Origin of the sequence: Chryseobacterium mulctrae (genome assembly GCF_006175945.1) — a bacterium.
Classification (GTDB): Bacteria; Bacteroidota; Bacteroidia; order Flavobacteriales; family Weeksellaceae; genus Chryseobacterium; species Chryseobacterium mulctrae.
The window spans coordinates 4,196,101-4,253,771 of sequence record NZ_VAJL01000001.1 but is presented as its reverse complement, the minus strand read 5'-3'; the positions used below and the strand labels follow the sequence as shown (position 1 = coordinate 4,253,771).

Below are 57,671 nucleotides of genomic sequence, written 5' to 3'. Positions count from 1 at the left end.
AAAGTTTAAGCCAATCCTTTTATTAAAGGAATAAATTACGTCATTATTGTATCTACTCTATTCCTTAAAATTTCTTTCTAAGAGAGCATTACGAAGCATCTGAAGAACTTTTAAAATCATTATTTAATTTAAAAGTTTTAAAGAAATGCAAACACACCTTCTTGGCTATCCGCGAATTGGTAGCAACAGAGAACTCAAAAAAGCCTGCGAGCAATATTGGTCAGGCAAAATTGTTTTAGACGAATTATTAGAAGCCGGAAAAACCATCACTCAAAGCAACTGGAAACTGCAGCAGAAAGCAGGAATTGACCTTATTCCTTGCAACGATTTTTCATATTATGATCAGGTTTTAGATATGACTTTAATGGTTGGAGCGATTCCGGAACGTTATCAGGAAATTGCTTTCAAAAAATCAGAACTCGATCTATATTTTGCGATGGCAAGAGGATTTCAGAAAGATGGTTTGGATATTACCGCAATGGAAATGACGAAATGGTTTGATACCAATTACCACTACATCGTTCCTGAATTTCAGAAAAATCAGGATTTTAAATTATTCTCCAATAAAATTATTAAAGAATTCATCAGCGCAAAACAAGCGGGAATTAATGCAAAACCTGTGATCATCGGTTTGCTGACCTATTTATTATTAGGAAAAGAAAAAGAAGAAGGTTTTGATAAACTAGATCTAGCGCAAAACTTACTTCCGGTTTATATTCAGATTTTAAAAGAACTTGAAAATCACGGTGCAGAATATATTCAGTTTGATGAGCCATTTTTGGCGTTAGATATAAATGAGAAAGCGAAAGAAACCTATCAGTTTATTTATGCTGATATCAGGAAACAATTCCCAAAACTAAAGTTTATTGTTGCGACTTATTTTGAAGGGTTAAAAGACAATCTTTCATTAGCAACTACCCTTCCGATCGATGTTTTGCATATTGATCTGGTTCGTCATCCTGAACAATTGGATGAAGTTTTAAACACAATTCCTGAAACTTTAAGTCTTTCATTAGGAATTGTTGACGGAAGAAATATCTGGAAAAATGATCTCAGCCAGTCTTTAAGTTTTATAAAAAAAGCTGTTGAAAAAATTGGTTCGGAAAGAATCTTTATTGCTCCCTCTTGTTCATTACTCCACTCTCCTTTCGACCTTGATTCTGAAAAAAACGAAGAAATTTTATCTCCTGAGATCAAGCAATGGTTGGCTTTTGCTAAACAAAAAGTCTATGAAATTGTTCATTTAAAAAAATTAGCTTCAGAAAATCCGGATTACAATGCTTTACAGGTTTTAGCTGAAAATAAAAAAGCAATTGAGAACCGTAAAACCTCAACCTTAATTCACAATCAGGGCGTGAAAAACCGTGTCGATGTGACAACTAAAGAAGACGCGCAAAGAAATTCGCCGTTCAATATCAGAAAAGAAACGCAGCAGGAAGTGTTGCAACTTCCTTTGTTTCCGACAACAACAATTGGTTCATTTCCGCAGACGAAAGAAGTGAGAAACTGGCGTTCAAAATTCAAAAAAGGAGAATTGAATGCCGAACAATACGATACTTTATTGAAACAGGAAACCGAAAGAACGATTCGTTGGCAGGAAGAAATAGGGATCGATGTGTTGGTACACGGAGAATACGAAAGAAACGATATGGTGGAATATTTCGGCGAACAGTTGGCCGGATTTGCATTTACACAAAATGGTTGGGTTCAAAGTTACGGAAGCCGTTGCGTGAAACCTCCGGTAATTTTTGGAGATGTTCACAGACCGAATCCGATGACGATTTATTGGTCGGAATATGCGCAGTCTTTAACTCAAAAATGGGTAAAAGGAATGTTGACTGGACCTGTAACGATTCTTCAATGGTCTTTCGTACGTGACGATCAGCCTCGTTCAACGACTTGTAAACAAATTGCTTTGGCGATTCGTGATGAGGTCAATGATTTGGAAAAAGCGGGAATCAGAATTATACAGATTGATGAACCGGCAATTCGTGAAGGTCTTCCGTTGAGAAGATCTGACTGGCAAAATTACCTGAAATGGGCGGTTGAAGCTTTTAGAATTTCGGCAAGTGGTGTGGAAGATGCAACACAAATTCATACGCATATGTGCTACTCTGAATTTAATGATATCATCCAAAATATCGCCGATATGGACGCTGATGTCATCACAATCGAATGCTCCAGAAGTCAGATGGAATTGTTGAATGCTTTTGCTGATTTCAAATATCCGAACGAGATCGGACCGGGAGTTTATGATATTCATTCACCGAGAGTTCCATCCAAAGAAGAAATGGTAGAATTGCTGAAAAAAGCACAAGCCGTGATTCCTGCACAGCAACTTTGGGTAAATCCTGATTGTGGTTTGAAAACCCGTCATTGGGATGAAACGGAAAAAGCGCTGATTGCGATGGTGGAGGCATCAAAAGAAGTCGCTGAAACATTTAAAAATAAACAAAATTTAGTTCAATAAATTATTTAGGCAGGAGTTGTAAAGCTCCTGCTTTTTTTAATATTATTTCCTTTTGATAACTACTTTTCCTTTTGCACGACCACTTTCTACATATTTTACCGCTGCATTTGTATTTTCGAAAGGAAAAACTTTATCAATTACAGGTTTTATTTTTCCGGATTCTATCACTTTTGTAATTTCTGCTAACTGCTTTCCATTGGCTTTCATGAAAAGAAATGAATAATTAATATTTTGTTTTTTAGCGATTTTTCTGACCTTACTACTCAATAATTTTGTAGCAAATTTCACATACCACGGCAGATTAAATTCTTCTGCAAAAACAGGAGTTGGCGGTCCGGAAATCGAGATAATTTTACCCTGAGACTTTACTACTTCAAAAGATTTTTCAAGTGTTTTAGAATCTTGGCTGTTTAGTACAACATCATAATCGATTAATACATCTTCAAAATTTTGTGTTTTATAATCAATCAGTACATCTGCACCGAGGTTTTTCAAAAAATTAAAACTTTTTTCACTGGCTGTTGTTGCCACCGTTGCACCGAGATGTTTTGCCAACTGTATTGCAAAAGTTCCAACTCCACCAGAGCCTGCCTGAATAAAAACTTTCTGACCTTTTTGAACCTTCGATTTTTCAACTAAAGCCTGCCAAGCCGTTAAACCAACCAAAGGAATTGAGGCTGCTTCTTCCATCGTCAAGTTTTTAGGTTTTAAGGCAACATCTTTTTCATTGATAGAAATAAATTCGGCAAAAGTTCCTATATGAAAATCTGATGGTCTTGCATAAATCTCGTCTCCAACTTTGAAGTTCTTAACTCTGGAACCTACTTTTATAATCACTCCAGCAACATCGTGACCTAAAATAAGTGGCATTTTGTAAGGTAAAATCAGTTTAAATTCTCCGCTTTTTATTTTTGAATCTAAAAGATTAACACTCGCTGCATAAATTTCAACTAAAACCTCATCTTCTCTCACAATCGGTTCGGGCATATCTGCAAGCTGGAGCTCACTGTTTTTATTGTAATGACTGATGCTAAATGCTTTCATAATTTCAATTTTTATTTAAGATACTGCTCTGATTTCTTAGGATTTACCAATCCAAATGTTAATTTAGGGAAAAACCTGTTGAGAAAGTATACCAATTTTGTATCTCCCACTCGAATTGTATAATTATCATTCTTTAAACCGAAAATCAAACCTTTTACCAACTCTTCCGTTGTCATTTTTTTGTCTGTTCTGGAAACTGTCATTTCAGTATCAACTACTGGAGGAAGCAGCTCAAATATTTTAACTTTGCTATTGATAATCCGCAGATGTTCTCTGAGCGATTTTGTGTAAAATGCCAATGCCGTTTTGGAAGCTGAATACGTTGCTTCGAGAAGTGACGGAACGTAGCTTAGAATTGAAGTTGTATTGATAATTGCACTTTCTTTTCTTGAAGTAAGCATTTCGAGAAAAAGATTATTTAAACGAATTACGCCGAGATAATTGACTTCCATTTCGTAAACCGCATTTTCAAAATGTTTTTCGTTTGGAACTCTTAAGTTAATTGCCGGAACACCAACTCCTGCATTATTGTATAGAATATCGATTCCACCTATTACTAGGACTTTATCAAAAAGCAATACTGCATCTTCTGCTACAGAAACATCGCTTTTTATGACAATAAGAGTTGGAAACTGTTTTTTTGCTGCCTCAAGTTTAACTTGATTTCTACCTGTAATAATAACTTTGGCTCCAATTTCTAAAAACTGTTTAGCAGCTTCCAGTCCGATTCCTGAAGCTCCGCCTGTTATCAGAATTGTTTTTCCTTTTAATTCCATGATTATATTTTAAAAGTTAAAATTCTCTGTTGGTACATTTAAATTGTGTTTAAAAAATTTCATAAAAATTAATTTCCCCCGCCCCTAAAGGGAGTGATTTTATGAAATTTTAAAGGTATTTTTTTCACTTTAAGAATGAGAAATAAAATCCCAAAGCTTTGGGATGAAAAGTTGACTTTCAAACATTTCACATTAATTATTATCTCTAATATAGAATTTTTTTTAGTTTGTTTTAAACTAATTCTTTTGCAAAAAACTGTTTAGAGTCTCCTACCGGAACATCAAATTGATTTTTTGCGAGTGCCAAAAACAATTCGTCAGCAACTTCAGAAGGAGTAATTCCGTTGGCTCCACCTATTTCTGCTGAGAAATCTGTGTTTACTAATGGTGGATACACTTCGTAAATCTGAACATTCTGTTGCTCTTCATAAGTTTGTCTCAAAGCAAGTGTGTAGCTATGTAAAGCTGCTTTTGTTGCACCATAAGTCGGCAACATTTTGTGGCTTCCAAAAACTGCAATTGATGAAATATTGATTACCGCTGCTTCCGTTTTTTGAACTAAATGAGGGAGCAAAAGTTCTGTGAAATGAATGACGCTGAAATAATTGGTGTTCATTTCAATCGCTGCTTTTTCATGTGCGTTTTGAGTTTCGTTTAATAGATAAGCAAATGCAGCTCCTGCATTATTGATAATTATGTTTACTTCAGGATGATTGTTTTTTAGATCTTCTACAATTCTTAATCTATCTGCTTCTAAAGAAAGATCACCTTGAATTGCTACAGCGGCATCAAGTTGTTGTAAAGCATTTTGAAGACGTTCTTCGTTTCTGCCATTAATGATTATTTTGTTGCCTTCTGCGTTTAGTTTTTTAGCGATAGCTAAACCAATTCCGGCACTTCCGCCACTGATGAATATTGTATTACCTGTTGTTTTCATTTTTTGTTTGTTTTAAATGTTGTATGTTGTTATGACTTGGTTTGCGACAGGGATTGCAGCGGCATCCTTTTGTGAAACAAAAGATATAGCGGAAAGCCCGCCCGTTCGCCCAAATATTTTTAATTGTTAAGAGTCGGGTAATCTGTATACCCCTTTTCGCCAGGCGTGTAAAAAGTCGTCTGATCCGGTTGATTGAGTGGTGCATTGGTCTTGAAACGCTCTACCAAATCGGGATTGGCAATAAAAGGAGTTCCGAAAGAAACCAAATCTGCGTCGCCATCTTGTAAGACTTTTGTGGCAGTTTCTTTGTTGAAACCACGGTTGATAATGATCGTTCCGTTGTAGATTTTGCGGAAATGTTTTGCGACTTCCTGAATAGCATAAGAATTATCTGAAACATCTGTAAAAGGCTCTATTAAATGCAAATATGCCAAATCGTAATCATTGAGACGAGTGACGATGTAGTTGTAAAGTTCAATGGTTTCATCGTCGACTAAAATCCCCATGATACCGTTGAGAGAAGGATTTAGACGAACTGCTACTTTTTCTAAACCTCCTACTTCTTTAATGGTATCGAGAATTTCGAAAAGAATTCTTGCCCTGTTTTCTATCGAACCACCATATTCATCGCTGCGGAGATTGGAATTTTTGCTAAAAAACTGTTGAAGCAAATAACCGTTTGCACCATGAAGCTCTACTCCATCAAAACCAGCCTCGAAAGCATTAAGAACTGCCTGTTTGAAATCATTTACGGTTTGTTTAATGTCTTCTGTAGTCATTGGTTGAGGCTCTTCGCTCGGCTGAAAACCTTTAGCTGTAAAAACTTGTTGTTGAGGATTTACGTTTGACGGAGCCAAAGGTTTTTTACCATTATGCAAATCTGGATGAGAATAAGCGCCTGTATGCCAAAGCTGTGCGAAAATCTTTCAGCCTTCTTTGTGAACTGCTTCTGTGGTGAGTTTCCAACCTTCGATTTGTTCTGGGCTATAGATTGCGGGAACATTGATTACACCGACCGCTTCGGGACTGATGAAAGTACCTTCTGTAATAATTAAACCTGCAGTAGCTCTTTGTTGGTAATATTTTGCAGTTAGTTCAGTTGCTTTATTCTCCCGATTATCTGAACGGCTTCTGGTCATTGGAGCCATTACAATACGGTTTTTAAAATCTAAGTTTTTGCTCTTGTAAGCATCAAAAAGAATGTTTTCCATTGTATTTTAAATTTAATTCGATAAATTTGCTTGCGTTTTGCAAGTACAAATCTACAAATTACTTTCAAAATGCAAGTTATTTTATTTAATTATTTAAAAATAATTTTATGTCCAATTCAAAAAAGAGATCAGATTGCCCTATCAGCAGCTCATTAGACGTATGGGGTGACAAATGGTCGTTGTTGATTGTGAGAGATTTAATGTTTGCAAAACAGTGTACTTACGGAGAATTTCTAAAATCTGACGAAAAAATAGCGACAAATATTTTAGCTTCACGTCTTTTGATGCTTGAAGAAAATGGCATCATCAGCAAACAAGATCATCCTGACAGTAAAGCAAAAGTCTTATATAAACTTACCGAAAAAGGCATTAATCTACTACCACTATTGATAGAAATTAATCTTTGGGCTGAAAAATATTCTGAAATTCCTGAAAGTCAAAAGATAATTTTGAATGAGGTGAAGAAGGATAAAACTGGGTTTATTGAGGAGAAAATTGAGGAGTTGAAGAGGGAGGTTTTGTAGATGTAAAATATTCAGTGTAAATTATTTTCTATCACAAAACAAATTAATAATCAAAAACTTACGGTTTTCTCAATTTAAATTCTTAATTTTGCACCCCGAAATAAGGATTGTACGTTATGAAAAAAATAGGTGATTACAGAAAACTTCTTGAGGTAGACAATACCGCTACTTTGAAAGATTTAAAAACAATTTACAGAAATGTGATGAAAGATACGCATCCTGATAAATTTGTGAATGATGAAGAAGGGAAACTGGCTGCAGAAGAAAAAAGCAAATCTGTGATTGAAGCCTATCATTTTTTGGTAAGCATCAACCCTGAAACGCAGGAAAAATACAAAGAAGAATACACAGAAACAATTACCACTTCAATCATTACTGATTTTTATTTGGAGAAATCTATTCTAAAAGTTCAGCACTTGAATGGTAAAATGTTTGAATACATTGGTGTTCCTAGAAATACCTATATCAAAATGGTGAATGCAGATTCGCCAAGTCGTTTCGCAAGAAGACATATCTATGGGAATTTTACCTTTAGAAAGTCTGGTGAAGTAATGGTGGATTAATAATATCTGTTATTTTAAAATAAATGAAGACTTTCGGTTCATTCCGGAAGTCTTTTTTATGGTTTTTGGTTAATAGCAAAGGCGCAAAGCATTTGATTTAGGTAATGTTTTTAAGACGCAAAGATTTTATCTACGATAAAAATTCAATCTACAAAAAGTTACCGAAAATCTTCGATTTTCTTGCGCCTTAAAACGGTTTGATATTAAAAATTTTGCGCCTTTGCGTGAACCAACTTTTATAAAGCATTGCCTAGATTGCTACTTAAATACAAATACTCTGATTAGTTTTTTGAGATTGCCTCTTCGCTTCGCTCATCGCAATGACATAAAAAAGCGCATCAATAAAATTGATGCGCTTTTAGGTTAATTAAAGGTTGTTATATTAATCTACGTGTTTTGCGGTAAACCCGTCTTCACTTAGTTCTCTATGTTCGTAATCAGCTTTCATTTCAGCTTCATAGTCTGGCTTTTCATGTTTACCCATTCTTCTTAACATTGAGTCGAATAGTGAATATACTACCGGTACAATGATCAAAGTAAGGAATAATGATGATGTCAAACCACCGATGATTACCCAAGCAAGACCATTGTTCATCTCCGCTCCTGCTCCTTTTGCAATTGCAATCGGGATCATACCGAAGATCATCGCAATGGTTGTCATCAAGATCGGACGAAGACGAGCGTGGTTTGCCTGAATCAAAGCATCATGCGTAGTTGCTCCTGCAGCTTTTCTCATATTGGCAAAATCGACGATCATGATCGCGTTTTTCGCAACTAAACCAATCAACATAATCATCCCCAACATCGTAAAGATGTTAATTGAATTTCCGGTGATGGCCAAAATAACCATTACTCCGATCAATGCCAAAGGAATTGAGAACAATACCACAAACGGATATACAAACGAGTCGTACAATGAAACCATTACCAAATAAACCAATACAATAGCTGCTAATAAAGCAATTCCTAAAGTACCGAAACCTTCAGTCTGGTTTTCCATATCACCACTCCAGATATAAGAAACACCTGCAGGTTTTGTTTTTTCGTTATCCATAAACTTCGCTGCCCATTCGTTGGCAACATCTCCTACAGGACGACCCACAACTTTAGATTTCACCTTTACAGAAGGCGCTTTATCTCTACGTTCTAGCAAACTTGGTCCTGAACCCATTTTCACTTCTGCAAACTGACTTAATCTGATCTGTTCACCTTGAGGATTTGTAAACATCAAGTTTCTTACATCTTCGATCGACTGTCTGTTGGCATCACCAAAACGGATGTTGATATCATATTCATATTCTCCAGCTCTGAATTTCCCGTCTGTATTTCCATTAAATGCAGTCTGCATCGTTTGTCCTACACTCGAAAGATTTAAACCTAAAGAAGCCATTTTATCTCTGTCGATATTCACCTGAACTTCTGGGTTTCCTGAGTCAGTTGACAATTCAGCATCTACAGAACCAGGAACTTTCTTAAGTAATTCTAGAATTCTGTTGGCTTCTTTATTTGCTGTTTCGTTATCCTGAGCCGTTACTACCATTTCGATTGGTGCATTGTCTGCTCCCATTAATCCGATTGGCGCTGTTTTAAATTCAACTCCAGTGAATTTTTCTTCTAAAGCTCTTTTAATTTTAGCAGATTTAATATCTGTACTTTCATTACGTTCAGATTTATCAACTAAAATTACCTGAATTTCTGACTGATACAAAGTTGCCTGTGCACCACCAAAACCTGACGATTGTTGACCAACCGTTGTAATCATATCCACAACATCTTTATCTGCTCTAAGATATTTTTCAACCTCAAGAGTTATTTGATTGGTTTTTTCTACAGAAGCATCTTTAGGTAATTCCATCTGAACAAGGAACTGTCCTCTATCCATTTTAGGGAAGAATTCACCTCCGATAAATCCGAATGCCACCAACATAAATGAAGCAATTAGGATAATGAAAGTAACAATTACGGTCATTATTCTTCTTAAAGTTGATTTTAAAGCCCACTCCAAGATTCCTGTGATCCAGTGTGTGAATTTCTCCAATTGCTTTTCAAACCAAAGGATAAATTTCTCAAAAGGATTTTTACCTGATAAATGAACCAATTTACCATATCTTGAAGATAACCAAGGAATAATAGTAAATGAAGCCAATAATGAAAACAATGTTGCAATAACGACCGTTATACAGAACTGAGTTAAGATATCAGATACCAAGCCCGAGCTCATTGCAATAGGTAAGAATACCACCACAATTACCATCGTGATCGCTGTTACCGTAAATCCAATCTCTGAAGCTCCATCGTACGCTGCACGAATTCTGCTTTTCCCCATTTCCATGTGACGGTAAACGTTTTCTAGAACTACGATCGCGTCATCCACAAGAATACCTACCACCAATGAAAGTCCTAATAAACTCATTAAGTTTAGAGTATATCCCATCAAATACATTCCGATCACTGTAGCAATCAAAGACAACGGAATAGAAACCATTACAATAAATGCGTTTCTGATATTGTGAAGGAATAACAACATTACAATAGCCACCAAAATAATCGCTAAAAATAAATCGAAAATTACGTGATCTGCTGCTTCAAGCGTAAAATCTGTAGAGTCATCTACGATACTTACTTTGATCGCCTGAACTTTATAATCTGTCTGAACCTGAGCAATAGTTTTCTGAACCAATTCTGAAACCGCTACCGCATTGGCATCAGATTGTTTTTTCACCTGCATCAAAATGGTAGAATTCTGATTGAATCTTGCCACTTTTTCTACATCTTTTTGGCTGTCAAAAACAGTAGCGATATCTGAAAGACGCACCTGTGCTCCATTTTTATTAGAAACAACAAGGTTATTCATTTCATTGACATCTCTATACTTTCCAGAAAGTCTGATGGTAGATCTTGAAGTTCTGGTCTTCAAAGCACCTGTAGGGAAATCTAAGTTAGAAGAAAGAATTGCCTGCTGCACGTCTCCAATAGAAAGACCGTAACCCTGCAATTTCTTTTCATCTAAATTCACCTGAATTTCTCTTTCCTGTCCACCAACAAGGTCAACCTGAGCAACACCGTTTACACGGGAAAAAATAGGCTCTATCTTTTTATCTAAAAGGTCGTAAAGCTCTTTATTATTCAGCTTGTTACTGGTAATACTCAAAGTCATGATCGGTAGATCATCCAATGAGAACTTCTGCAAAGAAGGAGGATCTGCATCTTCCGGAAGGTCTGCCAAAATAGCATTTACCTTTCTTTGAGCATCATTCAAAGCATAGTTTACATCAGCACCTGTGTTCAACTGAACCATGATCACTGATAAACTTTCGTATGAAGATGATTCTACCTTTTTTACGTTTTCCAAAGAACCTACAGCATCTTCGATCTTTCGGGTCACCGAAGTTTCTACCTCAGAAGGTGAAGCCCCCGGATAAACCGTAGAAATAGTTACCATATTGGTTTCAAATTTCGGAATCAACTCGTACCCCATCATGGAGTAGCTTAATAAACCTCCCAACGTAAGAATCGTAAACAATACGATAACGAGGGATGGCCTTTTAATGGATATTTCTGCTAACTTCATCTGCTGTTACTTTACGATATTGATTTTTGAACCGTTATCTAGGTTAATTTGTCCACTGGTAATTACTTGTTCACCCCCATTCAATCCATTTAAGATCTGAACTTTGTCGCCGTACACTTTTCCGGTTTGAACTTTAATTAATTTAGCAGTTCCATTGCTTACAATAAATAATTGTCCTGAACTTACACCGTTTACGAAAGCTTCCGCAGGAACAGTCAACATATTTTGAGTTTCAGCACCGTGATTGGTTTTGAAAGTCGCAGTTGCATACATACCCGCTTTCAAATTCCCTCTGTTTTGAACTTCAATTTCTACTGGGAAATTTAAAGAAGCATCACTTTTAGGAGCGATAAATGTAATTCTTCCGCTGAAAGAATCGTTTGGTAAAACATTTACATTAATTGGAACTTCCTGACCCAACTGAATTCTTCCGATTTGGCTTTCGTCAACCAAAACTGAAAGTTTCAATGAATTGATATTTACAATTTCGAATAAAGCTGTTCCCGGAGAAACTACAGTTCCAGGTTCAACCATTTTCTTGTTGATGGTACCGCTGATTCCGGCTCTGATGCTTGTATCGTTAATTTTAACTCCTTGAGCTCTTACTGCAGCCTGCATGTTTTTCAACTGTAATCTTGAGTTATCAAGCTGTTGTTTAGTAACACCACCCGTTTTATACGCATTTTCGTAACGTTGGTTATCGATAATTGCGTTCTGTAAATTATTTTGAGCCTGAGTAACATCAACTTCGATTGCATCTCTTTTAATAGTTGCCAAAGTCTGTCCAGCTCCAACTTTTGAACCTTCTTTTACCAAAACGCTCACAATACGTCCTGAAATCTCAGAAGACTGCTGCATTTCCTGCTTAGGAAGGAAAGTTCCGTTTGCGCTGTAGTCGGTATCAATATTTTCTCTTGAAGCAGTGATCACGTTCACGTTGATCTTGTCAACCTGCCTTGCCACCTCTTTTACTTCAGTATCCTGCTTCTTTTTGTTGTCAGCAATTTTCCAAGCTGCCAAACCAACAAGTACAGCTGCTACGATGATATATATTAAAGTTTTTTTCATTTGAAGTTATTTATTATTTAAAGGTCAAATGCAATCGCCAAATATTTAGTATTTTTTTTTGTACTGCAATTCATAGCGATTACATGTTCTTATGGGTTTTGTAAAGTATTAAGCTCGCCTTTAGCTTTTATTAATTTAATTTCAGCCTGTTTGTAGTCTAATAAAGCAGTTGTATAATTCTGTTTTGCATCTGTTAATGCGTTTTCAGAATCTAAAACTTCCGTCAATGTCGCTAAACCGTACTGATAATTTGATTGCGTATCTTTCTGTACTTTTTCGGCAAGTGTTACGTTGTTTTTCATGCTTTCAATATTGATTAATGAATTTTCAATATTCGTTACTGCATTTTTATATTCAAGGCTTAGCTGAAGCTGAGTATTCTGAATATCCTGATCAAGATCTAAGATATCAATTTCAGCCTGCTGAATTTTTGATTTTGTAGAACCACCCGTAAAAATCGGAATGTTTATATTTAAACCGATCGCAGAATAGTCACTCCAAAGAACTCCGTTATTCAATCCGTTTGTTAAAGGGAATTTTTTACCCATTCCAGCCCAACCGTAGTTTGCCTGCAACCCAACAGTAGGATAAAGATAGGCTTCAGTAGCTTTTTTGTTATATACTAAAAGCTCTCTGTTTTTCTGAAGAACTTTCAATTCAGAACGACCTTCAAGATTTACAGCATCTGCCAAAAGCTGAGGTTGAGGTTCAATCGTTTTTTCTTCAAGCTCAATATCAGTATCAATAGGAACTCCCATATAAAACTTCAAAGAGTTTTTTGAAAGTTCTACTGCATTGACCAACTGTTGTCTGCTTGAGCTAATATTCGTCAACTGAACATTCGTACGATCTAAATCGATTCCTTTTGCCAAACCATTATCTACCAAACTTTTAATTACATTTCTTACTTTTTCAGTATTGGTGTAACTTACATTTAAAGTTTTAAGATTTTCTTCCTGTACAAAAACCTGATAATAAGCTGTTGCTACATTTTCAATAATCTGTTCGTTCGTCAACTGAGCATTTAAAACATAAAATTCTCTTGTAGATTTTGCTGCTTTAAGACCTGTAAAAACTCTCTGATCAAAGATAGTCTGATTTAGAGTTACTACCGCTTGTGATTGCCAAGCCTGCCCCAATTGTGCACGAATTCTTTCGCCTCCAAATTCAAGCAATGATTCTTGGATCACCGGATTGTAAGTTACCCCTGCAGTAGCTCCGATCTGAGGTAAAGCTCCAGATCTGGCCTCATTGATTTTGTACTCTGCTTTTTTAATCTGTAAAGCCGCTTTTTTAGCTTCAGCTTTATTTTGCAACGCCTGTTTAATAGCTTCCTGCAGAGAAATCTGCTGTTGCGCATAAGCTGATGAAGAGGCCAACATCATAAATGCTGCAGCTACACCAATTTTGAGCTTTTTAGCAGTTATACGTTTTCTGTTCATAATTTTATACTTCGTTTATTTTTTGTTGTCTTTGTTAAAATCTTTATTCCTAAAGGACGATTTAATTCTTAAATTACTTTAACAGTTTTTAATTAATTTTTAAAAAGCATGTTAAGAATGATATCTTTTCGGTCTGCGATTAACGCGTCGAACTCTTTATCATCAATCATCATATTCTCTAAAAAGAGAGGACGCACCGCACTTGGAAACACTAAAAGCGAAATCATATTGAGTACAAATTGTACAGGTGCCATCTTTTCGATGTTCCCTAATTCCATTTCTTTTTCAATATCTGCATATAATTTTTTCAGTTCGTCTTCTTCCACATCTCTTTTATGACAGCTTCCTTTATTGATCTGTGAAACAATATAAGTCTCCAAATAAGGATATTGAAGGCTTGTCTGTAAACTGCCATCGATAAAATTGGCAATCTTCTCTTTGAAAGGCAGATCTGAATTCATAATCAATTCAGACTTTTCTTTTTCTACTCGGTGAGCTTCATCAAAAATAATCTGGATCAGGTTATCTCTGGATCTGAAATAATAATTGATAAGTGTTCTATTAACACCTGCTTCATCCGCTATTTCCTGTGTTGTGGCATCAAACTTACCTTGTACAAAGAATAAATTCTTTGCGGTTTGCTTGATTAACTCTTGGGTTTGATCTTTTTTTTCTTGTTTTGACATTTTTGTTAAACAATTTTGTGCAAATATATATCAATCATTTGTTTTGACAAAATTGTTAAACAAAATAATTAATATGATTTGCATCATATTTTTTGACTGAAAATCACAGATTATCTATTTATTAATTCTGTCTAAATTCATTGTTTGAAGCCTCTAAACAAACAAAAACCATAAGGATTTAGCAGTAAAAACAACAAAAAAACGAGCAGAAATTTCTGCTCGTTTTTTTTATTTTGGTCAATTAATTTTGTTTAAACTAACTTAATTTTATCTTCTAAAATATCTACGATTTTATCTTTATACAATCCGCCTAAAGCTTTTTTGAAGTTCTTTTTGCTCATCTGCAATTCATCTTTAATTTCTTCTGGTGAAGATTTGTCTGAAAGGTGAAGTAATCCAAAATTCTCTTCTAACTTATTAAGAATCTTTTGTTTGAATTCATCGATATTCTCAAAACCTACAGGCTGTAGCGAAACATCAATTTTCCCGTCTTCACGGATATCTTTGATAAAACCTTCTTCTTCTGAAAGTGGATACAGTTTTTTATAAACATCCGAAGTGTAGATTAAGCCAATATACTTTTTGTTGACTACTACATTCCAGCCCAGTTCACTTTCATTCATCATCAGCAAATCTACTTTATCCCCTTGTTTGAAAGGAAGATTTTCGTACTGTGGATTTCTTTTAAATTTTGTTGTTCCGGTAATCAATTTCAAATCATTATCAACATATAAATGCACAAGATATCTTTTACCTTCAATAATCTTTGCCTTCTGTTGTTTGTAAGGAATGAAGACATCTTTAATGATTCCCCAATCCATAAATGCACCGGTTGGAAGACTTTGCACACAAGTCATTACTGCAAACTCGCCTACTTCAGCCAAAGGAATTTCAGTTGTAGCTTTCAGTTTATTATCATCCTGATACACAAAAACTTCAATCTCATCACCAATTTCTTTTTCTTCACGAATGAAAACTTTAGACATAAAAGCCGTTTCGCCTGTTTCTGATTCAAGCATCCATCCTGAATTGTTTTTTTCTGAAATTTTTAAGGTCTGGGTTTTTCCGAGTTGCATTAATGATAAATTTAGTCTGCAAAGGTAAGGAAAATAAGTTGGAGAGTTTTAAGTGTTTTTGAGTCGGAGAGTTTTAGAATTAATGAGTTTTATCTTTATGAAAAAAGTATTGTATAGATTTTTACCGCAAAAGCAACAAAAGATATGATTGGAAAAAAAGAATTACAAAAGTTCACAAAATGTAAATGTTCATTTATTTTTGCCAGCTTTTGAACAACTTAAATTACCATAAAGTCTTTTGTTGCTTTTGCGGTTAAAAACAACACGCCGTATTAAAACTTTTCAGTCTCTTTATCTGTATGTTTTCAAATCACTGATAAGATTTTGGGATTCTTTCAGATAATCTGTTCTTTCATCAGTATTAAATGTTCCGACAGATTTTATCAGCTTATCATTTTCATAATAATATCTCAATTCAGACAACTTTTTAGGTTTTTCTAAATATCCGTTTTCGTCAACCGTTTGATATTTTGTTGAATGTACAAAAACCAATTGATGATTTTCCGAAAAAAAATATTCGGTTACAATGTTCCAGGCTGATAAACCAACAAAATGCTCCATCTTTTTAAGCGCACCGTTTTTATAAAATCCTTTTAATTCAATTCCGTTATCTGTTACCTCAGATTTATCCATAAAGTAAGAATAGGGAACTGTTTTAATTTTAAAATCTTTTGTCTGATTAATTTTTTGAACAGTTTTTCTTACAGGCTCAATATTCTGACCAGAAATCAATCCTGATAAAACAATGAGCAAAAACGGAATCAATTTTTTCATTGAAAAATCTTAATAGTTAGATACAAAATCCATCAAATCTCTTCTGCTGCTTTCAAAATCTAATGCATCTCCAACAACAAAATATTTCTGCTTGTCAACACATTTCGAGAATAAAGATTTAGCCAAAGCGATTTTATTTTTATCAAAACTCAGATCTTTTACCAAAATACTTATTTGGTCGGATGTAAACATTGCATGACGACCTTGCTGATTAATGAAAATAATTTTTTTATCATCAAACCAAGCATCTTCTTTCATCTTACTGAAAAATTGCTGGAAAGTTTGATTATCCATTACATTAGGATAATTTATGTTTCCCATGTTTCCTGAATTTCCGTAAGGATTATTCCAAATATCATTCCAGTTATTAAAACCATAATAACCATTTTGGAGCGGATAAGAATCTAAAAGATACAAGCCTTTATTCGTGAAAAAATCGAGAACCAATCTGCTGTTATTTCTAACATTCAAAGTCGTTCTGTACATCAGAAATCCGTTTTCGTAAATTGAAATAGGAATTCTTCCCGATGGCAAATCAAAGAATCTATATTTACCTGAGTTGTTTGAAATCAACTGATCCGCCAATTCCACACTAAAATTTCCCTGCTCCGGAATTCTCAGAAAAACTTCCGCATATCCGTAATTATTATTCCATTGATAATTGGGATTGGAGGGTCTTATTTTGGTGCTATTCTGATTATTTGAATTTCTGAATCCTGAAGAATTATCTGAATTATTATTTCGAGAATCTTGCCTTTTGGAGGTTGTAGATTCAATCTCTCTTTTAGATACTTCGTTTTTTAAAAGTTCACCCGCTTTTCCTGCTTCCTGTGCAAAAAACAATAGACTGGATAAGATTGAACAAACTGTAAATATTTTTTTCATAATGATTTCATTCTATAGTGAATTCGCGTTCTATTTTCATGCCAAAAATGAACAATTTCAATTAAAATAAAATTTAAAATCATTTGTTTTAACCTTGTTCAAAATATCGAATCCAAGCGAAATTCAGACCAAGAAAGAAGAATCAAAAATCAGTTTTTTATTTTGTCTATTTCAGATTTCATTTTCAGTTCCCAGTTCTTCCCATTTCTTTTTATTAAATATGGCTTTACAGTCTCCTCATATTTTTCCTGGGCTTTAATATCCATAAAATCTACAATACACCCTGTATTAAAATAGGTTATCCCATAGTTTTTGTAAATACTGTCAATTTTATTTTCTGTCTTTTCATTATAATCAGCCTCAGTAAATCCACCTGCAAATTTATACTTCACATGATCTTTTTCAATGTCTTTTTTAGCTTGCTGTATGTATTCCTTTTCAAGCAGTGTAAGTGCTTTTGTTCTTTTCATATATTCTGAGCTCCCTTTAAAAACAAGAAAACAAAAAAACAGACAATTCAGTATTAAAAAAACACACAGAAATCTATTTTTAAAATTATATTTTTTGATTTTAACTGATGCAATTAGAGAAGCTAAAAGTCCAATTATCAGTAAAATAATTAAAACATATTGTATTCCGTAATCTTTAAAATTTCTGATAAAATCAAAAGGCATTGGGAAATTATAACCATAAAATATCGCAACACTTGCAACAAGTATTAAGATGATTAAAATAATATTCAGATAAAATATTTTTTTCAAAATTTGTTTTTTATGGTTTTTCCAGATTAATTCTTTAACTAATTTATAAACAATATTTTAACAAACAAAAAGACTGCCATCAAATTGAGGCAGTCTTAATATTTAAGTGATTAAATTTTTAATCAAATCATTACATATGCAATGCTCTTTTTCCTGTAGCATCCAAAGCAGCTTCTTTCACCGCTTCAGCGTAAGTAGGGTGAGCATGAGAACTTCTTGCAATATCTTCTGCACTTGCACGGAATTCCATTGCGATTACTCCTTCAGCAACCAAATCTGCAGCTCTCGCTCCGATCATGTGGAAACCAAGAACCTCATCCGTTTTTTCGTCAGCGATAATTTTCACCAAACCATCGATATCACCACTTGCACGGCTTCTTCCTAAAGCTCTCATTGGGAAAGTTCCGATTTTGTAAGCTACACCTTCTTCTTTCAATTGCTCTTCAGTTTTACCAACTCCTGCAACTTCAGGCCAAGTATAAACAACTCCAGGAATTAAGTTATAATTGATGTGAGGTTTTTGTCCAGCTAAAGTTTCAGCAACAAAAACTCCTTCTTCTTCAGCTTTGTGAGCCAACATCGCTCCTTTAATTACATCTCCGATTGCATAAATATTGGCAACATTTGTCTGTAAATGGTCGTTTGTTTTTACTCTTCCTCTTTCGTCAAGCTCAACACCCGCTTTTTCCAATCCAAGTCCGTCTGTGAAAGGTCTTCTTCCTACAGAAACCAAACAGTAATCTCCTTCAACAGTAACTTCCTCTCCTTTTTTATCTTTTGCAGTAATCTTTACAGAATCTCCGTTTCTTTCAACCGCAGAAACTGCTGTAGAAAGCATAAACTTCATTCCTTGTTTTTTAAGAACTTTAGTCAATTCTTTGCTTAAAGCGCCATCCATTGTAGGAATGATTTTGTCCATAAACTCAACAACAGTAACCTGAGCTCCTAATCTTAAGTAAACAGAACCTAATTCAAGACCAATTACACCACCTCCGATTACAACCAAATGCTTAGGAATTTCTTTTAAATTTAAAGCTTCCGTAGAAGTAATCACTCTTTCTTTATCTAAAGTGATGAAAGGTAAAGATGAAGGTTTAGAACCTGTTGCAATGATTGTATATTTAGAATCGATCGTTTCCGAAGAACCGTCGTTTTTAGTCACTTTAATTTGAGTAGCAGATTCAAAGCTTCCGAGACCTTCAAAAACAGTGATTTTGTTTTTGTCCATCAAGAAGTTGATTCCTTTTGTAGTTTGCTCTACCACTTCGTTTTTTCTCGCAATCATTCTTGCGATATCAGCTTTTGGCTCGTTAATGATAATTCCGTGGTTTTCGAAATTGTGCTTTGCATTTTCGAAATGCTCAGAGCTGTCTAAAAGCGCTTTTGAAGGAATACATCCAACATTAAGGCATGTTCCACCCAAAGTTGAATATTTTTCGATAATTGCTACTTTGAAACCTAATTGTGCAGCGCGAATTGCAGCTACATAACCTCCAGGACCGGAACCGATTACGGTAACATCAAATTGACTCATTTTATATTTTTATTTATTATTATCTGAAATGATTAATTCTTACAAATTTAATGATTAATTACCACGCCACAAAGTGAGTTTTGTCAAGTTTTTTTTGTGCGGGGTGATGGATGTTAGATGATGGAGGTTTAATTGATTTTTTTTAAGTAGGAAGTCTGAAGCGGGATGATGGATGTTTAAATGATTGAGAATATTTTTAAAGCTTCTGACATCTGACATCTAACCTAATTTACAAATTCAATTTTCCCTCTCCAAAAACTTTTTTATTTCCAAAATAAGAACCGCCGCAAATGTACCATGGAAGGTTTTCCAGATATTCTATTGCGTTTTCTGGTTTCATTTCTGCAACTTCTTTTTTGGCGATAATTCCTTTGAACCATCTTCCGGATTCTTGGGAATTAGGAAATTCTATAGCATAATTAAGCCAAATTCTTTGACAAAGTCTACATTGAATTATACTTACTTCTGCATTTTTATCACTGGTAAAATCTGTACCAACTATTGATGTTCTATATTCAGATACACTTAAGTCATGTTTTTCGCAGGCACAACCCAGTTTCGGAAGTTTTTTCATGAATGAAATATTGATTTTAAATAAAATTGAACCGCAAATTTAAGGAAATATAAAAGCTTTCATTTATTTTAAAAACAATCATCAGCAAATTTCACTATTCTTTTTTCATAATTTGCATTATAATTGTTACAATTCTGGATCATTGTTTTAATAAGACTCTGTTTAATTTCTTCTGTGTTATCAGAATTTTCAAAATCATTAAAACCACTGTATAAAACAGAATTACACCAATCAGAATACTTTTTTCCAGATTCATCAAAATCCATGTACTCAAAAAATTCTTTTGGATATTTTTCTGCATATTTTCTAGCAGGAAGTCCGGTGTATTCCCCTAAAGCTCCATCCTGAATAAGTATCGTTTTATTTAAAATTCATCGATAAAAAGGTCTTAAAGAATCATTATCCGTTGTAACTAAATTTAATAGTCTTTCTGTTTTATGTTCATCTTTGGGTCTGTAAATGCCCAAATAAAAATCTCTTGCAACAGGATCACAGTTTTTATTTGTAATGTAATATCTCATAGGTTTCCCCCAAACAGAATCAAGATCAATTGAATAAGTTAGACCAAAACCTTCCTGCCAATTTGTGGATTCGTATTCGATCATATCTTTACTTTCTTTAATTACTATAGCTTCCTGTTTTTTACAGGAAAATAGGAGCAGTAGAAATATTAAAGAAACAAGTTTTTGCATTTAAGATTTTTGAGATTGTAGAACCTATTTTTTTATTAGATCTAATAAAATTTTTTCATATCTATCTAAAATAATTTCTTTGGAAAATCTAGATTTTATAGAATTTTTTATTGCATCCTGATCATATGACTGATGCAAAATCTGCATAATTTTTTGTGAAAAATCTTCGTGATTTTCAATATCTGCAATTTCACCGTTGATGTTGTGCTGAATAATTTCGTTGATTCCGCCTCTGCAATTATTCGCCAAAGAATATGTTCCGCAAGCTCCGGCTTCCAACAAAACATTCGGAAAGCCTTCATAACGCGAAGAAAGAATAAACAGATCAGCAAACTTCAGAAACTGATACGGATTTTCCTGTCTTCCATGAAAAATAACTTTTTTTAAACCTAAAAAATCTTTCATCTGATGAAGAATCTCCCGATCTCTGCCATCTCCTAAAATATGGAGAATAATATTCTCATTTTTAAGTCTTGAAAAAACTTTTAACAGATTATCAAATCCTTTTCGCGCAGACAAATTGCCGATGGCAACTACATTTTTATAATTGTATTTAAAGCTTTCGGGTTTTGTAGAAATCAGAAGTTTTTCATTAATAAACTCAAAATCTACAGGATTATTGATTTTTGTGATTTTATTTCGTTTAATATTGAAATTATTCACCAAATCATTCATCATATCGTCGCTTTGCGCAATAATCTGCTGATAATTGTTGTAAAAATGATAGAAAAATTTTATTTCTTTTCGTGTAACATGCTCCGAAACAACATTGGTTTCTCTTGCAATAAATTTAATTTTCGGAAAAAGCTTAATAAATACAGACAAATATGCATTTACTTCTCCAAAACCCGAAAAAACAATATCGGGTTTTCTGCGGTAAATTTGTGAAAGAATAGGCTTTAAAGAATGTCTGATTCTTTCGGTATCGATGTCAATAATTTCTACATCTTTTTTTAGAAAATGTAAGTAACCACCTTCTTTCCGTAAAAGCAAAATCATAGGCTCAAAACGATCTCTGGAAAGATGATTTGCAATGGTGGTAACGATTCTTTCTGCACCTCCGGTTTCAAGATCCGGCAGAATAAACATGACAGAAATTTTCTTATTCATCCTAAGATTTTTTTAAAATATTTTCAAAGGAATTTAGTCTCACAATAGGTCTTGAAAATCCTGAGAATGATTATTTGTAATATGATTTATTAAAAATTTATGCTCTTTCTGATCAAAAAATATATACCAAGACGTATTGTTGTTTGCTTTGTATCTAAAAAATTTTCTTCCAAACTTTTTAAAACTCTCAGGAGTTTCATAAATATTAACCTGAAAATCAAAATTCATTATATAGAAAACAATTTCCTGTACATAAGATTTAGCATCTTCTTCAAAACCAAAATAGTTTTTTGAATATAAAATATCTACTAAATCTGTAAGGAATACCTTAACATCATTAGAAAAAATTATTTCTCTTTCCAAGGTAAAGATTCAATATGTGCATAAACTTTTCTCATCAACTCTTCGCCAGTTATACCTTTCGCAAATCGTTCATCAAAGTCATCTTTCACAGCGTATTCAGCTTGAGATTCTGCAACTTGATGAACTGAAGTTTTTCTATTCTTAATCTCAAGTAATTCTGCAATATCATCAAGCTCATCCATTTCTTTTATCCACTGAATGAGTTCCTTTTTTGCTTCTAATATTGGATTTTCCATTTTAATTTTATCAAAAATTAATTGGCTACGTCGCTGATAAATTTTATTCTCAGCATTCTTACTTCTTCGTCCGAAAGCTCATCTCCGAATTCATCAAGCAAAACTTTCATACTGTCGCTTTCAGATTCGTTCATAAATTCCATAAAATCATCTACTACATCTTCATCAAAATTGTCTTCAATATAGTAATCGATATTCAATTTTGTACCCTGATAAACAATACGTTCCATCTCTTTCAAAAGATCGTTCATCGAAAGATTTTTGGCTCTTGCAATATCTTCAAGGTCAATTTTTTTATCGGTACTCTGAATGATAAAAACTTTATGGCTAGATTTGTTTGCAACCTGCTTCAAAACCATATCCTGAGTACGTTCTATGTTGTTGTCTTCAACATATTTTGCTATAAAATCTGCAAATTCTTTTCCGTACTTTTTAGCTTTTCCTTCTCCGACTCCGTAGATTTTGGCAATTTCTTCAACAGAAATAGGGTACTGAACGGTCATATCTTCCAAACTAGGATCCATGAAAACCGTGTAAGGTGGAATCCCATGTTTTTTGGCTACTTTTTTTCTAAGTTCTTTTAAAAGAGTAAATAGGTTTTGGTCTAAACCTCCACTTGACTGCAATTGCACCTGATCGCTTTCTGCTTTTGTCTGTGAAAGATCAAATTCACGGTCTTCAGCAATCAAAAATGGTTCTTTAAAATCACCAGATAAGACTTTTTGCCCTTTTTCGGCAATTTTTAAAACACCGTATGTTTCAATATCTTTCTGTAAAAAATTCTGTACAGTTGCCTGTCTTAGAATTGTTTTCCAGTAATTATCTTTTTCAGATTTTCCAAAACCAAAGAATGAGCTTTGCTCTAATTTGTACGACTTTGTAACCGCTGTTTCTTTTCCAACAATTACAGAAATCAAATCTTTAGATTTAAATTTCTCTTTCGTTTCGTTAATTAATTCTAAGGTTTTCTTTAAATCAGCCGTAGCATCTTTCAGCTTCGGCGGATTTGATGCATTGTCACACATTTTGGCTCCGTCACCATTTATAGGATCAAAAGTTTCACCAAAATAATATAAAATATACTGTCTTCGGCTCATCGAAGTTTCAGCGTAACCTACTACTTCATTTAAAAGCTGCAAGCCGATTTCTCTTTCAGAAACAGGTTTTTGAGCCAAGAATTTTTCCAGTTTTTCAATATCTTTAGGATCGTAGAAAGCAAGGCAATACCCTTCTCCTCCATCACGACCCGCACGACCGGTTTCCTGATAATAACTTTCCAGAGATTTTGGAAAATCGTAATGAATCACAAAACGTACATCCGGTTTATCGATTCCCATTCCAAATGCAATCGTTGCCACAATTACATCTGCTTCTTCCATCAGAAACTTATCCTGATTGGCAACTCTCACTTTCTGATCGAGCCCTGCATGATAAGGAAGCGCATTGATACCGTTTACCTGAAGAAGCTGGGCAAATTCTTCCACTTTTCTTCGACTTAAACAATAAACAATTCCTGATTTCCCTTTATTTTTATTGATAAATTTTACAATTTCTTTATCAATATTAACTTTTGGAGTGACTTCGTAAAACAAATTGGCTCTGTTAAAACTTTCTTTAAACACCAAAGCATTGCTCATTCCTAAAGTTTTCTGGATATCATCCTGTACTTTAGGGGTTGCTGTCGCAGTTAAAGCGATGACAGGAACATCTGCAATTTTATCGATGATTTGTTTTAAATTTCTGTATTCAGGTCTGAAATCATGACCCCATTCTGAAATACAGTGCGCTTCATCAATTGCAACGAAAGATATTTTAACATCTTTCAAAAATTCCAGATAATCTTCTTTAATTAAAGATTCCGGAGCTACATAAAGTAGTTTTGTTTTACCACTTTTTATATCATCAAAGACCTGTTTGGTCTGAGTTTTGTTAAGAGAAGAATTAAGAACATGGGCTACACCCGTTTCAGAAGAAAGTCCGTTTACTGCATCTACCTGATTTTTCATAAGAGCAATAAGCGGTGAAACAACAATTGCCGTCCCCTCAGAAATAAGAGCCGGAAGTTGGTAACACAGTGATTTACCGCCTCCTGTAGGCATAAGAACAAAAATATCTTTTCCATTTAAGAGATTATTAATGATCTCTTCCTGCTGTCCTTTAAAGGTAGAAAATCCGAAGTATTTTTTTAATTCGCCTGATAAATTGGCTTTTTTTGCGCTCATCTAATTTTGTATTGCTAAATTTGCATCCAATCCAAAGTTATAAAATTTTTACTTAAAATAAAAGTAATAGAATTTTTTAGTAACCAAATTTATATTAAGTATAAATTGAAATCATTGGTAAATCTACATACTAATTTCGTTATAAAAATGGAAAGAGACAATATTATCTCAATAGCAAAAAGCACATTGACCATAGAAATTTCCGAACTGGAAAAATTAAAAGAAAGAATTGGAGACGAATTTGTAAAAGCAGTAGAACTGATTCATTCTGCTACCGGAAAACTTATCGTAGTTGGTATCGGAAAATCGGCTCATGTGGGCAATAAAATTGTTGCAACTCTAAATTCTACAGGAACTCCTTCTCAGTTTTTACATGCTTCGGAAGCAATTCACGGAGATTTAGGGGTTATTCAAAAACAAGATGTGGTTTTATGTATTTCCAATTCTGGAAATTCACCTGAAATTACCAATCTTGTTTCTTATTTAAAAGATTATTCTTCTGCACTCATTGGAATGACAGGAAACAGAAAAAGTAAACTTGCAGAATTTTCTGATGTTATCTTAGATACTCATGTAGATTTGGAAGCATGCCCAAATAAGCTGGCTCCAACAAGTTCTACAACCAATCAAATGGCTTTAGGCGATGCTTTGGCCGTATGTCTTATGGAAATGAATGACTTTAAAGAAAATGATTTCGCTAAATTTCATCCCGGTGGAAGTTTAGGTAAAAACTTAACAGCGAGAGTTGAGCAGTTCCTTTCTTCACAAAAACCTCAGATTTCAGAAGATTCTTCAATCAGAGATGTCATTATTTCTATCAGTGCATCAAGTCATGGAATCACGGTAGTAACAGATAACGAAAAAATCATCGGAGTTGTTACCGACGGAGATTTGCGAAGAATGTTATTGAAAGGAGATGATATTTCTAAAGTTTTGGCAAAAGATATTATGTCTGCAAATCCTAAAACAATCGAGAAAGATGTTTTGGCGAAAGAAGCCATGAAAATTTTAAAAGACAACAACATCGGACAATTAATTGTAACAGAAAACGGACAATACTTTGGAATTATTGATCTTCACACATTATTAGACGAAGGAATTAATTAATTTTTCAGTGATTATTAAAGTGAAAAATTTCATCATATTTTGTTTTGCATTTTTATCTTTTAATCTAAATGCTCAGGAAATTGATAAAACGTATTATTTATTAGGAGCAGTTGATAATTATTCAGGTAGAAATTATGAACTAAAAAATAGTGATTATAAAGGCTATGTTTTAATGGTCAATAAAGATGAAACCAATAAAATTAAAAGGTTTCAAGAAGTTTCCGGTTTAAAATTTTCAAACTTCAATTCTGAAACTTTAGCAAATTGGGTTTCTCTTAATTCTGATGTTTACGAAAAAGAAATCAATCAATTTTATTCTTTCTCTAAAACAAAAGGTACAGAAAATTATCGTGGGAGATTAAATCGTGACAAAGTTTTAAAAGGAACAAAAAACCAATTATTATCTTATTTATTAGGTTCATTTTTAATTCATGGAAATATAAAAACAGAAAATGATGGCGGAGATCAGTATGAAGTTTATGAAATTTCTGTAGCCAATGCTCAACCACAATTTGAAGTTTTAAAATCCATTTTAAAAGAATTAAGCGTATATACTATTAAAGAAGAGATTTGGTACAAAATTCCATTTACATTTCATGTGAAATTTTCTCCTGACTCCGAATTAAAAACTTTATTAGATAAAGAATTAGCTTATCAGAACAATAATTAACTAAAATAATTATTATCATTGCAAATCGAATCTCAGAATTCATAACATATATTTATGGCAGAAGATAAAGACATGTCCTTTTTCGGACATATTGGGGAATTGAGAGGGCATTTAATCCGCTCTATTCTTGCTATTGTTATCGCGGCAGTTGTTGTCGGTTTTAATATCAACTGGATCATGGATCATATCTTTTTTGGTCCTACCCGAAATGATTTCCCTACGTTTAAACTGGTGAATGAGTTTTCACAATGGATTTTGGGTGAAGACAGCATTACTTTACCTGATGAATTTCCGGTGCGAGTTCAGAGACTGTATCAGCAATTTAATGTGATGATGGCAGTTTCTATTTTTGGTGGAGTTGTGGTAGCTTTTCCTTATATCGTTTGGGAATTGTGGCGATTCATCAGTCCGGCTTTGCATCCTAATGAAAGAAAAAATTCGCTTTTCATTATCAATTCAGTTTGGATTTTATTTATGACCGGAGTTTTATGCGGATATTTCCTGATTTTACCTTTTGCGGTAAATTTTGGAGTTATTTTTAAAATTTCAGACATTATTATTCCGTTATATGACCTTAGTGATTACACTACTCTATTTTTACAGGTTGTTTTAGGAATGGGCGTTGTCTTTTTATTTCCGGTTTTAATTTATTTCCTTACCAATATCGGAATTCTGAATCCTAAGTTTATGAAAACGTACAGAAGACACGCTATTGTTTTGATTATGGTGGTTGCCGCAATTATTACTCCTGCTGATGTTTTGAGTATGATTATGGCTGCTTTACCGCTTTTATTATTGTATGAGTTCAGTATTGTAATGTGTGGTTACACTTATAAAAAGGTACAAAAACGTGATGTCGCTTTAAAAACGGTTCAAAAATCTTAAAAAAATTAATATAAATAGTAGCGGCGCGAAAATCAAAGATTTTCGCGCCGCTTGTTTTCTTGCTATCAATTAATTAGTAGAAATGATATAGATTTTGCATTTCAGATTATATATTTGATAAATATTAAATATGAAAAAAACATGAAAGTTTTCGCAGAGTTTATAGAACATAATGGATTACAATTTCGTACAAAAACACTTTTACAATTCGGAGATTCTTGGGACTTAATTGGTTCTATAGTAATGAAAAATCCGGGGAGCGCAAAGCCCGGAATTGCATTAGACGATTCGACTTACCAAAACATTTCAAATTTTTTAGGAGAAAAAATAAATAGCGCAACCTGGTCAGTATCTAGTAATGATCCTACCATAAGAAAGATTGCTACAATTTTTAATGGTAACCATGTAGACAAAGATTTAAAACTTAATGGTATAATTCAAATTTACAATCTATATAACATCTGTGAACCAAAAATAAACCTTGCTTATCAAAAGGCTGAAAATGCTAATCAGGATTTATTATATATTGATTTACACAAAGTGATTAGTGAATTTAAAAACAAACCCGTCTATTTAGGTTTTTTTCATTTTTACACTTATCGTAAAACAAAGCATTCTGAATATTTACAAAAGACAGCAAGAGGAATTTTTGATTATGTGAAAAATTCAAAATTTAATTATTTCAGTTATAAAGATATAATTGACAATCCCTACTACCATCCTTATTCAAGATATGTTTACGGAGAAAAAAATATACCTTTACTCAAGAGATTTATATCTTTTTATGAATAGATTCCAATCAATATTCTTTAATTTTGACCTTAGTCAAATTTCATCTTAATGAAAAAAATATCTTACTCAATTTTATTAGTTTCAGGTTTAGCTTTCGGTCAGTTTTTCGAAAAAGGTAAAACATTTACAAAACAGGACACCTTAAAAGGTTCTAATACCGAATTCAGAAATTTCTGGGATGTAAAAAAGTATGAACTTTCTGTAGAAGCTGATTTTCAGCAAAAAAGTATTGCGGGAAATAATAAAATAAGTTTTGAGATTACCAAAGATATTTCAAATCCTGTTTTTCAGATTGATCTGCAACAGCCAATGAAAGCTGATGTTGTACAATGTAGCTTCCCTACTTCTAAACCATTTAAAAGAGAAGGTGATTTTATTTTTATTTCCTCTCATAAAAACTTTAAAAAGGGAGAAAAATACACCATTGATATTGGCTATTCCGGAAATCCGACGATTGCAAAAAGAGCACCTTGGGACGGAGGCTGGATTTTTACAAAAGATGAAAAAGGAAATCCGTGGATGAGCGTTGCCGATGAAGGAATTGGTGCTTCAGTCTGGCTTCCTACAAAAGATATTTGGAGTGACGAACCCGATAACGGAATCATTATGAAAATTATTACTCCAAAAAATTTAGTTGGAGTTGGAAACGGAAGATTAATCAGCAAAAAGACAGAGAACAATAAAAATATTTTCACCTGGGAAGTCAAAAACCCGATCAATGCCTATTCTATTATTCCGAATATCGGAAAATATGTAAATTTTAAAGATTCTTACACTGGAGAAAAAGGAAAACTGGATCTTGATTATTGGGTAATCGACTATAATTTAGAAAAAGCAAAAAAACAGTTTCAACAGGTAAAACCAATGCTAAAAGCGTTTGAATATTGGTTTGGTCCTTATCCTTTTTATGAAGATTCTTACAAATTGGTAGATTCCCCTCATTTGGGAATGGAACATCAGAGCAATATCGCTTACGGAAATGGTTACCAAAACGGATATTTAGGCAGAGATCTTTCAGAGACCGGAGTTGGTTTAAACTGGGATTTCATCATTATTCATGAAAGTGGACACGAATGGTTTGCCAATAATATTACGGCAAAAGATCAAGCCGATATGTGGATTCATGAAGCTTTCACCAATTATTCTGAAGTTCTTTTCACCGAAAATTATATGGATAAAAAATCTGCGGATATGTATGCGCAGGGAATTCAGAATAATATTGAAAACGATGTTCCTATTATCGGAAAATATGGAGTCCGAAATGAAGGAAGCGGCGATATGTATGCGAAAGGCGCAAGTATGGTTCATACGATGAGACAGATCATTAATGATGATGCAAAATTCAGACAAATTTTAAGAGGTTTAAATAAAGATTTTTATCATCAAACCGTTACAACCGAGCAAGTTGAAAAATATATTTCAGAGAAAGCAGGTTTCGATTTCACATCGATTTTTAACCAATATTTACGGACAACCGATGTTCCCGTTTTAGAATATGCTCAAAAAGGGACAGATTTGAAATACCGTTTTGTAAAAGGTGTAAAAAACCTAAACCTTCCGATAAGATTCGGTGAATATACCATCTCACCGAGTGAATCTTGGCAGACTTTGAAGCTTAAAAATTCAGATCCGGTAGAGTTTAGCAAGAATTATTATATTAAGTATAAACAGATTTAATGAAATTTTAAAAGGCAAAATCATAAGTATGGTTTTGCTTTTTTTAACTAAAGTTTAGCAAAAAATTATAAATTTCTCTGTAACAAACTCAATTTAAAATCAACTACTTATCAATAAAATAAACCTAATGAAAAAAATAGCAATTAGTTTAGGAATTCTTGCGGTGGCTTTCGTTCAAGCGCAATCTATAAAAACAAACATCGACTTGGTGAATGTAAAAGACGATAAAATCGCCGTTACGATGGAATTTCCGAAAATGAAATCGAATGACGTAAAATTTCACTTTCCAAAGACGGTTCCCGGAACTTATTCTGTGGATGATTACGGAAGATTTATAGAAGGAATAAAATTTTTAGATAATAAAGGAAAAGAGATCGCTTTTACCAAAGTGAATGACAATACCTATTCCCTAAAAAACGCAAAAGCTTTAAGTAAAATTACGTATTGGGTAAACGACAGTTTTGATGAGGAAAACGAAACCGGTAAACATAAAGCTGTATTTTCCCCTTCCGGAACAGATATCGAACAGGGAAAAGTTTATTTGATTAACACACACGGTTTTGTAGGTTATATCGACAATATGCAGGATGTTCCGTATCAATTGGTAATTCAGAAACCTAATGATTTTTACGGAACGACCGCTTTGGTAGATCAGGATAAATCTGAAGCAACAGATACTTTTACATTAGCCAATTATGCTAAACTGACCGATTCTCCTTTAATGTATTCAAAACCTGATTACATTACATTCAATGCAGGCGGAATGGATCTTGTTTTGGGTGTTTATTCTCCGACAGGAAAATACAAAGCTGCAGATTTTAAAGAAAATTTAGAAAAAATGGTCGTTGCTCAAAAGAAATTTTTGGGTGATATGAATACCAATAAGAAATATGCAATCATGCTTTATCTTGCAGGAACTGAAGGTCCGCAAATCAAAGGTTTCGGAGCTTTGGAACATCACGAATCTACAAGTGTTGTCCTTCACGAGATGATGCCTAAAGAAGCAATTGACGAGTCTATTGTTGATGTAGTTTCTCATGAGTTTTTCCACACTGTAAATCCTTTGAAGACGCATTCTGAAGAAATTCATTATTTCGATTATGCAGATCCTAAAATGTCTCAGCATCTTTGGATGTATGAAGGCGGAACCGAATATTTTGCCAATTTATTCCAGATTCAGGAAGGATTGATTACGAAAGACCAGTTTTTACAGAGAATCGGCGACAAGATCAAAAACTCTAAAAGCTATGATGACACCATGCCTTTTACGGTGATGAGTAAAAATATTCTTCAGGATCAGTATAAAGATCAGTACAGAAACGTTTACGAAAAAGGAACGCTTTTGACGATGTGTCTTGATATTGAACTGAGAAAATTATCAAACGGAGAAATGGGTTATCGCGATATGATCAGAAAATTATCTCAGAGATTTGGTGAAAACAAACCTTTTAAAGATGATAAACTGATTGACGAATTGGTAACCATCACTGGATATCCGCAAGTAAAAGATTTTTACAATAAATATATTGCAGGAAGTCAGCCAACTCCTTATGCAGAATATCTGAAAGAAGTGGGTGTTGAAATCACGAAACAAGAAACTCCGCCAATGTTTTGGTTTATCAAAGATCCTGCACAAACCGGATATGATGAGAAGAACAATGCTTTTGCTTTTGATGATCATTCTGCATTGTCACCATTCTCAAAAAGCATCGGAATGAAAATTACCGATCAAGTTTTTGCTTTAGACGGAAAAACTATCAATATTCAAAATGCACAGGAATTTATCGGCTATGCACAATCGATTAAAGACGGACAAAACGTTACCGTAACCATTCTTCGTAAAAACGGCGATAAAATGGACAAAATTGATTTGAAAGGAAAAGCTGTTTTAGATAAAATAACGCTGGAAACGCTTAAATTTAAAGCCAATCCTACTCCTGCAGAACAGAAACTTCAGGATCAGTGGTTGACTGGAAAAAAGTAAGTTAATTTATTTTGTTGATCGTTTTTGGTTGATAGTTGATGGTTTGACATCCATCCTATGTAAAAATCAAAAATTATATTATTCAAAGAATTTAAAATAAAAACAAGCGGGGAAAAATTTCCTCGCTTGTTTTTATTATGAATGAGATTTTACAGTCTCTGAAAATATTTAATAGTTTAAATTCAAATAATCTAACAACTAATTATACAATTCCGGCTCGATAGGATTATTGTTCTTTTTAAAACCTTCCTTTGCTTTTTTCTCCATTTCTCTGAAAACCTGATTAGGATCTGAAATCTCTCTTCCATCGGCTGTTTTTGTTTTAAAAACAATCTTATTGGTATCAGAATTTTTAGACATCATTTCTCGCATATTTTTCGTGGGATCACTTTTATATGCTTTCCATGCTTTTTTAAACTGAGCTTTATTAATCTCAATATCCTTCCCTCCCATTCCATAAAGCTGAACTCCTTGCGGAAGATTCATCTCCTTTTCTGTAGTAGCTTGAATCGTTTTATTTCCAACTAAAGTCAGAGAATGTGAACCTGTTTTATCTTCAATTTTCACAATCAAACCGGGAAGTCCGTAGAATTTATAAGGTCCGTCTTGAAATGGTAAATCCGTCGAAAACCAAGCCGTCCATTCTCTTCCGCCATATTTTGTTGTTGCTTTTTGAGCATTGTATTCTCCAATTTTCTGCTTCTCGGGAAGAATTTTCCATTCAGGTTTTTTATCTTCTTCAATTTTATAACTGTCGTTGGAAATCCTTGTAAAAAGGTGAGTTTTAAAATCAGGATATTGTTTGGTAACCTTGTAAGAAATCATTCCCGGTTTATCGTTTCTACTGATACTAATGTTGTTGGGACTCAATTTTAATTGTCTCTCTAAATCTGCCTGAGAAGTAGAATCTGCTATAAACTTTTCCTGACCGTAATATTTTGATCCGCTTTTATCAATATCCAAAAGCATTATTTCTTTCAAAACGTTTGCTTTATCTGTAGAATCGGGAATAAATTTATAATCGTAGAAAAAACGGTTTTGAGCAAAACTTGAGAATCCTATAATTAATAAAAGTGCTAAAGATATTTTTTTCATTCTACTTTGTTTTATTAAGTTCTATTCTGTTGTTATCTTTTTTTATTCTTGCTTTCAGACGTTCTTCCTGATCTTTCATTTGATTACCGGTACCTTCTTTCATAATCATCGTAACACCGCCCATCTGCATTTGTTTTAATCCTTTTGTAGGATCATTTTCATATTCTTTAACCAATTTATCGTATTGCTTTTGATTGACTAAAATTTCCTTTTCTCCAAAAACATCTTTTGGAATTTCCGTGAGATTTTTTACAGCCTGCAGATTAAAAACATGAGATTTACTAAGATCTTCAAGCTTTACAATCAAACCGGGAAGACCATGAAATTTGTACGGTCCATCCTGAATCGGAATATCTGAAGTGAACCAAGCTGCCCATTTTCTTCCTCCAAATTCAGTTTCAGCTTTCTGTGTATTCCATTCTCCGATTTTTTGCTTTTCTGAGCTTATTTTCCAATCTATTTTTCGGTCATCAGAAACTTTATACTGATCTCTCAAAATTCTGTTATGAAGGAAAACTTCATATTTCGGATATTTTTTGGAAATTGAATATCTTACCGAGCCTTTTCGATCATCAGTCTTAACATTTATCATCCCGGTTGAAGCCAATTGTTTTTCCAAATCAACTCTCATAATAGAATCTGAATGATAAGCAGTGTAGCTGTAAAATTTAGATCCCGAATCGGCAATATCAAGATTCATCATCTCCGTTTTTACATCGCTTACATTGGTAGAATCTGGTATGAAACGGTATTCGTAAGTGAAACGTTTGTTTTGAGCATTGGTAAAGATCCCGATGAGCAATACACTGAAAACGGTTATTAGTTTTTTCATTCTAAAACTTATTTTGTGAGTATTTAAATCTTTAAAGATTATTTTTGTTTTGTTTTGATATGAATTTCCCCTGCGTCTTTGCCTGAAATTTTCGTTTTATTGATATTAATAGATTCTATATTCTTTGGATCAAGACTTTGCATTTCTTCACTAGAACTTGCATTCCCATCAATGAAATATTTTATATCACCCACAGAATTAGATTTAATCATATCTTTCACATTGGTTTGGAAAGTTCCGCCTGTAGAAAGAAATTTACTATTAGAAGGCTTTGAAAAATCTGTATAAGAAGAACTTGCAGAGTAACTTACTTTCGGTGCATGAGCGTTTACTGAAACAATCCACGGATTGTTTTGAGCTTTTTCTCTGATGATTTCTGCTTGTTTTTTAGAGAGTTCTGCTTGCTTTCTAGAAAGTTCTGCTTTTTCTTTTGACAATTTTTCAAGTTTTCTTTGATCTCTTTTAGAAAGGTTATTTTTACCTTTTACTATTTGATCCATTCTACGATCAAGCTCACCATCTAAAATTCTGTAGCCATAATTTCTAAAAACTTCTAATTTTTTCGAATTTTCTGGAGTAATTGCAGATACGTCTTTTCCGTTTATATAGAACTTATTGATATTGTTGTATTTCTTTTTAAATTCAGGCGATAAAAAAGTACTTTTTAAAGACTTAATCTTTTCATCAGTTAAACCCGTTTTCTCTTTGAATTCTTTAGAATCAAACATTTTTTCTAAATCTAATTCCTCCCCATTAACGCTTATTTTATAGTTATCTCCATCAGGAAATACTCTTTTAAAACTCATGTCTTTAAGAATAACTTTAGCATCATTTTCAGCCAGCATTTTGTCTCTTCTGCTTAGCAAATCATCAAAATCCATAGAAAACTGCTTGTCACGGGCAATTTTATCCATTTCTCCGGAAAGCTGTTTCAACTCTTTAGCTTTGAGTTCAAATTCATAGCTTTTTTCACCTTTTTCTTTTGCTATTTTCTGAAGTTCGGCAGCTTTTTCTTTTGATTTTTCACTTAAAGTTTTAAGCTTGTCAGACTGAATTTTTAGCTTTTCATTAGCTTTTGATATTTTTTCCTGTTGCAATTTTACAATTTGCTCTGTTTCATTTTTTGGAGAGATAGTGTCTCTTTTAATTTCAGCAACTGCTTTTTCAATTTCGTTATTTACTTCTTTTATTTCTTTGTTTTTTGCATTAACCATGTATGCAAATGCAACGGTGAATAAAACCGGTAAGGCAAATATTCTGCGCGCATACCCGAATTTTGTTTGAGGTTTTTGTAACATTTTGAGTCGTTTTTTAAGGTTTGAACTTAGAAACGGACTGGTCGCAGGCAACGGTTTTCCGGAAAAGTGGCTTGCTAAAAGCATCTGCGCAAATGCTTTTGTGTCCGATTGTTTGACGGCTTTTTTATCAGCCAGATATTCGTGTATTAAATTGATTTCTTTTTTGATGATATGAAAGAACGGATTGAACCAAAAAACAGAAGTAAGAATCTCTATAAAAATCTTGTCGATAGAGTGTTTTTGTTCAATATGAACCATTTCGTGCTTTAAAATCTGCTTTCCAACTTCTGAATTGATAACAATAGAGTTTTTCCAGAAAAGATTTTTGAAATACGAAAACGGAGCCTCAGAAAGATTGGTCTGGTAAAAATTTACCCCTTCAAAACTTTCTTTTTTAAACTGATTTTTGAGCTGTTGGATTCTGAAAATCCCGTACATGAATTTCCCTAAAAAATAGAGAGAAACCAGCCCCAAAGCTGAAAAAATAATTCTAAAATAAATGTAGTCATGGCTTATGGTTTTATTTGTATTTAAATTTTGTAACTTATTAATCAACACAAACAGATTCTCATTAACCTCAATGGTAAAATCTTCCACTTTAATCAAAGGCAGCAAAATCGAGATCAACATTGCCGACAAAAGATAAAATCTGTTGTAATGATGAAAGGTCTTGTCTTTTAAAGACAACTGATAATACAAAAACATTACACCCGAACAGATGATTACTTTTCCGAAGTAAAAAATCAGAGCTTCCATATTAGTCTTTATTTTTAAGTTCGCTTAATAACATTTCAAGATCTTCAACAGTCATTTCGTTTTTTTCAACCAAAAAAGAAACGGCACTTTTGTAAGAACCTTTAAAATAGTTTTTCACCAGACTCTTCATCGTTTTCCCAGAATATTGCTCTTTGGTAACCAAAGGAAAATACTCGTGTTGTCTTCCGTACACATTATAATCTACAAACTCTTTATCTTTTAAAACTTTCAGAATCGTAGAAACTGTATTGGTATGAGGCTTTGGTTCCGGATAAAGATCCAAAACATCTTTAAGAAAACCTTTTTCGAGTTTCCATAAAAACTGCATTACCTGTTCTTCTGCTTTTGTTAAAGTTTGGATGATCATAATTTTAATTTAGATTAAGTGATAAAATTACTAAAAAAATCGTATCACTAATAAATTAGTTATACAAATGTAGAAATATTTTTCAATCGAACAACTATTTTTTTAGTGATAAAAATTAAAAACAAATAAATTACTGATAATCAAATAATTAAAAAATATTAAAATATGTTAAATTTTTAATTAATAGAAAATATGCAATTATTAATCATCAGAGAAAAGCTAAATATGAGTGTAAATTCTTAAAACTTGTTAAATTTTATTAAATAAAATTAAAATGAATGTGGACAGAATGAGAAAATATATTTATTTTAGTGCTTTAAAAATTTCTAATGAAAAGATATACTCTACTTTCTGTTTTAATGTTGTTGATATTTAATGTAACATCAGCGCAGACATCTTCTGTTTTCGGGTCGGTTACTGAAGCAAAAACAAAAATTGAAAACACCGTTCCTTTAGTTTTGGAACATTTGAAAAAAATAAGCGAATCGCAGAATGATAACTCCATTCTTACCAATGGTAAAACTGCTCTTAAAAAAGAATACGATGCTGTTGCATTAGAGTTTGATCTTTACAGAGGAAATATGGCAAGCTGTATCGTCAATAAATCTTCTAAGAAAGCAACAAAATGTATGAATTATCACACGTTGTATTTCAGAAACACATTAGGTAATTACGATAACTTCATTAATTATATCACAAAGAAAAACGGATATTTAGGAGTAGAAGATGATTCTGTGAAAAAAGATTTTAAGCCTACAGAGATTGCTACTAAAATCGATACTGACTTTACAGCAGCTTCAAAAGCAGCAGGTAAATTAAAAGGGATGACAAAAGCATCTTATTTTGAACAGGTAAAATCTGAAGATTTCAAATTGGCTCCTTTCGATACTTTGGTTAAATAAGGAACTACATAAACAAAAAAGATCCCGTTTCAATGAAGTGGGATCTTTTTGTTTTAAACTTTAGCATAAATGACAAAAAAAGGAGAACCATTTCTGATTCTCCTGTTGGTAGCGGGGACACGACTACCACCCTACTCTATAATTAACTTATTTACAATAACTTAAAATAGATTTCGGATTTTGGTATGCCGAATTGTATGCCTCTTGAATATTAATCTGCTCAAATAAGTCCATCATCAGCAAAACTCATATAACTTTCTTTTGTTATAATAATGCTATCAAACAAATTAATATCCATAATCTTGCAACTTTCCTTTAATTTCTTTACAATGTCCAAATCTGCTGAACTTGGCTTTAAATTTCCACTTGGATGATTGTGGACTAATATAATACCTTGAGCTAAGCATTTTAATGCTACTGATAATACAAGTCTAATATCTACTAAACTACTTGTAATTCCACCTTTGGATAAATTATAGATTCCTAATACACAGTTTGAATTATTAAGCAAGATTACTTTTACTTCCTCCTGCATTTCTATTGTTTCTTCATTCCAAAACTTTCTTATAATTTGAACAGCATCAAAGCTTGTAGCAATCTTTGAAATTACAATTTTGTTAGGTTTGTAAGAAACCTGGATTTCAGAAACTTCTGATATGGTTTTATTCATTTCTTTGATTTAAATTGTTTTGTAATAGCTTATTCTGATACATCAATACCGAGAATTTCTTATCCATTCTCAGAATCAACATCATATATTCTGGTAACTTAATACCCTGTATCTCTTCTAATTTCTGTTTTAAAAAATCTAATATGTCACCTGGATATAGGAATTCTACTCTCATCAATACATCAGCATTAAAATACATAAGAATGTGCTTTGTTCTTAATTCTAAAACCTCAAGTATCTCACCAAAGTATTCATAAGGCTCTAATGACAATCCATTCTCAATAAATTCATAAGGCGGAATAGAAATTAAGTCAAATTCATAATCTGCATATTCACTATCAAGTTTAAAAATCAAGTAATCATAAATATTGTTTTTCATTAATATAAGGGTATAAAAAAACCACCCAAAAGGTGGCTGTTAATCAATTTTAGGAATTGGAATCATAGGTATAGCTACCTTCTGCATTTCCTCTTCTATTTCTTTTAGTTTTTCTGGATATATTTTTCTCTCATAAAATAGCATTTTAAATACATCATCAAATTCAATAAGGTTCTCGTAATACTTTCTGTCAATACAAACTCCAAATTCTCCTATTGGCGAGTTTCCAAAATGAGGATGAACTACCTCATCATTATCAACACTATAATCCAAATGGTCATAATAGAAAATAGCCAGTTTGTTGTAGCCAATATCAAAGTACTTTATCAACCATTCTTTTAATTGTGAATCATTGTTGTTGGTTTTATATTCTTCAAGTGCAACTTTACAAACTGCATCTAATTCCTGAACTTTAATACCATATTCAACTTCATCGTAAAAGCTTGTAAAAAACCTATATCTCTTAGTACAATAATCGGCTTGTTGTAAACAGTCATAAGGCAATCCTTTTTGTTGCCATTTCTGACATTGTTCGCAAAGAGTTTCAGAATAAGCTTTAACTTCTTTGTATAGACCATGATATTCATATAACCAATAAGCAATCTTTTGTAATGTAAAAGGATTGTCGTTGAGCTGTTTTAAATGCTTTAAGGAGTTATTTATCTGAATCTTCATTATTCACTTTAAAAAAATTAACAATATCATTTTTAGCATTCTTAATAAACCGTTTCTTATCTTTTGTAATCAGAATGAAAAAAGAAAATACTACAATAGCGAAACACATTATACCTACTATTAAAAGAATACTTTTCTGAATCAAATCTCCGATTATTCTTCCGATTTTCATTGATGTTTTATCTATGCCAAAAATGGCTGACATTATTAGGAGAATTAATACAATTGCACCAAGATAAATAATAGATATTTCCTTTTTATTTTCCGAAATTGATAATTCTGTTTTTATTGATATGAATACAGTAAGTCCAAATAATATAAATGAACTAATAGTATAAAATGTTTCATTAAAGTCGAGATTCATTAAATATGTTTAAAGATAGTTTCAAGCTTTCCAAAGAAGTGCAATTTTATACTTGTTATGAATAAGCACTTGCAGTTAAAACTACAAATAACGTTTTATTTTATTACATAGAATTATACATGGAACAGTTAAAGCTATAGGTAAAATAACCACCGAATTTCCTATTATATTCTTCATATCACTATTTATGCACACCAAAACGGTAATAAGTAACCAAACAAATGCAAATACAAAAAGACCTATTTTAGTTTTAGTAAGCTTTTTACTGAATTTTTCTAACTCTATTTCTCCTTCGATAAACTTCGTGTAGCTATTATAGATTGAAAATATTCTCGTCATTCTTTTCTGTAAAAAAAAGAATAAAATAGGAATAGGTAAACATAAAATAATTGTCATCAAACAACTTGATATGTTACTTGCAATACCTAAGGATTTTAGTGATGGAAGCTTTCGATTATCTGTCATTTAATTATTTGTATTTAGTGACATTATAGTTTTCGCCATTATAGGCTTCCAGATATCTTCCTCTTTAACTTTATAACTAAGAGAAATGATGTGAATTCTATCGCTATCTTGAATATAATACGATGAATTCCTAACTATTTCATTTCCTAAGAATTTTCTTTCGTAAGAAACCTTCATAGCCCATATATTGCCAATTTTCACATTATCAGGTTTGTCCCATTTTAATAGTACTACAGAATTAATAGATTTTAGTGCCTGTAGGTGTAAATTCCAGTGATATTGACCACCCAATTTCAATTCAAAGTGACCAGGTAATTTCGGTTTAAATTGACCACCCTTAAATTTGATAAAAACTCTTGTTTTTCATGTGTCAATTAGTATTCAAATATAATAAATAATTACTCCCTGTTAACTCCTCTCTTTTTTCTCATAGATTCCCCCTGGAGTTCCAGGCGGTGAGACTGATGTATAAGTCTGTCCAGAATAGCATCGGCAATGGTCTTTTCACCAATAATGTCATACCAGCCCTGCACCGGGATCTGCGATGTTACAATGATGGATCCGTTGTTGTGACGGTCTTCTATGATCTCCAGAAGGGTTATCCTGTTGGCACTGTCCAAAGCCTGAAGACCAAAATCATCAAGGATGATCACATCCTGTCTTTGTATTTTTGCAAGTTCGCGCAGGTATGACCCGTCTGCTTTTGCCATTTTTAGTTTGGCAAACAGCTTGGAAGTATTAAAATAATTGACCTTGAAGCCTTCGATACAGGCCTGATAGCCCAATGCGGTTCCCAGGTAACTTTTACCCACGCCTGTACTTCCTGTGATCAGGATGTTTTCATTTTTTTCTACGAACTCACATCCTGCAAGACACATTACCAGATTACGGTCGAGATTGCGGGTGTCATCGAAGTTGATACTTTCAATACTGGACCTGTAATGGAACTTTGCATTTTTGATGCTTCGCTCTATGCGCCTGTTGTGCCTCTCATCCCATTCGGCATCGATGAGCATCGATATAAACTGGTCGAGGGTATAATGGTCTGTCCTTCCGCTTTCAATAGCGGTCTTAAAGGCATTGTGCATGCCGTAAAGCTTCATTTGCTTCATTTTGCTCACTGTCGGTTCGTTCATAACTGTTGATATTTAATGATAATATTGTTTTCCTCTGATGTTGCCGTGATCAGGCAGTTCCTGCTCCTTTTCTTCTTTTTCCGGATCGATCATCTGATCCAGATTGTTCTCCAATATCTTCTGTACGGTCTTAAAGCTGTAGATCTTAAAATCCAATGCCCGTTTACAAGCATTTATCAATCGCTCTCTTCCTACTTTCTTTTCGAAGTTCAGGATTCCCAGGCAGCTTTTGTAAGCTTGCTCGGGATGATTCCGACTGTCGATAATTTGGAGGATATATTCTCCCACTGCAGTATCAATACTGTTTGCCCAATCGATAAAGCGGGCAGCACTCCATCCGGCCACGAACTGGTGGGTGCTGGCTAAATGTTCTGTAATGGTCGTGTAGACATAAGGCTTGTAATTGCGCCTGTGCATCGCGATCCTGTTGTATTTATAGTAGATCTCCACAGTGGAAGATGTGTATAGGATCTTGATCTTTTTCTTGATATACTGGTACGGAACACTGTAGTAGTTCTTATCCCGGCTCAACTGTACGTGCCCGTTCTGCATCACTGTTGCAAAGGATTGGTACCTGATCTCAAAACGACGCTCAGGCAGTGGGCGCAGCTGCTGCTTCTCGTCCTCCAGGAACAGCTCGTAGCGGGAGTAAGGGCGTCCTGTGAGCTTGCGTTTGTTATGAGAGTCCAACAGATCCCAGATCTCACTATTTAGTTCATCCAGGCCGCAGGATCCCTGTTGAAGGTTGGCGTAGATCCTTCTGTACAGGATCTTTACCGCTCCCTCTACCAAGGATTTATCCCTCGGTTTGTAAGCCCTGGCAGGCAAGATGGTCGTTTCATAATGTTCGGCCAGATCGGCCAGGGTCTCATTGATGGTGGGTTCAAAACGGCTGCTTTTGATCACTGCGGATTTTAAATTATCAGGAACGATCGCTGCCGGTGTGCCTTCAAAAAAGCGGATGGCATTTTCTACAGAACGTACAAAATCTTCCTTCTGCTGGCTCATAGAGGCTTCAGCATACGTGTACTGGCTTGCTCCCAGAATAGCTACAAAAAACTGAACTTCTTTAAGCTCCCCGCTTTCCTTATCAATAATGGAGAGTGTTTTCCCTGCATAATCGACATACATCTTATCACCGGATTTGTGATTCATATGCATCACCGGGTTCACACGCTTGCCCCATATCTTGTAATGATGCCGGAACTGTGAACTCTGAAAACCATCAGGATGCAGTGCAAGATATTGCTCCCACATATGATGGATAGTGATTCCTACCTTTTTGAGCTCACGTTCCATCTTTGGGAAAAAATCGTACAGGGACTGTAGTTTGGGGCTAATGGACTCCGCGGTGGTATTGGAAAACAAAAGTTCCAGCTCGGCATCTGTCTTGGCATTGATCGCATCAAGGTTTAAGCCCAGAATCTCATACAATGAGATGTATTTTTTAACGGTATTTCTGGAAAGGGATAAATAGCTGCTTATAAATAACTTGCTCTTTCCAGTGCTGTAGAATTTTATGACTTTTCTAATTTTACTCATGTCTGTTATTTTATTTGCCATAATCCGCTTTTTTTAACGAATGTATGACGCTAACATCATGAAAAAATCAAGTCGTTTTTATCTCAAATATAACCCAGATAACAGGTGGTCATTTTGGACCGGAAAGTGGTGGTCACTTTGCTCCGAAATCAGTGGTCAATTTACTCCGAAATTAGGTGGTCAATTTGACCGTCTTTTCCACCCTGGGAATGGACAAGGCTCAACGAAATGGCTTCCAACATGGCCAAAAACGAGCTTTCCAATTGTCGCACCTGATTGAAAGAAATATCAGGGAGGAACTTTACACTACTTGCATTTTTAATCAGATCAATTATGGAATAGAATTTCAAACAACGATCCTTGATTTTCTTGCAATGTATGACATCACGGAGGAGGAATTATCCTATGAAACTCTGAGAAAAGATTTTAATCGTTACAAACTTAAAAATCTGCATAAGTTCAAATAAATTTATGTAGAAAATTGCGCCGAAAATATGGAAGAATTTAAAAATCAATCTGAGTCCTTTTTTAGAGAGGTAAGATCAATCGAAATTTACCGAGCCTTAGATGTTTCATACATCAATGCTTTTAATGGAGTTTTCCCAGATCCAATTAAAGTTCTATATGTATTTCATTTACTCCCGGAGACATTATCCAGAAGTATTCTTTCAAAGAGAAGACTGGGTAATGATTTTACTGCAGTGGATATTAATTTCCCACTGTTGGATTTATCTTCAGATAATATAAAAAAATGCGAAGAATACTTTAATCGTAAAGGTTTCGCTATCATAGAAGTCACAAACGTTGATAAAATACTCTATGGAAATAGTCGGGAATCGTTAAAGATCGATTTCATTGACAATCGGTTAAATAATAATTCTGGAGACGATGAATATACCATTGCAATCTCTGGAGAAACTATTATCAAACCAAAAATAACAAATCTGTAAAATGAATAACTCGGAAATTATAAAAAAATATAAGGAATTTTTAAAGGCTTTAAAAGCTAAAATTAAAACGAACGAAACTTTTAGTCTATCTCGCCTGATCAATGATAGTTCTATGTCTGATTCGGCTAGAGAAGCTCTTTATTCATCAAATATAATCATAAAAACGGGAACGGGAAGAGGGGCAAAATATTGCTGGTTAGCTGAAGAAATAACCGATGATTTAGTTGCATTATTCAGATCTAAAATTAAAATAGTTAATAAGACTTATAATAGAGCAAGAAATACAAAAAACTTAGGTTTAATGAGGAATAAATTATTTACTTTATTAAGCTTACACTACTCTAGTTTCTCATTTACAGATAATGGGCTTCAATTTATTTTTGAATTTAGTGCAAATGAGCTTTCCAGTGAATTTTGTAAAAAATTGAAGGAATTTGAAGACTTCTCTATTCAATTTAGTTGTAATAAAATCATCTTGATTTTTACTAAATAGTGTCCTTTCCTAACCTTCGACATTAAAACAATTTTGTCCGTGAAATCAACAAGATGCACGGACTTAATTTTTTTAATACTCCTCTGGCAATAGATAAAAATTATCTAATGTCATTTTTAACTGAAATGATTATTGGCTTCAAAACCAATACTCTTGTTTCTGCAGAAAAAGTGCAGGAAAAATTCGTTAAATCTATTGATGCACAAATGAGCGCCAATTCTAATGGTGCTAGTAAATATCCAATTGTATTTAACATTATCGGTCCGATTGTAAAGTATTCAACATACAATATCCTCGGAACCTTGGACATGCAGAGTATTCTTCGAAATATTGATGCTAATCCAAATATCTCCGGAGTTCTTTTCAATATCGACTCTGGAGGCGGACAAGTTTCCGGAACTGCTGAATTTGCAGACTTCATCAAAAACATGAAGAAACCAACAATTGCTTTCACCTCAGAAATGCAATGTTCAGCTGCTGAATGGATCGCGTCAGCTTGTAATATGAAAATTGCCAGCCCTTTTGCGAGTCACATTGGTTCTATTGGAACGTACCTGTCATTTCAGGACTTCTCAGCAATGTTCGAAAAATGGGGTGCAAAGATTTATGAAATCTATGCGCCTCAATCCACAGAAAAAAACGCCGATATCAAAGAATTGATCACCGGTAACGAAGCGCCTTACAAAGAGCGCCTTAAAATAATTACAGACGAATTTATCTCGACCATCAAGGCCAATTACGGCGAAAAACTCACGGATGACGGTCATGTTTTCAAAGGAAAGACATACAACGCTACTGAAGCCCTAAAAATTGGCTTGGTGGACGAAATAATGACTCTGGAACAAGCCCTTTCAAAATTTTAATTATGAATAAACATACCGCTATTCTAGGTCTTTTAGGTTTAACCGTTTTAGAAACTCATTCTGGTGTAAATCCTTTTGCAAAATCACATGTTCGACTTACTGAAGAGCAGCTGGATCAGATTGAATCTTCTTTGGCTGCAAACGATGTAGCTGGTCTTAATACTCAGATCGAAAATCTGACTACAACAGTTGGTGAAAATTCAGCGACGCTAGGCACTATCAACACTGCTATTGCTTCAGCATTTGAAGCTAATGGACTGGAGCTTCCTGAAGGAACTTCTGCTGCAGACGCAATTGCTACACTTTCCACAAAGTGTAAAGAGTATGGTGAATCTGCCAATACTCATTCTCTCATCTCTACAGACGGAATTGATAAAGATGACAAGAATGAAAGTGCAAACTATGCACACAATCAGATTCTGAACGAAAACAAATTCAAAACCTTAAAATAATTTTCAATATGCCTTTTGATCTATCAGACTTAAGAAAAGACCTCGTTGGCTATATCAACGGAAACAAGACTTTCTTTCAGGGTGCTTTGCTTTCAGGAGAAATTTTCTTGAGTAAACACACTAAAAGATTGACGAAAATTAACGGCGAATACGGTAGTGTAGTAGCACTTATCGGTCATGTCGTACAATCATACTATTCTAAAACTTTCACACCTTATGATGATGTAAAGTTTAAAGAAAAAGTACTAAAAACCTTCAGACAAAAAGTAGATTTTACTTTAGATCCAGCTGAAGTTTTGGGAAGCGTTTATGCTGAAATGTTTGACGAAGGAAAAAATCCTAAAGACAAAACAGTTACCAAAGAAGTAATGAAATTGGTTATTGCCAAAATCATCGATGACTTGAATTATTTGTCAGTAAATGGAAAGTTTGATGCTTCTAAAGTTGGAGCTCCAGTTCCGGTGTTCGGTACTTCAATGGACGGACTTAACGAAGTTCTAACTAAAATCAATGCAGCCGGTAATCCTTTCTACGTTCCTGGAGACGCATTGACAGCTAACAATACTGTTTCTGTTATTTCAAAATTTGAAAAAGACATTCCTTCAATGGCCAAACCAAAAGTAAAAAAGATTTTTACTTCTGAAGAGGATTTGGAAGAGTATCAAGAAGATTACGACAATCAGTTTGGAAATCGTCCTACCTACGATCAATCAGGTATGGTTAAAACGAGATTCGGAAAACGTGAAATTGTTGGTGTACCAGGCTTGACAAAAGGAACTGTGTTCGCTACCATTGACAACAACTTCCTGGAATTGGTTGATGTCGTTGAAAATCCTGGTCAGATTACAGATGTGCAGGTGAACCATAGAGTTCTAGACATGCTATCTGAATTTTCATTGGGATATGATTTCGGATTTGATCAGTATCTATTCCTTCACACTGCTGACGGAACGAAAGACAGAGGTCTAGCAGACCCGTCTGATCACAAGCTTTGGTATCCTAGCGATTTGTAATTAATCAATCATATCATTTTTAAAAAATGTCTGAAAAACAAACAACAGAAGCAGCTCCTTTAACTGAGGAGCTGCTTAAAAAAAAAGAAGCTGATTTGAAGACTAAGTCGGAAAAATTAGCTCAAGATCGTGAAGATTTTGAAAAGGAAAAAAAAGACTTCGAAAAATCTAAAGGACTTGCAAAAGGATCAAAATCAGTAACTGTTTTTGATTTCGAGGGAGAAAGCTATTCCTTTTCAGAAAAAGCTCCGGAAATCATCAATTTTGCCGGCCAAAAATTCTCAAGACAAGAACTCGTAGACAACGAGGAAGTTTTGTTGCAATTCATTGGAGGCAGATCACCATTAATCATTAAAAATTAATACGATGCCAGAAGAATTAGACGAATGTTCATTCAAAACAGTAAGAACCGAAAATTTAGGTTATTGCCCAAATAAAGACGTAGTCGGTGGTGTTAAAGCCGATATTTTTTACATTCCAATGGATCAACTTCAGACGGTCACCAAACCGGTTGTTACGGTTGATACTCCTTATGCAGAAAGTATCACTCTGACGGCCTTGACTCCAGCGGTTGACAAAGGTTTCAAAAAAATTACATTAGTAATTGATGAAAACGAATTGAAAAGCAACCTGGTTGGAAACAAAGGAAATATGAAGGATCAGGCTCAGTTCGATGGAATGCTTGGAAACTTCATTCCAAAAAACATCGGGTTCAGCAAAAGACACAAAAACACTCCAATGTGTTATGTGATTGTTGACAGTACAGGTCAGAAGTGGGTTGTTCTTGATGCTTATATGACTAAGGCTGATGCTACAACCGCAAAGAAATACGAGGAAAGTTCAGGAATTGCTTTCAACGTAATCGCAAACAGTTCACTGTATGCTTTCAATGGTGAAATTGTAGTTACTCCAGACGTTTAAAAAATGGATAGTAGTAAAAATTTCATATTAACAGTTCCCGTCGGATCCACAATTATAGGATCCGACGGTTCTCAAACGAAATTAACCGGTGTACCGGCTAATGCTTTAAGTTTATGGGAAAACGGAACCAGAACTTTATGTCTGAAAAAAGATGGTGTAGAAATTCTTAATGATTATTCAAAAGAACAAATTCAAAAACTTATTGAGATTCGAACTAAAGTCGGTTTCAAAGCGGAAATTGAACTTTTGAAAACATTATTGAAATCTGCAAAAAAACCTGCACCTGAAGACAAGCCAGTGCAAAATAAATAAGGCCATAATTTTTATTTTTTATATTTAATATTTTTATTTTCAAAGCTCCTAGAAATAGGAGCTTTTTTCAAATATGGAAAAGCACATACAAAACATACAGAATTACCTTTCTTCAGGTGGAGATCCAAAACTTGCAATCAGATATAAAAGCCCAACCTTAGAAAACCGGGCAAAGATTGCGTATCTCATTTCACAGCTGCCAAATGTTGTTATTTCCAATTCTCCAAGAGATCCTGAAAATTCTCCAATAACTTCTCCAGGGCTGAAGATTGAAAAACCAAAACCTGCAGAAAAATTTAAAAGAGAAAGACCAAAGTTTATAGGTGTGATTGCTCAGTATCCTCCGGAACTGCACCGAACTTATCAGGAAGTAGATTCTTTGTGGTTTGAATTCTGTGAGCTGAAGCTTGAGCTTAACTTAGTTCCTGCAGATCAGGAAGCAGATGCTTATGAAGTACAGATGGAGATTTTGGAGGTTATGAAGAAATTTGATAAGCATAAATATATTTTAGATTATTATCTGGAGCATAAGCGAGTTCTACCAATGAAGAGCAAAAATGATTTTTCAAATTTAAATATCGTACAGCTCGACCATAAATACAAAAACCTTGAATCTCTTATCTGCAGAAGGAGACAAACCATTGTAAAAATGCAGAACGAATTACCTCCGGATGATGATCAGAATTATAGAAAAAAAGCTGCTGCAGTGCAGAGAAAAATTGAGCAGCTTCAGGAATATATTTTAGACCAGGAAAAGATTCAGGAATTGTTGTCTGATTAGCGGACAATTATTTTATTTGTTCCCATGAAAAAAGAAATACAAACTTTTTTAGAAATGTTAGGAGCTCATGTGAGTGATCTTAGTCCTGAGATATACAGTTTCGTAGGTCAGAGAGATATAGATGTTTATTTCGCTTTTTTTGAAGATAAATTATTCATCGATTTACAATACAACCCTCTTACTGAAAGACTTTATGACGGTAAAACGCCCAGTCTTAAGAAGTTTAAAAAAATAATTTCTGGTTCAAAACTCAATTATTTACTTGAACATTATTTAAAAAGAGATGAAAAAACTCTACAGTAAGAGACGATTAAAAAAAATGGGAATTTATTACCGAGAAACAAAAAATGAAATTTTCATTAATCTGTCTGGCCAATCAATCGGTGTTGGAATATCTTCACGTCTTACAAAACAATTCAAAGACTCGAATAAAACATTAAATGTGACTTTTGATTTTGTGGGTTCTTGTGCTTCTTGGATTGCTTACTTTTAATAGAATTATTTTGAGAAAAAGAAAGAAGAGGCTTAGAAAAATGATCCGGTTAAGCCGGCGAAACGAAACTTCAGTGAGATTAATTATTATTCAAAAATTGATTGATATGATACAGGACGATTTTAATAAAATGTATGAGCTAACAAGATACAGCATTCATCAATATGACAAACAAAAAAAGGATTAGTAAATTTCTGCTAAAACAGACTCTCAGCAATTGTTGATAGTTTTTTTTGTCCTTTACTCAGTGTGCTGATCTCACTTCATTTGAACAAATTCTCAAGGAGGAAGAAACGTCCTCCGCAAAATTCAAAAATCTCACCTTTCAAATATTGAGTACAAAGACCCCATGCGGAGGACTATAAAAGTCTTCTGTCTGGGGTCTTTGTGTATTTGAAAAGTGAGATGAGCAAATTTAGTTATAAAATGAGAACTGACAAGTTAAGTGATGAAAAAATTATTTCATCCCCATTAGAATGGTACACCGTGCAAAGAACGGTGTCCGAATTAATCCCTTGTGATTTTAATCCAAGGCAAATATCTGAAGAGGAATTATTACGGCTTAAGAAAAGCCTGGAGAAATTTAACCTGGTTGAAATACCGGTGATTGATTTCGATAATATTTTACTCGCCGGACATCAGAGAGTAGCTGCTTTATTTATCCTGAAACGTGGTGATGATCTTATCGATGTGAGAGTTCCCAACCGGAAATTATCTGAGGAGGAATTCAAAGAATACATGCTGAGATCAAATATTCACAATGGTGAATTCGACTGGAGTAAGATCGAAGAATTTTTCCAGGATATTGATCTGGAAGATATCGGAATGGATTTAGGAGCGTTTGAAGAATTTTTGAAAGATAATGCATTTGTTCCGGATGAAGAGGAACAAGACTTTGATCCGGAACCACCTGCAGTTCCTAGAACCGTCGAAGGCGATGTCTACGAACTGATATCTACTCAAAAAGGAATTAAGCACGTTTTTACGTGTGGAGATTCTACACTTTCAGAAAATTACAAAAAAATTCTAGGAGACGACAAATTCAACCTAATCGTTACAGACCCGCCTTACAACGTAAACTACGAAGGTGGGACAAAGGATAAATTGAAGATTAAAAATGATAATATGTCGAACGATGAGTTCTTCAGTTTCTTATATCTTTTCTACCAGGAATGTTTTATTAACGCCGAGCTTGGAGCACCTATTTATGTATTTCATGCAGATTCTGAAGGTGCTAATTTCCGAAATGCCCTGAAGCAATCCGGATACAAATTATCGCAATGCTTGATTTGGGCAAAAAACTCAATCGTAATGGGTCGTCAGGATTATCATTGGAAGCATGAGCCAATTCTGTACGGCTGGAAAGAAGGCGCTTCGCATCCATGGTTTTCGGACCGAAAACAATCCACAATCTTAGAATTCAATAAGCCGCTGCGCAATGCCGATCATCCAACAATGAAGCCTTTGGATATTGTGAGTTACCTGATTAAAAATTCATCAAAACAAAAGGATATCGTCGGAGATTCTTTCCTTGGATCCGGATCAACTTTGATCGCTTGTGAAATGACCTGGAGACAATGCCGCGGGATTGAGTTGGATCCAAGGTTTGCAGATGTGATCGCCCGTCGTTGGATCCATTACATGAAAGATAACAACCTGACGTATGAAATCAGAAGAAATGGTACAAAGCTCACAAATGAGCAGATTGATGAATTATTGCCCCAGATAGTAGCAGAATAACTTGCTTCTGCACCTTATTTTATTTATCTTAGACATGGTCTTTAAGACATTGCGAAGCCTGACATTAGTCAGGCTTTTTTATTGAAAATAAAGCACTTATGACTTGCGTGTTTGACGGTTTAGAGCGTACTTAGACTTGTAAATAATTAGAAAACAATACGATATGACACGCGAAGAAATTTTAAACAGCAACTGGACAAAAACGAAAAAAGGAGAAGCATTATTCGACTTAGGCTTCACCAGACTTCAGGTCGCTGATTTAATTTGTAACGGTAACAGAGGCTTTTCTTACAACATTTGGAAAAAATGGAACGAAGCAAGAACCGCCAACCCACAACCAACTACACCGATAAATTTTGAATTTGAATTTACAAGAAAATTTGGAGTAGAAATTGAATTTTTTGGAGCAAATCCAAGCCTAACGCAAAACTTTAGAAATTCAGGCCTTGAAGCCAGAACCGAAAGCTACAACCACTCAAGCAGACCACACTGGAAATTTGTATCGGACGCTTCAATAAGGGGAATCAACGCTCAAGAAATGGTAAGCCCAATTTTACAGGGAAAAGAAGGCCTAGCAGATTTTAGAAAAGCCTGCAAAGCCTTGAGACAAAGCAACGCTCAAGTAAATACAACCTGCGGAGTTCACGTTCACCTTGACGCAAATGATTATTCGATAGAAAATTTCAAAACACTTGTAAAAAACCAATTTTTGATTGAGGAGCAAATAGACAAAATTATGCCCTCAAGCAGAAGGGCAAACGCAAACAGATATTGCAAAGGATTTAAAAGCCTCGGAAGAACCACGCTTTTTGAAAAAATAGACAACTGCCAAACGGTAAATCAAATGGCTCAATATTTCGGAAGCAGATACTATAAATTAAACTTACAAAGCTTTCAAAGACACGGAACGGTAGAATTCAGACAGCACGGTGCTAGCACTAATTTTTTGAAAATAAAAAATTGGATTTTAATTTGCGCTAGGCTTGTAGAATTTTCTAAGCAAAATATTTTAATAACCGACTTAAACCAAATACTAGATGAAAATTTACAGGAATTTTTCGAAGACAGAGAGCTTTCGCTTGCATAGTAAAAATGATTACCTTTACCCTCAGATTATGAGGGTAAAGATTATCATTGACAACAAAGAATTTACGGCAATATCAAATTATGATATCGTGCTTTTTCTTTGGCAGAATTCATTTCAAAAAGAAAAAACGATTGAAGAATTTATGGTTAATTATTCACGTCGTGCAGTTTTGACAAATGATGAAAATATCAGAGCAAATTCAGTCACAGAATTTGTAGAGGATTTGATAAAAGAAAATCACATAAAAATCACCGAAACGGTTGGTCTTAACTAGAAGAGACCATGTCTAAGGTAACACTATAAATTTGCTGTTGCAAGTTTAAATTCAATTATTTACACACTTAAGCCTGACACTTGTCAGGCTTTTTTTATGTCCTTTATTGACCTGATTTGCGATGATATTTTCGCTGTCATGGATATTGTAAAATTTACCAAAGACAACACATTTCAGAGAATTAAAGCCTGGTACATCGATGAAGATTCGGTGGAACTGACGCCTGAAGAAATTCTCCGGAAAGACAGACTCGTTCACATCTGGAGTCTTCGACTTAACAACAAATATTCTCCGGCACAATCTGTTAAAATTCTGATCCGGGATCACAACGTATCTCAAGCAACCGCTTACCGTGATTACTCGTTGGCTATGGAGCTTTTTGGCTCGATTGATAAAATAAATCTTGCCGCAGAAAGGATGGTATTAGTAGAGAATTATTGGAATCTCTACCAAATGGCCTTAAAGAAAGGAAATGAAGAATCTGCACGAAAAGCCTTGGATTCTTACACTGCTTTATTTGACTTTGATCATAAAGAATCAACTGTCGATCCTAAAAAACTTGAAGCTTCAGTTTACAAACTTAATCTTCCAAGAGGTGCAAACAACATGCTTAAAGCAATGTTTGAAGGAGGTGTGGTTGATTTCAATAAGATCGGAGCTGAAGATGTATCCTGGAAAGAGGCCGATGAAAATGTAGAAGAGACGGAGGACGATGAGTAATTTTTCAAAATACAATCTTCCAATCCGGGATATAGAACTGAACCTGATGCAGGTTGCAGTTGATTTTGCGATCAATACCATTAAGATTCCAAACATTACGGTTAAGGCTGCCAGGGGAACCGGAAAGTCTACAATTTTAGGTGATGCGATCAAGACAGCTGTGAAATGGCTGCCTAGATCAACCGGAGTAATTGTAGGCGAAACCTTCGTTCAGATCAAGACTAGAACTCTTCCATCTACAAAAGAAGGAATGGAAATGTTCGGTCTTTACGAAGGGATCGATTATGTTGTCGGAAAATGTGGTAAAGATTTAGGCTTCGAGATGCCGTTTCAGGCTCCGGATTCTTGGGGTAATGTCATTCATTTCAGCAACGGTACAATTGCAGTTATGGTCTCGCTAGACAACAAAGATTCCGGTCGTGGTATTAATGCTTACTGGGTAATTGGAGATGAAGCAGCGCTACTAACTTATGAGCGCCTCTACAACAACGTTATCACGACTAACAGAGCAAAGAAAGCCATCTTTGAAAACAGACCGATGTTACACGCTCAAATCTTTGTGACCTCGGTTCCTATGACCAAAAAGGGTGAATGGATTCATCATAGAGAGAAACTTCACCTGGAGGAAGTAAGAAACAAAGTTCCAGTACATCTGAAGAAACATTTGTTTATTAAAGCAAATGCTTATGTCAATGCTCACAACCTGAAGGATGGATGGATTAATGACATGGAGAAAGAGGCACTGTCAAAGACGCTCTTTAATGCCGAAATCTTAAACATTGATCCTATCGGAGTACAGGACGGCTTCTATGCTCAACTAAAGCCTCCAGTGCATTATTATAACTATAAATATAATATTGCAATGGTTGGGTTAGAACTTAGTGAAACCTTCAAGCCGAGCTGTAAGTATGATGATGATTTGGTACGAGGACAACCGCTTCAGGTTAATCTTGACTTTGGTGGAAAGATCAACTGTCTGACAGTATCTCAATATCTGAAGTCTCAGAACAAAGTAAACTTCATTAAAGAATTCTACCGGAAGAATCCTGATATCCTGGATGATCTGATACAGGACTTCATTGATTATTATGAGTCACATAAGGCCAGTTCAAACGAGATCCATTTGTATTACGATAAGTATGGAAATAAGAAGGAGGCCAACTCAAAGACCACATTGGCCGAGGATGTTATGAATAAGCTACGAATGGCCGGATGGAAGGTTATTAATAAGACTCCTAATACAAACAACCCGGCTCATGCTGATAAGTATAAGCTCATCAATGCGATCTTATCTGAAACAAATGTAATGCTGCCAGCTGTAAGAATCAATAGCGATAACTGTCCTAACCTTATTATATCAATGGAGAATGCACCGCTGAAAGGTAATGATGCATTTGAAAAAGATAAAGGCTCTGAGAGAAGCACTACTACTCTTCAGGAACATGCAACTCACTTTAGTGATACGCTTGATTACTGTTTGTTCTGGCAGTTCTGGCACCTGATCAACCTTCGAAGACACTCATCATTCCCTGTTACCAATTTAATACTGAAATAACCTGCACAACGCAGGTTTTTTCGTGTCGAATCGGCGCGTCAACGTCCCGCGACTCGTGTCGGGGTCCGGATTTGCATCAATTTTCATTGAAATTTCACGAAAATCGGCTTTATACGCTCTGTGAGGGCGTTTTTTGAGATTTTGCCCTGGCATATTTCGTAAAAATCGAAAACTGCAATTGTAGAAAGGTATAAGGCGACTGTGTGGGTCAACCTCATTCAATGAGAAAAAGCGTTGAGAATGACCCCTCAAAATTTTGCTAAAAATTTGAATTATTGATACTTAAAAAAAATGACCATGAGAAACGAGGGTGTAAATTATCGCTTTTAAATAGTGTCCTTTATTTCGTCAGGTGTCAGGTTGATATTCGCAGTATGCAAAATGAGATACTTTTGAGTGATGTTCTCACGGAAATGAGAAGGTTGGATGAACACAAAAATCCTATCCCTTTTGATGTTACTGTAAGAACCTATAACAGTCAAAATAAATCCGGCGGTCGATTGGTCACTTATGAAAATGCTGTACTAATGCAACCACCGAAAAAGCCCGGACTTATTCGTCTATCTCAAAAAATTGATTTCAAGAATCCTAATCATTTTGCCAACCGTACCAGAAACCTTAAAACGAATGAAGGTATAAAGAAAATTCACATTTTATTCATCATTAAATTCAACGGCGTTGATGTCGTTTAGACTATGAAAATTTCTCAGGGAATTTATTCCGTTGGAGGGCGCTCTAATCAGACAGCAATTTTTTTTAATAAAGTCAAAGGCGAACCACAACACTCAAATCTCAAAATTACCAATACAGAAACGCTTATTGATAATAAGTGGTTACCCTGGGGTGATAACAATTTGTACCCTCAAGAGTTCGCTGCAAAACTAAAAATGACCGGTGTAGCGGTCGGTGGTCTTGAAGTTCTTACAGCTGCTCATTTTGGCACCGGCTTTAGACTTTATCAAGGTCAGGAAACTGAAGAGGCTATAATTTTTAAAGAAAGATTAGTGAGCTCGTTTCCGGATATCGCTGCCTTCTACTATCGAACAAAATTCGACATATTCAATTCTGAAATTATCACAGATTTTGAAACTTTCAGAGTCGCTTTTCCTGAGTACCTACTTTCTCCCAATGGAGATAAAATTATTTCTGTTAGACGATTAAAAGCAGCCGAATGCCGTTTTGAAGTTCCTGATAAAAATGGGATCATAAACAATATTGGTGTCAATACCGACTGGGGAAATTATAAGACAGAAAATACTGCAGTAATTCCATGTTTTGGAGCTAATATACCTATCGAAGAAGTCAAAGCTTACTGTAAAGAAAAGGGAATTGTCCGATTTACTATTCCGGTTATTGATACTCTTCTTATCGAAAAATCTTATCCGTCCGTTGGGTGGCACGCCTCATTTAAAAACGGATGGGTTGATGTAGTTCTGGCAATTCCGGCTTTTAAAAAAGCAATGTTCGATCAGCAACTCAGCGTAAAATATCTAATTCATATTGCTGACGATTATTTCAAACATATTTATCAGGAAGATTGGGATGCTTTTTCTCCATTAGAAAAACAACAGAAAAGAGATGATCTGGTAAATCTCATTGATACAGAATTAAAAGGCGCAAAAGGTGGAGGAAAATCCATTATATCGCCGTTCTTCCGGGATGAAAACGGAAAAGAGATCAAGGGTATTCAGATTGATGAGATTAAGCAACCTCAAGGTAATGGCGATTTTCTTTTAGATAGTTCTGCAGCAAATTACGAGCTTCTTACAGCAATGGGTGTTGATCCATGTTTAATCACTGGCGGAGCGTTCGGAGGAAAGACATTGTCCGGTTCCGGATCCGATAAGCGTGAAGCCTGGACAATTCTTTGCGCAAAACTTCCAATTAAACAAATCAGAACACTTCAGATTTTTGAAAATATTAAGTTCTGGAACTCATGGGATCCGACGGTTTTTGGAAAATTTCCCAACATCAATCTTACAACCTTGGACAAAAATAAAAACGGACAAGAGAAAGTAGTTAATTAACAAAAAACTTATGCAGAAAACTGCGCCGAAAATATGGAACATTATATTTCAAAAGATGAGATTCAAAATTATTTTATTTTACCACAAAATTTTGATTGGGATCTCGTTGATCAGGAGCTTGGATTTGGAGAAATTTTTGAAATTATCCCAATTGATGTTTATTTGGATTTGAAAGAATCTGAGTTAGAAGTGGAAAAAGAAATTTGTAGACTACTTACGAAAGCAGCTACACACTACTCTTTCGTTTTTTCAATTCCAAAAATTAAAGTTCATATCACCAATTATGGTGTTCAACAATTTACTGAAGGTAAAACAAAGTCTGCACCATGGTGGGACGTTCGGGATTTGGGCTTGTCGTTGCTGAAATTTGCCGACAAATTATTTTCCGAAGCAATCACTAAACTTTCGTTTGTAGAAGCTTTAAAACAAAGAATTCCTTTTTTTGAAAATGTTTCCGGAGATATTAAAACTCCGGATGAGTTTGAAAAGATTTATTCAATAAAAAATTCTCCGAAAGTTTTTTCATTACTGCAGAGTTTTTTAGAGCAAGCTTATGCGCTTAACATTTTGGATAAAATTCAGCCAGATTGTTTGGATCAAATTAAAACTAAACCCAATCTCTACAAAATTCTAAAACAAGCGAACGTATATTATTCGCTCTACTACGCTTCACTGCTACCAAATTTCGTGTTTCTTCAGAATGCTGTAGCAATACAATACGAGGAACTTCCATGGCAAAAATCACAGGTTTTAAGCTTCGATGAGAAAGCTATGTCCGGAAAACAATTTTTGAAGCTTGGAGATTCAACTGTAAAAGTGATTACTGACTATATAAAAACCCATATCGATGAATTCCCTTGTTATTCGGGGCCTATTCCGGACCGAAAAATTCAGGCGAAAGCTTCAGGAATTTATTTAACATAAAACGTCCTTTTGAACCGATAACGATATCGGTTTTTTTGTGGAGTAATGATTGACTTTCAAGACATAAAATATTCGTATTTGCGAGAATATAATTCAGGAGTAAAATGTAAATTATTTTATGCTCCGGAAGAATTTTTCTTTACTACTCCACTTCCTAAACCTTCAGAAAGTTTGGAATCTGAGATCATCATTACTGATCAAATCCTGATGAGAAAAGATAGAAAGCTAAGCTGCATTGATATTCTTATCGATGAAAACGAATTGAAAGCTTTTATTTCAGGAAATGCAGGGCGCAAAAAAACTAGAGGAAATCTGTCAATTTACATTTTGGGATTCTTACCCTCAATTCTCGGATTTCTAGAAAGAGGTAAAAATATTCCTTTTGTATTTTTTATTCAGGATTCAAATGGAAATAATTGGCAGATTGGACACATGCGCAATAGAGCATTTATTGACACTTCTGAAGCTGGAACCGCCAAAAAATATGAAGATATATCTGGTGCGGCCATCGGTATTAATTGCAATTCACCGGTTTTTCTATACAGCTCCTCAATTGATCATTTAGCCATACCTGGTGACTTCAATAACGATTTTAATAATGATTTTTTTAAAAATAAACTCTCACCTTAGAAATGAACAAACAACAACTTATTGCCGCTATAAATGAATACATTACCGGTAATGGCGTTCAGGAAATAACAGGACAAGTAATGAATTTAATTTTAAATTCAATTGCAAGTATAATTCCTGATGATGCAATGTTAACTTCGTCTTTTGGCGGTATTGTTAAAGCTTCTGATATCATATCAACTACACCAGGACAATCAAAATGGTTTATTGCAAAAGAAGGGACATATCCTAACTATGGTGGATTCACATTTTTAGGCAAAAATTTTAATATTCTTTCTTATGATGGATTAGCATGGGATAAATCTGAAATTGAAATTCAAG

The 57,671-nt window shown here is 34.3% G+C and carries 60 protein-coding genes and 1 pseudogene (1 of these 61 running past the window's edge); 32 read left to right on the top strand and 29 right to left on the bottom strand.

Annotated features, from left to right (window positions below; all coding sequences use genetic code 11):
- The first annotated feature begins 145 nt into the window (after positions 1-145).
- Positions 146-2,470: a 5-methyltetrahydropteroyltriglutamate--homocysteine S-methyltransferase gene (gene metE, locus FDY99_RS19805; protein ID WP_139423420.1), complete on the top strand. Its 2,325-nt coding sequence runs from the start codon at positions 146-148 to the stop codon at positions 2,468-2,470.
- A gap of 42 nt (positions 2,471-2,512) precedes the next feature.
- Here metE and FDY99_RS19800 read toward each other — a convergent pair whose 3' ends face one another.
- The 4 genes and pseudogenes from FDY99_RS19800 to FDY99_RS19785 all read right to left on the bottom strand — a co-directional run bounded on the left by FDY99_RS19800 (position 2,513) and on the right by FDY99_RS19785 (position 6,438).
- Positions 2,513-3,514: an NADP-dependent oxidoreductase gene (locus FDY99_RS19800; protein ID WP_139423419.1), complete on the bottom strand. Its 1,002-nt coding sequence runs from the start codon at positions 3,512-3,514 to the stop codon at positions 2,513-2,515.
- An 11-nt stretch (positions 3,515-3,525) separates the two neighbouring features.
- Positions 3,526-4,290 (bottom strand): SDR family oxidoreductase, encoded by a 765-nt coding sequence (locus FDY99_RS19795; protein WP_139423418.1) that lies wholly within the window; start codon positions 4,288-4,290, stop codon positions 3,526-3,528.
- A gap of 232 nt (positions 4,291-4,522) precedes the next feature.
- Positions 4,523-5,227, bottom strand: coding sequence for an SDR family oxidoreductase (locus tag FDY99_RS19790; protein WP_139423417.1), 705 nt, complete (start codon positions 5,225-5,227; stop codon positions 4,523-4,525).
- Between the two features lie 119 nt (positions 5,228-5,346).
- Positions 5,347-6,438, bottom strand: a pseudogene (locus FDY99_RS19785) (alkene reductase).
- Positions 6,439-6,545: 107 nt separating this feature from the next.
- On the opposite strand from FDY99_RS19785, the gene FDY99_RS19780 reads away from it, so the two are divergent.
- Positions 6,546-6,962, top strand: coding sequence for a winged helix-turn-helix transcriptional regulator (locus FDY99_RS19780; protein ID WP_139423416.1), 417 nt, complete (start codon positions 6,546-6,548; stop codon positions 6,960-6,962).
- Positions 6,963-7,078: 116 nt separating this feature from the next.
- Positions 7,079-7,525, top strand: coding sequence for a KTSC domain-containing protein (locus FDY99_RS19775; RefSeq protein WP_139423415.1), 447 nt, complete (start codon positions 7,079-7,081; stop codon positions 7,523-7,525).
- 382 nt (positions 7,526-7,907) lie between these two features.
- Here FDY99_RS19775 and FDY99_RS19770 read toward each other — a convergent pair whose 3' ends face one another.
- The 15 genes from FDY99_RS19770 to recQ all read right to left on the bottom strand — a co-directional run bounded on the left by FDY99_RS19770 (position 7,908) and on the right by recQ (position 24,519).
- Positions 7,908-11,096 (bottom strand): efflux RND transporter permease subunit, encoded by a 3,189-nt coding sequence (locus FDY99_RS19770; protein ID WP_074229199.1) that lies wholly within the window; start codon positions 11,094-11,096, stop codon positions 7,908-7,910.
- A 6-nt stretch (positions 11,097-11,102) separates the two neighbouring features.
- Entirely contained in the window at positions 11,103-12,164 is a 1,062-nt protein-coding gene (locus tag FDY99_RS19765; RefSeq protein WP_139423414.1) for an efflux RND transporter periplasmic adaptor subunit, read from the bottom strand.
- Positions 12,165-12,253: 89 nt separating this feature from the next.
- Entirely contained in the window at positions 12,254-13,606 is a 1,353-nt protein-coding gene (locus FDY99_RS19760; RefSeq protein ID WP_102980175.1) for a TolC family protein, read from the bottom strand.
- Positions 13,607-13,698: 92 nt separating this feature from the next.
- Entirely contained in the window at positions 13,699-14,292 is a 594-nt protein-coding gene (locus FDY99_RS19755; protein ID WP_074229202.1) for a TetR/AcrR family transcriptional regulator, read from the bottom strand.
- A gap of 251 nt (positions 14,293-14,543) precedes the next feature.
- Complete coding sequence (locus FDY99_RS19750; RefSeq protein ID WP_139423413.1) at positions 14,544-15,368, bottom strand: CvfB family protein; 825 nt, start codon at positions 15,366-15,368, stop codon at positions 14,544-14,546.
- Positions 15,369-15,659: 291 nt separating this feature from the next.
- Positions 15,660-16,142: a hypothetical protein gene (locus FDY99_RS19745; protein WP_139423412.1), complete on the bottom strand. Its 483-nt coding sequence runs from the start codon at positions 16,140-16,142 to the stop codon at positions 15,660-15,662.
- A 9-nt stretch (positions 16,143-16,151) separates the two neighbouring features.
- Entirely contained in the window at positions 16,152-17,027 is an 876-nt protein-coding gene (locus FDY99_RS19740) for a DUF4476 domain-containing protein (protein WP_139423411.1), read from the bottom strand.
- Positions 17,028-17,176: 149 nt separating this feature from the next.
- A complete protein-coding gene (locus tag FDY99_RS19735; protein WP_139423410.1) occupies positions 17,177-17,497 on the bottom strand; it encodes an FEKKY domain-containing protein in 321 nt (106 codons plus the stop codon).
- 421 nt (positions 17,498-17,918) lie between these two features.
- Positions 17,919-19,322 carry a dihydrolipoyl dehydrogenase gene (gene lpdA / locus FDY99_RS19730; RefSeq protein ID WP_074229207.1) on the bottom strand — a complete coding sequence of 468 codons (1,404 nt, stop codon included), beginning with the start codon at positions 19,320-19,322 and terminating at the stop codon, positions 17,919-17,921.
- Between the two features lie 229 nt (positions 19,323-19,551).
- Positions 19,552-19,896, bottom strand: coding sequence for a hypothetical protein (locus tag FDY99_RS19725; protein ID WP_139423409.1), 345 nt, complete (start codon positions 19,894-19,896; stop codon positions 19,552-19,554).
- A gap of 371 nt (positions 19,897-20,267) precedes the next feature.
- Entirely contained in the window at positions 20,268-20,588 is a 321-nt protein-coding gene (locus FDY99_RS19720) for a hypothetical protein (RefSeq protein ID WP_139423408.1), read from the bottom strand.
- A 24-nt stretch (positions 20,589-20,612) separates the two neighbouring features.
- A complete protein-coding gene (locus FDY99_RS19715) occupies positions 20,613-21,698 on the bottom strand; it encodes a glycosyltransferase (RefSeq protein ID WP_139423407.1) in 1,086 nt (361 codons plus the stop codon).
- A gap of 39 nt (positions 21,699-21,737) precedes the next feature.
- Entirely contained in the window at positions 21,738-22,061 is a 324-nt protein-coding gene (locus FDY99_RS19710) for a hypothetical protein (protein WP_139423406.1), read from the bottom strand.
- On the bottom strand, positions 22,046-22,297 hold the full coding sequence (locus FDY99_RS19705; RefSeq protein WP_139423405.1) for a hypothetical protein: 252 nt from the start codon (positions 22,295-22,297) through the stop codon (positions 22,046-22,048). The genes FDY99_RS19710 and FDY99_RS19705 overlap by 16 nt, the downstream gene beginning before the upstream one ends.
- A 17-nt stretch (positions 22,298-22,314) precedes the next feature.
- Complete coding sequence (recQ, locus tag FDY99_RS19700) at positions 22,315-24,519, bottom strand: DNA helicase RecQ (RefSeq protein ID WP_139423404.1); 2,205 nt, start codon at positions 24,517-24,519, stop codon at positions 22,315-22,317.
- Positions 24,520-24,666: 147 nt separating this feature from the next.
- Between recQ and FDY99_RS19695 the strand changes: the two genes are divergently transcribed.
- The 6 genes from FDY99_RS19695 to FDY99_RS19670 all read left to right on the top strand — a co-directional run bounded on the left by FDY99_RS19695 (position 24,667) and on the right by FDY99_RS19670 (position 31,634).
- Complete coding sequence (locus FDY99_RS19695; RefSeq protein WP_139423403.1) at positions 24,667-25,626, top strand: KpsF/GutQ family sugar-phosphate isomerase; 960 nt, start codon at positions 24,667-24,669, stop codon at positions 25,624-25,626.
- A gap of 19 nt (positions 25,627-25,645) precedes the next feature.
- The gene (locus FDY99_RS19690; protein WP_139423402.1) at positions 25,646-26,296 is read left to right on the top strand and encodes a hypothetical protein; all 651 of its coding nucleotides are present in this window, start codon (positions 25,646-25,648) and stop codon (positions 26,294-26,296) included.
- A 54-nt stretch (positions 26,297-26,350) separates the two neighbouring features.
- Entirely contained in the window at positions 26,351-27,181 is an 831-nt protein-coding gene (tatC, locus tag FDY99_RS19685) for a twin-arginine translocase subunit TatC (RefSeq protein WP_139423401.1), read from the top strand.
- A 141-nt stretch (positions 27,182-27,322) separates the two neighbouring features.
- Positions 27,323-27,973: a hypothetical protein gene (locus FDY99_RS19680; RefSeq protein ID WP_139423400.1), complete on the top strand. Its 651-nt coding sequence runs from the start codon at positions 27,323-27,325 to the stop codon at positions 27,971-27,973.
- 48 nt (positions 27,974-28,021) lie between these two features.
- A complete protein-coding gene (locus tag FDY99_RS19675) occupies positions 28,022-29,650 on the top strand; it encodes a M1 family metallopeptidase (protein WP_139423399.1) in 1,629 nt (542 codons plus the stop codon).
- A gap of 127 nt (positions 29,651-29,777) precedes the next feature.
- Positions 29,778-31,634 carry a M61 family metallopeptidase gene (locus FDY99_RS19670; protein WP_139423398.1) on the top strand — a complete coding sequence of 619 codons (1,857 nt, stop codon included), beginning with the start codon at positions 29,778-29,780 and terminating at the stop codon, positions 31,632-31,634.
- A 198-nt stretch (positions 31,635-31,832) separates the two neighbouring features.
- Here FDY99_RS19670 and FDY99_RS19665 read toward each other — a convergent pair whose 3' ends face one another.
- From FDY99_RS19665 to FDY99_RS19650, 4 genes are read right to left on the bottom strand one after another with little or no spacing between them, the layout of a single operon-like run.
- On the bottom strand, positions 31,833-32,729 hold the full coding sequence (locus FDY99_RS19665; RefSeq protein ID WP_139423397.1) for a GLPGLI family protein: 897 nt from the start codon (positions 32,727-32,729) through the stop codon (positions 31,833-31,835).
- A gap of 1 nt (position 32,730) precedes the next feature.
- Entirely contained in the window at positions 32,731-33,561 is an 831-nt protein-coding gene (locus FDY99_RS19660) for a GLPGLI family protein (RefSeq protein ID WP_139423396.1), read from the bottom strand.
- A 38-nt stretch (positions 33,562-33,599) separates the two neighbouring features.
- Positions 33,600-35,615, bottom strand: a complete 2,016-nt coding sequence (locus FDY99_RS19655; RefSeq protein ID WP_139423395.1) for a M56 family metallopeptidase — start codon at positions 35,613-35,615, stop codon at positions 33,600-33,602.
- 1 nt (position 35,616) lies between these two features.
- Positions 35,617-35,982, bottom strand: coding sequence for a BlaI/MecI/CopY family transcriptional regulator (locus FDY99_RS19650; protein WP_066679295.1), 366 nt, complete (start codon positions 35,980-35,982; stop codon positions 35,617-35,619).
- Between the two features lie 329 nt (positions 35,983-36,311).
- Between FDY99_RS19650 and FDY99_RS19645 the strand changes: the two genes are divergently transcribed.
- On the top strand, positions 36,312-36,884 hold the full coding sequence (locus tag FDY99_RS19645) for a hypothetical protein (RefSeq protein WP_074229223.1): 573 nt from the start codon (positions 36,312-36,314) through the stop codon (positions 36,882-36,884).
- A gap of 220 nt (positions 36,885-37,104) precedes the next feature.
- Here FDY99_RS19645 and FDY99_RS19640 read toward each other — a convergent pair whose 3' ends face one another.
- The 6 genes from FDY99_RS19640 to istA all read right to left on the bottom strand — a co-directional run bounded on the left by FDY99_RS19640 (position 37,105) and on the right by istA (position 42,136).
- The gene (locus FDY99_RS19640) at positions 37,105-37,554 is read right to left on the bottom strand and encodes a JAB domain-containing protein (protein ID WP_139423394.1); all 450 of its coding nucleotides are present in this window, start codon (positions 37,552-37,554) and stop codon (positions 37,105-37,107) included.
- Positions 37,547-37,933 (bottom strand): hypothetical protein, encoded by a 387-nt coding sequence (locus FDY99_RS19635; protein ID WP_139423393.1) that lies wholly within the window; start codon positions 37,931-37,933, stop codon positions 37,547-37,549. The genes FDY99_RS19640 and FDY99_RS19635 overlap by 8 nt, the downstream gene beginning before the upstream one ends.
- A 39-nt stretch (positions 37,934-37,972) precedes the next feature.
- Positions 37,973-38,608: a hypothetical protein gene (locus FDY99_RS19630; RefSeq protein ID WP_139423392.1), complete on the bottom strand. Its 636-nt coding sequence runs from the start codon at positions 38,606-38,608 to the stop codon at positions 37,973-37,975.
- The gene (locus tag FDY99_RS19625) at positions 38,589-38,972 is read right to left on the bottom strand and encodes a hypothetical protein (protein ID WP_139423391.1); all 384 of its coding nucleotides are present in this window, start codon (positions 38,970-38,972) and stop codon (positions 38,589-38,591) included. The genes FDY99_RS19630 and FDY99_RS19625 overlap by 20 nt, the downstream gene beginning before the upstream one ends.
- Before the next feature lie 863 nt (positions 38,973-39,835).
- Positions 39,836-40,573: an IS21-like element helper ATPase IstB gene (gene istB / locus FDY99_RS19620; protein WP_139421215.1), complete on the bottom strand. Its 738-nt coding sequence runs from the start codon at positions 40,571-40,573 to the stop codon at positions 39,836-39,838.
- A 12-nt stretch (positions 40,574-40,585) separates the two neighbouring features.
- Positions 40,586-42,136 (bottom strand): IS21 family transposase, encoded by a 1,551-nt coding sequence (istA, locus tag FDY99_RS19615; RefSeq protein ID WP_139418575.1) that lies wholly within the window; start codon positions 42,134-42,136, stop codon positions 40,586-40,588.
- Positions 42,137-42,324: 188 nt separating this feature from the next.
- Here istA and FDY99_RS23445 point away from each other — a divergent pair, with 188 nt between their 5' ends.
- From FDY99_RS23445 to FDY99_RS19505, 22 genes are all read left to right on the top strand, one after another.
- A complete protein-coding gene (locus FDY99_RS23445) occupies positions 42,325-42,582 on the top strand; it encodes a hypothetical protein (RefSeq protein WP_139423390.1) in 258 nt (85 codons plus the stop codon).
- 27 nt (positions 42,583-42,609) lie between these two features.
- Positions 42,610-43,065: a hypothetical protein gene (locus FDY99_RS19605; RefSeq protein WP_139423389.1), complete on the top strand. Its 456-nt coding sequence runs from the start codon at positions 42,610-42,612 to the stop codon at positions 43,063-43,065.
- A gap of 1 nt (position 43,066) precedes the next feature.
- Complete coding sequence (locus FDY99_RS19600) at positions 43,067-43,558, top strand: hypothetical protein (protein WP_139423388.1); 492 nt, start codon at positions 43,067-43,069, stop codon at positions 43,556-43,558.
- A gap of 107 nt (positions 43,559-43,665) precedes the next feature.
- Positions 43,666-44,421, top strand: a complete 756-nt coding sequence (locus tag FDY99_RS19595) for a S49 family peptidase (RefSeq protein ID WP_228448869.1) — start codon at positions 43,666-43,668, stop codon at positions 44,419-44,421.
- A gap of 2 nt (positions 44,422-44,423) precedes the next feature.
- A complete protein-coding gene (locus FDY99_RS19590) occupies positions 44,424-44,873 on the top strand; it encodes a hypothetical protein (protein ID WP_139423386.1) in 450 nt (149 codons plus the stop codon).
- A gap of 8 nt (positions 44,874-44,881) precedes the next feature.
- A complete protein-coding gene (locus tag FDY99_RS19585) occupies positions 44,882-45,886 on the top strand; it encodes a hypothetical protein (protein ID WP_139423385.1) in 1,005 nt (334 codons plus the stop codon).
- 26 nt (positions 45,887-45,912) lie between these two features.
- Positions 45,913-46,248 (top strand): hypothetical protein, encoded by a 336-nt coding sequence (locus tag FDY99_RS19580; protein ID WP_139423384.1) that lies wholly within the window; start codon positions 45,913-45,915, stop codon positions 46,246-46,248.
- A gap of 4 nt (positions 46,249-46,252) precedes the next feature.
- The gene (locus FDY99_RS19575) at positions 46,253-46,807 is read left to right on the top strand and encodes a hypothetical protein (protein ID WP_139423383.1); all 555 of its coding nucleotides are present in this window, start codon (positions 46,253-46,255) and stop codon (positions 46,805-46,807) included.
- Between the two features lie 3 nt (positions 46,808-46,810).
- Positions 46,811-47,119 (top strand): hypothetical protein, encoded by a 309-nt coding sequence (locus tag FDY99_RS19570; protein ID WP_139423382.1) that lies wholly within the window; start codon positions 46,811-46,813, stop codon positions 47,117-47,119.
- Between the two features lie 73 nt (positions 47,120-47,192).
- Complete coding sequence (locus tag FDY99_RS19565) at positions 47,193-47,900, top strand: hypothetical protein (RefSeq protein WP_139423381.1); 708 nt, start codon at positions 47,193-47,195, stop codon at positions 47,898-47,900.
- Between the two features lie 24 nt (positions 47,901-47,924).
- Positions 47,925-48,203 (top strand): hypothetical protein, encoded by a 279-nt coding sequence (locus FDY99_RS19560; protein WP_139423380.1) that lies wholly within the window; start codon positions 47,925-47,927, stop codon positions 48,201-48,203.
- Positions 48,184-48,393 (top strand): hypothetical protein, encoded by a 210-nt coding sequence (locus FDY99_RS19555; protein WP_139423379.1) that lies wholly within the window; start codon positions 48,184-48,186, stop codon positions 48,391-48,393. The genes FDY99_RS19560 and FDY99_RS19555 overlap by 20 nt, the downstream gene beginning before the upstream one ends.
- A gap of 426 nt (positions 48,394-48,819) precedes the next feature.
- Complete coding sequence (locus FDY99_RS19550; protein WP_139423378.1) at positions 48,820-50,133, top strand: DNA modification methylase; 1,314 nt, start codon at positions 48,820-48,822, stop codon at positions 50,131-50,133.
- Positions 50,134-50,296: 163 nt separating this feature from the next.
- On the top strand, positions 50,297-51,220 hold the full coding sequence (locus FDY99_RS19545) for an amidoligase family protein (protein ID WP_139423377.1): 924 nt from the start codon (positions 50,297-50,299) through the stop codon (positions 51,218-51,220).
- A 28-nt stretch (positions 51,221-51,248) separates the two neighbouring features.
- The gene (locus FDY99_RS19540; protein ID WP_139423376.1) at positions 51,249-51,494 is read left to right on the top strand and encodes a hypothetical protein; all 246 of its coding nucleotides are present in this window, start codon (positions 51,249-51,251) and stop codon (positions 51,492-51,494) included.
- 96 nt (positions 51,495-51,590) lie between these two features.
- Positions 51,591-52,214, top strand: a complete 624-nt coding sequence (locus FDY99_RS19535) for a hypothetical protein (protein WP_228448867.1) — start codon at positions 51,591-51,593, stop codon at positions 52,212-52,214.
- Positions 52,207-53,769, top strand: coding sequence for a hypothetical protein (locus tag FDY99_RS19530; RefSeq protein ID WP_228448865.1), 1,563 nt, complete (start codon positions 52,207-52,209; stop codon positions 53,767-53,769). Before FDY99_RS19535 ends, FDY99_RS19530 begins: the two co-directional genes overlap by 8 nt.
- A gap of 374 nt (positions 53,770-54,143) precedes the next feature.
- Positions 54,144-54,461: a hypothetical protein gene (locus FDY99_RS19525; protein ID WP_167494298.1), complete on the top strand. Its 318-nt coding sequence runs from the start codon at positions 54,144-54,146 to the stop codon at positions 54,459-54,461.
- A gap of 3 nt (positions 54,462-54,464) precedes the next feature.
- Positions 54,465-55,796, top strand: a complete 1,332-nt coding sequence (locus FDY99_RS19520; RefSeq protein WP_139423375.1) for a hypothetical protein — start codon at positions 54,465-54,467, stop codon at positions 55,794-55,796.
- Positions 55,797-55,829: 33 nt separating this feature from the next.
- Positions 55,830-56,720, top strand: coding sequence for a DUF6712 family protein (locus FDY99_RS19515; RefSeq protein WP_139423374.1), 891 nt, complete (start codon positions 55,830-55,832; stop codon positions 56,718-56,720).
- 78 nt (positions 56,721-56,798) lie between these two features.
- A complete protein-coding gene (locus tag FDY99_RS19510) occupies positions 56,799-57,350 on the top strand; it encodes a hypothetical protein (RefSeq protein WP_139423373.1) in 552 nt (183 codons plus the stop codon).
- Between the two features lie 2 nt (positions 57,351-57,352).
- A protein-coding gene (locus tag FDY99_RS19505) for an SGNH/GDSL hydrolase family protein (protein ID WP_139423372.1) crosses the window boundary here: on the top strand, positions 57,353-57,671 show its beginning. Its footprint extends 1,685 nt past the window's final position; the window shows 319 of its 2,004 coding nt (coding positions 1-319); the start codon lies at positions 57,353-57,355; its stop codon lies off the right edge, out of view.

Coding starts and splice junctions, on each gene's coding strand:
- metE (WP_139423420.1), top strand. CDS start 146: ATGCAAACACACCTTCTTGGCTATCCGCGAATTGGTAGCAACAGAGAA.
- FDY99_RS19800 (WP_139423419.1), bottom strand. CDS start 3,514: ATGAAAGCATTTAGCATCAGTCATTACAATAAAAACAGTGAGCTCCAG.
- FDY99_RS19795 (WP_139423418.1), bottom strand. CDS start 4,290: ATGGAATTAAAAGGAAAAACAATTCTGATAACAGGCGGAGCTTCAGGA.
- FDY99_RS19790 (WP_139423417.1), bottom strand. CDS start 5,227: ATGAAAACAACAGGTAATACAATATTCATCAGTGGCGGAAGTGCCGGA.
- FDY99_RS19780 (WP_139423416.1), top strand. CDS start 6,546: ATGTCCAATTCAAAAAAGAGATCAGATTGCCCTATCAGCAGCTCATTA.
- FDY99_RS19775 (WP_139423415.1), top strand. CDS start 7,079: ATGAAAAAAATAGGTGATTACAGAAAACTTCTTGAGGTAGACAATACC.
- FDY99_RS19770 (WP_074229199.1), bottom strand. CDS start 11,096: ATGAAGTTAGCAGAAATATCCATTAAAAGGCCATCCCTCGTTATCGTA.
- FDY99_RS19765 (WP_139423414.1), bottom strand. CDS start 12,164: ATGAAAAAAACTTTAATATATATCATCGTAGCAGCTGTACTTGTTGGT.
- FDY99_RS19760 (WP_102980175.1), bottom strand. CDS start 13,606: ATGAACAGAAAACGTATAACTGCTAAAAAGCTCAAAATTGGTGTAGCT.
- FDY99_RS19755 (WP_074229202.1), bottom strand. CDS start 14,292: ATGTCAAAACAAGAAAAAAAAGATCAAACCCAAGAGTTAATCAAGCAA.
- FDY99_RS19750 (WP_139423413.1), bottom strand. CDS start 15,368: ATGCAACTCGGAAAAACCCAGACCTTAAAAATTTCAGAAAAAAACAAT.
- FDY99_RS19745 (WP_139423412.1), bottom strand. CDS start 16,142: ATGAAAAAATTGATTCCGTTTTTGCTCATTGTTTTATCAGGATTGATT.
- FDY99_RS19740 (WP_139423411.1), bottom strand. CDS start 17,027: ATGAAAAAAATATTTACAGTTTGTTCAATCTTATCCAGTCTATTGTTT.
- FDY99_RS19735 (WP_139423410.1), bottom strand. CDS start 17,497: ATGAAAAGAACAAAAGCACTTACACTGCTTGAAAAGGAATACATACAG.
- lpdA (WP_074229207.1), bottom strand. CDS start 19,322: ATGAGTCAATTTGATGTTACCGTAATCGGTTCCGGTCCTGGAGGTTAT.
- FDY99_RS19725 (WP_139423409.1), bottom strand. CDS start 19,896: ATGAAAAAACTTCCGAAACTGGGTTGTGCCTGCGAAAAACATGACTTA.
- FDY99_RS19720 (WP_139423408.1), bottom strand. CDS start 20,588: ATGCAAAAACTTGTTTCTTTAATATTTCTACTGCTCCTATTTTCCTGT.
- FDY99_RS19715 (WP_139423407.1), bottom strand. CDS start 21,698: ATGAATAAGAAAATTTCTGTCATGTTTATTCTGCCGGATCTTGAAACC.
- FDY99_RS19705 (WP_139423405.1), bottom strand. CDS start 22,297: ATGGAAAATCCAATATTAGAAGCAAAAAAGGAACTCATTCAGTGGATA.
- recQ (WP_139423404.1), bottom strand. CDS start 24,519: ATGAGCGCAAAAAAAGCCAATTTATCAGGCGAATTAAAAAAATACTTC.
- FDY99_RS19695 (WP_139423403.1), top strand. CDS start 24,667: ATGGAAAGAGACAATATTATCTCAATAGCAAAAAGCACATTGACCATA.
- tatC (WP_139423401.1), top strand. CDS start 26,351: ATGGCAGAAGATAAAGACATGTCCTTTTTCGGACATATTGGGGAATTG.
- FDY99_RS19680 (WP_139423400.1), top strand. CDS start 27,323: ATGAAAGTTTTCGCAGAGTTTATAGAACATAATGGATTACAATTTCGT.
- FDY99_RS19675 (WP_139423399.1), top strand. CDS start 28,022: ATGAAAAAAATATCTTACTCAATTTTATTAGTTTCAGGTTTAGCTTTC.
- FDY99_RS19670 (WP_139423398.1), top strand. CDS start 29,778: ATGAAAAAAATAGCAATTAGTTTAGGAATTCTTGCGGTGGCTTTCGTT.
- FDY99_RS19665 (WP_139423397.1), bottom strand. CDS start 32,729: ATGAAAAAAATATCTTTAGCACTTTTATTAATTATAGGATTCTCAAGT.
- FDY99_RS19660 (WP_139423396.1), bottom strand. CDS start 33,561: ATGAAAAAACTAATAACCGTTTTCAGTGTATTGCTCATCGGGATCTTT.
- FDY99_RS19655 (WP_139423395.1), bottom strand. CDS start 35,615: ATGGAAGCTCTGATTTTTTACTTCGGAAAAGTAATCATCTGTTCGGGT.
- FDY99_RS19650 (WP_066679295.1), bottom strand. CDS start 35,982: ATGATCATCCAAACTTTAACAAAAGCAGAAGAACAGGTAATGCAGTTT.
- FDY99_RS19645 (WP_074229223.1), top strand. CDS start 36,312: ATGAAAAGATATACTCTACTTTCTGTTTTAATGTTGTTGATATTTAAT.
- FDY99_RS19640 (WP_139423394.1), bottom strand. CDS start 37,554: ATGAATAAAACCATATCAGAAGTTTCTGAAATCCAGGTTTCTTACAAA.
- FDY99_RS19635 (WP_139423393.1), bottom strand. CDS start 37,933: ATGAAAAACAATATTTATGATTACTTGATTTTTAAACTTGATAGTGAA.
- FDY99_RS19630 (WP_139423392.1), bottom strand. CDS start 38,608: ATGAAGATTCAGATAAATAACTCCTTAAAGCATTTAAAACAGCTCAAC.
- FDY99_RS19625 (WP_139423391.1), bottom strand. CDS start 38,972: ATGAATCTCGACTTTAATGAAACATTTTATACTATTAGTTCATTTATA.
- istB (WP_139421215.1), bottom strand. CDS start 40,573: ATGAACGAACCGACAGTGAGCAAAATGAAGCAAATGAAGCTTTACGGC.
- istA (WP_139418575.1), bottom strand. CDS start 42,136: ATGGCAAATAAAATAACAGACATGAGTAAAATTAGAAAAGTCATAAAA.
- FDY99_RS23445 (WP_139423390.1), top strand. CDS start 42,325: ATGGACAAGGCTCAACGAAATGGCTTCCAACATGGCCAAAAACGAGCT.
- FDY99_RS19605 (WP_139423389.1), top strand. CDS start 42,610: ATGGAAGAATTTAAAAATCAATCTGAGTCCTTTTTTAGAGAGGTAAGA.
- FDY99_RS19600 (WP_139423388.1), top strand. CDS start 43,067: ATGAATAACTCGGAAATTATAAAAAAATATAAGGAATTTTTAAAGGCT.
- FDY99_RS19595 (WP_228448869.1), top strand. CDS start 43,666: ATGTCATTTTTAACTGAAATGATTATTGGCTTCAAAACCAATACTCTT.
- FDY99_RS19590 (WP_139423386.1), top strand. CDS start 44,424: ATGAATAAACATACCGCTATTCTAGGTCTTTTAGGTTTAACCGTTTTA.
- FDY99_RS19585 (WP_139423385.1), top strand. CDS start 44,882: ATGCCTTTTGATCTATCAGACTTAAGAAAAGACCTCGTTGGCTATATC.
- FDY99_RS19580 (WP_139423384.1), top strand. CDS start 45,913: ATGTCTGAAAAACAAACAACAGAAGCAGCTCCTTTAACTGAGGAGCTG.
- FDY99_RS19575 (WP_139423383.1), top strand. CDS start 46,253: ATGCCAGAAGAATTAGACGAATGTTCATTCAAAACAGTAAGAACCGAA.
- FDY99_RS19570 (WP_139423382.1), top strand. CDS start 46,811: ATGGATAGTAGTAAAAATTTCATATTAACAGTTCCCGTCGGATCCACA.
- FDY99_RS19565 (WP_139423381.1), top strand. CDS start 47,193: ATGGAAAAGCACATACAAAACATACAGAATTACCTTTCTTCAGGTGGA.
- FDY99_RS19560 (WP_139423380.1), top strand. CDS start 47,925: ATGAAAAAAGAAATACAAACTTTTTTAGAAATGTTAGGAGCTCATGTG.
- FDY99_RS19555 (WP_139423379.1), top strand. CDS start 48,184: ATGAAAAAACTCTACAGTAAGAGACGATTAAAAAAAATGGGAATTTAT.
- FDY99_RS19550 (WP_139423378.1), top strand. CDS start 48,820: ATGAGAACTGACAAGTTAAGTGATGAAAAAATTATTTCATCCCCATTA.
- FDY99_RS19545 (WP_139423377.1), top strand. CDS start 50,297: ATGACACGCGAAGAAATTTTAAACAGCAACTGGACAAAAACGAAAAAA.
- FDY99_RS19540 (WP_139423376.1), top strand. CDS start 51,249: ATGAGGGTAAAGATTATCATTGACAACAAAGAATTTACGGCAATATCA.
- FDY99_RS19535 (WP_228448867.1), top strand. CDS start 51,591: ATGTCCTTTATTGACCTGATTTGCGATGATATTTTCGCTGTCATGGAT.
- FDY99_RS19530 (WP_228448865.1), top strand. CDS start 52,207: ATGAGTAATTTTTCAAAATACAATCTTCCAATCCGGGATATAGAACTG.
- FDY99_RS19525 (WP_167494298.1), top strand. CDS start 54,144: ATGCAAAATGAGATACTTTTGAGTGATGTTCTCACGGAAATGAGAAGG.
- FDY99_RS19520 (WP_139423375.1), top strand. CDS start 54,465: ATGAAAATTTCTCAGGGAATTTATTCCGTTGGAGGGCGCTCTAATCAG.
- FDY99_RS19515 (WP_139423374.1), top strand. CDS start 55,830: ATGGAACATTATATTTCAAAAGATGAGATTCAAAATTATTTTATTTTA.